This window comes from [Phormidium] sp. LEGE 05292 (assembly GCF_015207735.1).
In the GTDB taxonomy this organism is placed as follows: Bacteria; Cyanobacteriota; Cyanobacteriia; order Cyanobacteriales; family Aerosakkonemataceae; genus Floridanema.
This window is the reverse complement of record NZ_JADEWG010000023.1, coordinates 1-57,195: the sequence shown is the minus strand read 5'-3', so window position 1 is coordinate 57,195 and position 57,195 is coordinate 1. Positions and strand designations below refer to the sequence as shown.

Here is a 57,195-nt window from a genome sequence, read left to right as displayed (position 1 = left end):
AATTCCCGCACAGCTTTAGAAGCATCGTAATACATTTTTTGGGTGGACATTCGCACGCCATCTAGGGGAACAAAAGGGGGTTTACCTAATGGTGCTAACACACATTCATCAATCCAAGCCACTGTCAAAGGTATGAAAGAAGGAATGGTGGTTTGTGGTGCAGGTATTCCGGTAATTGTTGAGAGTTGATCTAATAATTCTTTGAGGGTGAGGTTTTGGTTTCCCAGAATATAGCGATCGCCTGTTCGACCTTTTTCTAATGCTAACAAATGTCCTTGGGCAACATCATGCACATCAATAAAGTTTAACCCAGTATCTATATAAAATGGCATTTGGCGGCGCAGGAATTTTAAAATTATATCGCCTGTGGGAGTGGGTTTTATATCCCAAGGGCCGATCGGACTACTAGGGTTAACAATTACCACATCTTGTCCTAATTTTACTGCGTTTTGTGCTTCTTGTTCTGCCCAAAACTTTGATTTTTTGTATTCACCAATTAGCTTGTCTACCGGACTTTGGTAGGTTTCATCAGCTATGCCGCCTTCTTTTACTCCAATTGCGGCGACGGAACTAGTATAAACGGTGCGATCGACTTTTGCTTTTCTGGCGGCGGCTAAAATGTTCTTGGTTCCTAACACATTTTGTTGATAAAGAGGTTCTTTATCTGATTGCCAAAGGGAGTAAAGGGCGGCAACATGAAATAATACCTCACAACCAAGCATTTTATCAGCTAAGTTTGGATCGTTGAGGTCGCCTTTGACAATTTCGATATCTAAATTTTGCAGGTTGTCTAATTTGCTAGTCGAACGAACTAAAGCTTTTACTTTGTACCCTTCTTGTAAAAGTAATCTTACCAAATTGGCACCGATGAAACCTGTTCCGCCTGTGACAAAAGCTGTTTTAGTCATTGATTATTTTAATTTAAACCGTGAGCGAAAATCATCTAATAAAGTGTAGACTACCGGAACAACTATGAGGCTGAGTATAGTTGATGATACTAAACCGCCTGCGATCGCAATTGCCATTGGTGAACGTAACTCGGAACCTGCACCTAAATTTAATGCTAATGGCAACATACCTAAAATTGTCGATGCTGTCGTCATCATTATAGGTCGAAGACGTACTGGCCCTGCGGTTAAAATTGCTTCATTTCTCTCCATCTTGGCGTTTCGTAATTGGTTGATGTAATCTACTAGCAAGATAGCGTTTTTGTTGCTAATTCCTAAGAGAAACACAAACCCAATTAAAGATATCATTCCGAAGTCGCTATTAGTTAAAAATAGTGCCAGTAAAGCACCCACCAATGCTAATGGTAAAGATAAGCCAACTACAAAAGGATCGCTCCAATTCTTAAACAGCAACAACAATATTACTAAAATACAAAGTGCTGACAAAATTAAGGTTGTCCCAAAACTGGTAAATATTTCATTGCTACGTGCAGAATCTCCACCTAAACTCAAAGTAACACCAGGGGGAATTATTGGGTTAGCAATAGCTAGGATTCGATCGGTAGCTTCGCCAATTGTAATTCCTTGACCTAAGTTGGCGCTAATATTAACTACTCGTTGTTGAGCGTTGCGTTCTATTTGGAAAATAGCACCTTGTTCGTCAGTAGCACCAATTAAAGATACATCTTCTAATCCGGGGATTTTGGTAATTTCGGCTTTAATTTCCCGCGCTGCTTTACTGCTAGCTGCTAAATCTTCGCCAATTAAACCAATTTGTAGGGGTTTTTGTCCGCCAGTATCGATAAATTGAATATCTTCGATGCTTGTTGAAACGCCTGGTAATTGTGGTAATTGTTGACGAATTTTATCTTGAAATTCGGCGGTAGTAATTCGGCGTTCTGGGTTTAATTTAACGTAAAGATTGCCGTGATTTGGTTGCTGGGGACGAGTACCAACAGTAGTGTATACTGTTGTCACTTCGGGCGCTTTTAATACTGCTGCTTCCAGTTGTTTAGCTACATCTAAAGATTCTTGTAAAGGATCGTTTTGTTCTCCGGGAACTTGTAGCCAAGAGGGAAGTAAGGAAGAAACTGATAAAGGTGCGGTGTAACTAATATTGAATTCGCCGCGATCGAGTTTTGGGATAAAACCTTTAGGAATAAATGGAATTAACGCCACACCTACAATTAAACTTAAAGTGGCTATTCCGATCACAATGCGCCGATGACCTAAAGACCATTTCAATATTTGACGATAACCTTGAGCAAAGTTTAACCAAATTCTTTGTTCCCGACGAGTACCTTTATTACCTGGGCATTTAATCCAATAGATTGCTAACACAGGTGATAATGTTCTGGCGACTAGCCAGGAAGCAATCATAGCAGCGGAGACGGTAATACCGAAAGGCTGGAAAAATTGACCGATTACACCTCTCATGAGAGCGATCGGCAAAAACACTGCGACAGCTGTTAAAGTGGTTGCGGTTACAGTTAAACCTATTTCTCTGGTAGCGTTTAAAGCAGCGTTGCGGGGAGATTCGCCGTTTTCAACGTGGCGAGTAATGTTTTCCACATCGACGATCGCATCATCGATAATACTACCAATAACTAAGGCTAAAGCTAACAGGGTAATGGTTTCCAAATTAAAGCCAAAAAAAGCCATCACGATGAAAGTTCCCAGCAAAGAAATTGGGATCGCTAAGGCGGAAATAAAAGTCGCTCGCCAATTCCACAAAAAGGGGTAAATTACGATTACAGATAAAACGATCGCTTCAATTAAAGCATCGATAGTGGCTTGAGTGGCAGCTTTGATGTAATCTGCTTGCGTGGCGGCTAAGATAATTTTGACATCGGGTAATTGCGATCGCAACTCTTCAACTTGCTTTTCTACATCTGTCGTTACTTCTAAGGCGTTAGCATCACCTGTTTTCACTACTTGAAAAGCTAGCGCATCGTTTCCATTAAACCTAACTGCGGAAGTACTTTTATCTGCGTTCCCTGTCGTTCCACCTAATAGGTTAACTTTCCCCACTCCTGGTAATTTAGAAATACTTGGAACAATCTGCTTTTGGGCTATTTCTGTCAACTGCGTGAGATTTTTCGTCGAACTATCAATGGCGTAGCTAACAACAGCAGATTCATTTAAATTTATCGGAATTACATTCAGCTTTGTCCCAGCCGGAAGAGTTAATTTCTGGAGTGCAGTTTTTACTTGCTGTTCCGCTGCTGCCAAGTTTGTCCCGACATTAAAAGATAAATTAACTAATGATTGTTGGGGATAGGAAGAAGAGTTAGTGCTTTTTCGCCTGGGAATATTTTCCACAGACTGTTCAATAGGTATGGTAAGTTTGGCTTCCACTTCCGTCGCTTGGGGAAGAGATGAGGAAGCACTCACGACTACCACCGGAAAAGTGATGTTCGGGAAAAGCGCGTATTTTAGGGAACTAAAAGCCAACAGTCCTGCTACCACAACGGCGATCCAAAAACCGATGGTAAAGCGAGGGTGAGCGATCGCTACCCTGGAAATGTTAAACTTTTCTCTCTTGGAGACTTTGGGAGTTGGCTTTTGCATAAAAAAAACTTAGCCCAAACTAAAACAGCTTACTCGCAATCTGTTTCTTCCCATGCTAACTGCGTGACAGTTGATATTCTGTAATAATCTGCCATGTAATGTAACAAGTCTGTCTAAAGACGTAAGCTAGTGTCAGAAGGCAGAGGGCATAAGGGAAAAAGGGTTTGGTAGGGGCGGGTTTAGCCATGTTCCTTGTCTCGTAACCAACAAATTATCTGCAAAACCCGCCCCTACTGTCATCTGTGTTTAACTGTATAGTTATGCTTGCCATGCGGCAGTAGTAGAGATGATAACGGAGTGAGGAATGAAAATCGGTTCTGAGGCGCATAAACAGCTATTTTGCCAATCTTTCATGGATAGCCATTTAAAGTATGAACCAGAAAAGTTACCCTGGCCCAAACTGGATGAGGAGGACTTGCAACGTTTGCGGGGTATTCCTTTCTGGGAGGAAGCGTTATCTACGGAACGGAATGCTGGGACAATGGTGAAAGCTTTTGCAGATACGATCGAAGATGAGACAATTCGAGAAGCGATCGCTTTACAAGGAATAGAAGAAGCCCGCCATGCCAGATTAATTGAATACATGGTAAACCATTATCAAATTGAAACTCCTGAGCGTCCAGCAAAACCTGTACCCGAAAAAATTGAACAGGAATTTATCAAATTTGGTTATGGGGAATGCTTCGATTCCTACTTTGCTTTTGGCTTGTTTGGTATTGCGAGAAATTCCGGCTTTTTCCCTCAGCAATTCTTCGAGATTTTCGATCCAGTGATTCACGAAGAAGCCCGTCACATTGTCTTTTTTGTCAATTGGATTGCTTACAAACAATTCCAAGAAGGTAAGGGTGCAAAAATTTTACGAGGTGCGACTTCTTTGTGGCAATATAGCAATGCTTTAAAGCGGCGTTTAGGCAGTTTTAAAGGTACTAAAAAAGGCAGCGGCAAAGGTTTTACCGCCAGTGGTGCTAAGTCTGTAACAGGTAGTTTAACTTTAGAAAAGTTTCTCGCTACTTGCATTCAAGAATATGACAAACGTATGAGCGTTTTTGAACCAGAATTATTGCGTCCTGAGTTTCTTTTATCTGCTACAAAAACCGCTTACGGTACTCTGAAACTTTTACCATCTTGACGATCTGACAGGCAAGATGCCTGTCCTACACCTCATTTGTAGGGTGCGAAGCGTGATAACGTAACGCACCATCCACTGACTAATCATAAATCACAAATGACTAATGACCAATTAATTATTTTAGTTCCCAAAGGTGCAGAATACAATGCTGTTTGTCGAGGTGTAAAAGCTGCGACTTCTGCGCCTTTGGTTTTCTCAATTCCTGTGGGGGTGAAAGCTTTAACTCAATATTTGGAAAATGATTTTTCCTTATCCCCATCTAAAGTTTTAATCATGGGTTTGTGTGGTAGCCTTTCACCTAAATATGGGGTGGGAAATGTGGTTTTGTATGAAAGTTGTAGGTATGGGGGAGAGGTGTGGGAGTGCGATCGTATTTTCACCTCTCAACTTTACCAACAATTGAAAACCAAAGTTGCTTTAGTTAAAAGTTTAACCAGTGATTCTGTGGTTTACTCAGCTTCAGAAAAACGCCTTTTAGCCGAAACTTCTTCAGCAGAAGTCGTTGATATGGAAGGTTTCGCCGCTTTAAATGTTTTAAGTCAAAGAGGGATTTCAGTAGCAATATTAAGAGTAGTGAGTGATGATTCCCAACACAACATTCCTAACCTTAACTCAGCAATTAATGAAGAGGGAAATTTACAACCTCTGCCTTTAGCTTGGGAAATGATTACTCAACCAATAGCAGCATTTAACTTAATTAAAGGTTCGCTGCAAGGATTAAAAATATTACAAGAAGTAGCAAGTAAATTAAAATAGTAGCTAGATAGCCTCCTTCTCTTGATTATGGTACAAACAATTCCTGCCAAAGAAATAACCTTACGTTACCTCATCGATAATTTTGGCATTCAATTAGTCACCGACGATCAATTTTTTCGGGAATGGCAAGATAATTTACCAGAAATTAGCGATTTAGAACGACAACTTTTAGACAAGGTAAAGGCGGGATATTTCAATCTTCTTACCTACCCACCCTTGCTAGAAGATGGGATTAGAATGGCAATTTTAGACCCGATTCTTTTCATCGGAGATTTCTATCTAGCCCCTTTCAATGTTGCTTCGGAAAAATCTGTAGAACTAGCCGTAGAAAATGAAGGAGTTATCATCACCGGAAGAATTGATACTTTAGTCTTAAAAAATCAATTTTGGGTGATGGTGATTGAGTCAAAAAGAGCTTCTTTTTCCATTGAAGCCGGACTCGCCCAAATTCTGAGTTATATGCTAACTAATCCTTATCCAGATAAACCTTGTTTTGGCTTAATTACCAATGGGGGAAGTTTCATTTTTATTAAGTTAGTGAAAGGAGAAACTCCCCGATATGCCACCTCCAATATATTTGAAATTCGCAATCAAGGAAATCAATTATATGACGTTTTGAAAATATTTAAACATCTGAGTCAATTAATTAACTGTTAATAGTGGGGTAAACTCTACCTTTCCAAGCGCCACCTTTTCCGCGCCAATGTCGCCAAGCAGAATCTATGGTCATTAAGTTGTAAAGTAAGGCAATTATTGGTAAACAAAAGGCGAAAATTGGTGAGCAATTATATAATTTGATGGTGGGGAAATAAGCTATTGCCATCAGCAACCAAGTTATTAAGCCTGTGAGTGCGATCGCTAAATCACCCGTCAACAACCCACCAATTACAGCTAGTGGTGGAACCAAATAAACTAAAGTCATCCCAATGACAGTTCCTAATAATAAAAACGGCGAATAATTCAATTGAGTATATGCCGTTCTTGCTACCATATCCCAAATACTTTCTAAAGATGGATAAGGGCGTAAACTGCGTGTTGATTGAGTTAAACCTAACCAAATTTTACCAGGATTTTTCACGGCTGCGGCTAAAGCACAATCATCAATTAATGCTTGTTTAACTCTTTCAATTCCACCAATTTTGGTTAAAGTTTCCCGTTTAATTAAAATACAGCCTCCCGCAGCAGCGGCAATAGATTTATTAGGATTGTTTACCAACGGAAAAGGGTAAAGTTTTTGAAAGAAAAACACAAAAGCCGGAATTAACAACTTTTCCCAAAAACTCTCGCAACGCAGCAAAACCATTAAAGAAACTAAATCTAAATTCTCCTGTTTTGCTTTGGCAATCAATTCGTCAAGATTCGTAGTATGATGTTGAATATCCGCATCAGTTAAAAGCAAATAATCAGCTAATGGATTGAGAGTTTCGGCGTAACGAATACCTTGTTCCATTGCCCAAAGTTTGCCACTCCAACCAGCAGGTAAAGCTGCACCCGAAATAATATGTAATTGTTCGGTTTTATTTAATTCTTTAGCAAGTTCTTGGGCAATGATAGCAGTATTATCGGTGCTATTATCATCAACTAAGACAATGGTGAAAGAACCGGGATAAGATTGTTGAAAAAGCGATCGCAAACTGAACAGAATCATCTGGGCTTCATTGCGTGCGGGGATGACAGCACAAATTGCGGGGTAATCTTGTAATAAAGTGGATGGTGAAAGATTTGGTAGCAGTTGATTGCAACGCCAAAACTGACCTCTAAAAACAAGAAGTATTATCCAAATTATTAAAGACAGAAAAGATAGGAGTAATGGAAAATTAGCGATCGCCATAAGGTAAAATGATTAACATCAAAAAGCAGGATACAACATTTTGTATTGTAATCATTAAGAACTTTCATTTTATCGCTGTTATCCAGAAAAACTTGTCATACTTAAGATAAATTAAGTCAAGAGATGCTTTAATCGGAGTGATTCCCTTAGAAGCACTCGGTTTAGAACCTGACTTAGGCAACCAAACTTTAAAAGTTTTACCCTCAGAATCAGCAGATACTTACTTGACAATTTTATAGTTAGAAAATTTAGATCGAGCATTATTAAATAAAAATAACAAAAACGCTCCTCAATTTCTAGGAGCGTTTAATATAATTCAAGTAGGAGAAATGTGTATTTAACGATATGCTTTGCGATTGAAGTAATTCCAAATCCAAATGGCAATAATAGCACCTAAAACTGCAACAAAAACTCCAGGAATACTCAGAGTTGTAGCCGTAAGTTGCAGACTTCCTGTTTGCAATAAAGTGGCTAAAGTGCCGCCAACGAAAGCACCAACAATACCAAGAATTAGCGTACCTAAAATGCCACCGCCTTGATATCCGGGATAAATAGCTTTAGCGATCGCACCAGCCAACAAACCTAAAACAACCCAAGCTAAAATATTCATAATCAACGCTCCTTTTTAACTTTTTCTTTCATGTTTTTAGAATAACAAATGCTCATCTGTTAGCCATCAACCCAAGGAAATAAGCAAGTAGAGAGAATTTGCAAATTTGTGGCAATAAAATATAAAAAATCCCGCTCTAATCGTGAATACTGTTGCCATTCGCGGGCTAGTTCTGTTATAAAACGCAACAAATAAAGGATAATCCTTTATGCTGCATCAAGGCAGATGCGATCTAGGGTGAACGGAGAATTATGCAAACGCAAGACAAAACAACAGTGTCCCGCAAGAGTTTAGAAGCCGCTATTAAAGCTTCTCAGGATTACTTACTTTCCATTCAATATCCCGACGGATACTGGTGGGCGGAATTACAATCTAACGTGACGATTACCTCAGAAGCAGTACTACTGCATAAAATTTGGGGAACAGACAGCAGTAGACCACTACACAAAGCCGAAGCTTACTTGCGAAAAGAACAGCGCGAGCACGGAGGCTGGGAATTATTTTACGGCGACGGCGGCGAACTAAGCACCACAATTGAAGCTTACATGGCGCTGAAATTACTCGGAGTCTCGGAAACTGACTCCGCCATGAGCAAAGCACGAGAATTCATTTTAGCCAAAGGTGGTATTAGTAAAGCCAGAATTTTTACCAAACTTCACTTAGCATTAATTGGTTGCTACGACTGGCGAGGTATTCCTTCCATACCACCTTGGGTAATGTTTTTACCTGAGTTTTTCCCCGTCAATATTTACGAAATGTCCAGTTGGGCGAGGGGTAGCACAGTACCTTTATTGATTGTGTTCGATCGCAAACCAGTTTTCATCACCAATCCCGCCATTACATTAGACGAACTTTACGCCGAAGGAGTGGGTAATGCCAAATTTGAATTACCCAAAAACAACGATTGGAGTGATATATTTCTTCACCTCGATAACGCCTTCAAACTAGCCGAAAAATTCAACCTAGTTCCTTTCCGGGAAGAAGGAATTAAAGCCGCCGAAAAATGGGTATTAGAACGCCAGGAAGAAACCGGAGATTGGGGCGGAATTATTCCCGCAATGTTAAATTCCCTTCTAGCATTACGGGCTTTGGATTACGATGTAGCCGACCCTTATGTAGAACGAGGATTGCAAGCATTAGATAACTTTTCCATTGAAACCGAAAACACCTATCGAGTCCAAGCTTGCATTTCTCCAGTTTGGGATACAGGATTAGTAATGCGAAGTTTAGTAGATTCAGGAATTGCACCCAATCACCCCGCATTAGTTCGCGCCGGAGAATGGTTAATCCAAAAACAAATCCTTGAGTATGGTGATTGGGCTGTTAAAAATAAACAGGGAAAACCTGGTGCTTGGGCGTTTGAATTTGTCAATAATTTCTATCCAGACGTAGATGATTCAGCCGTGATAGTCATGGCATTAAATCAGGTCAAACTACCCAACGAAAAATTGAAACAAGCTGCCATCAATCGCGCCGTAGATTGGATTGCTTCCATGCAATGTCAAGATGGAGGATGGGCAGCTTTTGACCTAAATAATAATGCCGATTGGTTAAATGCGATTCCCTACGGTGACTTAAAAGCCATGATTGACCCCAACACAGCTGATGTCACCGCTAGAGTGTTAGAAATGTTAGGAAATTGCCAAATTTCCCTCGACGATTACAACATGAATCGCGCCTTAGAATATCTCAAAAAAGAACAAGAAGCCGAGGGTTGTTGGTTTGGTCGTTGGGGAGTAAATTACATTTATGGCACCAGCGGCGTATTAGCAGCATTATCTTTAGTTGCGCCAAAAACCCATCGCAGTAATATCGAAAAAGGTGCAGCTTGGTTAGTCAATTGTCAAAATGCCGATGGTGGATGGGGCGAAACTTGCTTTAGCTACAATGACCCCAGCTTAAAAGGAAAAGGGGATAGTACCGCATCTCAAACAGCTTGGGCTTTAATCGGATTAATCGCAGCAGGCGAGGCGACGGGAAATTTTGCAAAAGAGGCAATTGATAGGGGAGTAAACTATCTTTTGGCAACTCAAAAATCAGATGGCACTTGGGACGAGGATTATTTCACTGGTACTGGCTTTCCTTGCCACTTCTATATTAAGTACCACCTCTATCAACAACACTTTCCACTCACAGCCTTGGGTCGATATCATGCGTTAAGCCTTTAAAACATCAGCAGCAGAGGGGCTTAAGGAGTTGACGATTTTCGGTGAATAAATCGTTTCCTTGGCTTCTCTGCTGTCTTTGGGCTTAAACATACTTAATTGTGATTACTATGCTGTTTCTAACCAATCAAAAATTTGATCTAACTGTGGCAATGTGACAAGTCCATACTGCCAAAGAATCATGTGTAAGAAACCAGGAGTTCCTTCATTGTGCCGTAAAGCAAGTTCAATAGAGGAAGAAGGAATCGCCAATTCGTCTGTTAAGAATTTAATCAGTTTTGTTTGCATGATAGCTCACCTCGCCTTGGGTGGCTAGTTTACTCCCACAACCCAAGATATAAATAATATGCTTTAGAGAAAGTCGAGTTAGAGTGATTGAACTCCAATTTGGTCGTGATATTGATCACATTACCTAGATGATTGAATTATACCCACTAATCAAATAAATCTAACGGTAGATGTCCGTAAGTTCCACTGATGTCTTCTCGCGCCGAAGACTGGCATGATACAAGCACTCCGCGATAATTTCCGGTGTAAGAATCTAAGTAAAAACTCTGTTTATTGGTGTTAAATTTTATGTACACTGAACCAGGAATTTCCTGACTTTTCTGAGTATCTAAAGAAACATCGTAACCCAGACCATTTAAGTATTTTTGTAAAGCTAAAAATCCTTGTTCTGTCGTCTCAGCGCAGATGCCAAAGTTCAAGTAATCCGCCAAATCAGCAATTAGTTGCAAAGCTTGACGCAGCAATGCTTTTTCTGAATCTGATTCTACAGGCTTGATATCTATACAACTATATTCTTTAAGGATTTTTTGGGATTGTTCTACTGTTAAGTTCGTTGGGTTTTGCTGATTCATAGATTTAATAAGAAGGCAGAAGGCAGAAGGCAGAGGGCAGAAGGATTTTTAAGAAAATAGAATGCAGATGAACGCAGATGGTTTAGGGTAGCCAAAAGTTTGGTAGGAGAGTTTTAGTTAAATCTCTCGTCCACTGGTTAACTGTTCTTGCTGCTTGAATGTGCGGTTCATCGGGTTCAACTGGGAGAATTTCAGCTTTACTTCCTAATTTAAACTGTTCAATTACTAAATTTGCAGCTTCCAAACCAGTGACATAAGCTTTTTCCTGTGACCATGAACCGTGACGGTTAACAATCCAATCACCACTCATAAATACATTAGCGAAACTCGTCTTTGCTGGCAACATATATTGATAGCTACCTGGGAAGAAGTGGGTAACTGCTTTGGGTAAACGAATCACGCTGCTATCAATTACTTTTGCTTCTCGAAATCCTGGAACACAAGTGGCTAAATATCGCTGCACAATGGGGACAATTTCTTCGTTACTTAAGGGTAAAAACTGATTGGCGTGGTAAAAGTCGGCTTCGATAACCGTTCCTGGTTCGTCGCGGTATTCATCATGTAAAGCGTTTAAATCGAAAAATGTCCAACCTGTAGTATTGTCAAATCCAAAGCAGGCGTTTGAAGGTAAGGGAATATCAATTTTTCTGTCAAACCAAAGGCGGGTTGCTAAAACATCAACTGCTGATAAGTTGTTAAGATTGCAGAATTCTGGACGGGTTTGTAATGTCGGACTTCCGCTGAGAATTTTCTGCATTCCGCTAATTCCAACGGCAAAAATTACCGCATCTGCATCAAATACTTCTTCACCACAAACAACTGCTGTGGCACGATTGTTGCTATCAACTATTAAATCACTGACTCGGCGTTGAGTTAAGACTTTTCCGCCAACTTTTTCGATTTGTTCTACCCAAGGACGAAAGATTTTTTCTCCGACTGTTCCTCGACACCAAACTACATCAAAGTTGGGTTGATGCGCCAAGATGAAATAGTACAACATTCCTAAAGCTGCGGCGGCGGAACATTGTTCGCCTGGGGCGAATAATCCGACTAATAACATTGGTTCAAAGGAGTCTTTGTACAGTCTGGCAGAAACTCCAAATTGTTTGAAAAGTTCTCTGGCGGTTACTGTGTCGTAGCGTCGCCAAGCTGCATCGGAATTGTCAAAGTCTACTAAGGTATAAAGTAAAGGTAAGGCGGAAAGTCTATCAATTAATGGTAGGCGTTTAAATTGAGTGTAAATAAATGTTCCTAAAGGTGTGGGAAGTAATGGTTCTTGTTGAAAAATGGGGGATTCTACTTCTAATCCGGCGGGGGAATATTGGGAAGAACGAGTCCAATCTGTAAAGGGATTTATTTCTAGTTCGTTGATTAGAGAAAAGATGTTTTTATAAGGATACCAAAAGCCATGTATTCCGGCTTCTACAGAACGTCCCCCTGGAGTTTTCCAACCTGCAACTAAACCGCCAGGATATGCGCCTGCTTCTAATAATGTGACATCATATCCTTGTTTTGCTAAGTGATATGTTGCGCCTAATCCTGCCCAACCTGCACCAATAACAACTACTTTTTTATTATGGGTTTCTGTTGCCATTATTTGACCTTACTTTTTTGCGATCGCAAATCTCCATTCCATCTAAGCGGGAAAATACCACTGTACTATTATTAACCTTTCAATGTATCAAATGCGGCTCTAATAGTTTCAATTCGGTTCCGATTCACGCCTAAATCCGATTCTCCTAACCTGGAGGCAGAACGCACATGAATTACTTTTACTGCTTCATCCAGATAAAATTCTACATCATCCACAAATCCCATTAACTTGGTTTTAAATTCGGCGTAGATGTAGTTAGGAGATTGGGAAATAATCTTAGTTCTTTCTTGTGATTCAATTACCTTTTTTAAATCCGCCATTGCTTCCGCAGCAGAGGTATTATAGGTTAATGGCTCAATTTTGTGCAGCGTATCTGTGCTTTGGCTACTAACACAATTAGGTGAACTGGGACAAGCTGCTAATTTACCATCGTTGACACCAAGATTAGTAGGTCTTTTCCCTGCAAACATTGTCATTCCTCCGGGAGAAACTATATTCATTCCTAACAAAAGAATAGTCGCAATTAACAGAGATAACAAGCTGATAATTAAACGCTTTAGAGGCGATCGATTTTCTACTTGGCTTTCAATCATAAAATACAATAATCTGGATGCAACTATTAAATTATCCCACATTCCCCATCAAAAAACCATATACAAATCCCAATGAATTCCATAAAACATTAAGTTAGTATTAGTTTGTTGTGACGACTTCAGTCGTTCTCTTTCCTAACTAATCGCACTAAAGTGCTCACAACAGACCTGTTCGTTGTGACGACTTCAGTCGTTTTTTTCCTAACTAATCGCACTAAAGTGCTCACAACAGACCTGTTCGTTGTGACGACTTCAGTCGTTCTCTTTCCTAACTAATCGCACTAAAGTGCTCACAACAGACCTGTTCGTTGTGACGACTTCAGTCGTTCTCTTTCCTAACTAATCGCACTAAAGTGCTCACAACAGACCTGTTCGTTGTGACGACTTCAGTCGTTCTCTTTCCTAACTAATCGCACTGAAGTGCTCACAACAGACCTGTTCGTTGTGACGACTTCAGTCGTTCTCTTTCCTAACTAATCGCACTAAAGTGCTCACAACAGACCTGTTCGTTGTGACGACTTCAGTCGTTCTCTTTCCTAACTAATCGCACTAAAGTGCTCACAACAGACCTGTTCGTTGTGACGACTTCAGTCGTTCTCTTTCCTAACTAATCGCACTGAAGTGCTCACAACGAACCTGTATTACAACTTATTTACGGCTACTTCCCCACGACGATAAATTTCCTTGGCAAAATCAGTCCACATTCCTTGTCCCCAATACCGAAAACAACTAGTTTGCAACAACAAATTATACATTAAAGCTTCCCGATAATCAGCTTCTTGAGTTACCCTTGCTGGCAACGAATCAACTTTTTGATGAAACAAAGCACTCAACTGATTCATCGGAGACAAAACATTTTCGTACCCTTTCACCCAGCTAATATGATTTGTCCAAGATGCACCATCCACATGAAAGTTATGATTGGTTTCTTTCAATTCCTGAATTGCCTTAGCTACTGCATCTGGAGTACAATTTTCTGGCGAAACTTTCTGCCAAATCAAATGTTGACTAATGGGTTGACAAGTGGGATAACTATCAGAATGACAACCTGCTTCTTCGATTAATTCTAAATATTCTGTGCCATTCATCGCCACAATTCCCGATGTTCCTCCGCCATTATCCTTGATTTCATAACAAGCGCGGAAGAAAGCACTAGGAAATTCATTCATCATCACTCCGCCATTTTCTCCATCCCCAATTTGACTAACTATTGGTGGAATTTCCACACCACCTAACTTTTGTCGAGATAAAGTTTTTGCTTCGTAATAAGGCTGCATTTGTCCGACTAATTTAGTATCGGAACCTTGAGTTTTAATTAAAGCGGTAATGCTAATTTCTTCCCCTTGGGAATTTCGGGCAACTAAACGATGGGGTAAATGGCGATTTTGTAAAGGTTTACCATCAAGAGTTTCGACGGAATGTTCTTGTACTAATAACCAACGATAGCCGCATTCTTTTAAAGCTTTGACAAATTGAAACAAAGTATCAGGATGATTTGGTAAGTGCATTTCTGGCGGGGAAAAACCCTTGACTCTGGCTAAAGCTTCCCAACCAAATATTGCGGCAAAATGATGTTGCCAAGCTTGAATATGTAATTTAATATCTGGAATGGGAGTGGAAGGAACAACTGAATGACTCCACATTGTACCTAACCATTCTACATAAGGTTGATAATTAGGATCGATCGCAATTCGTTTCAGATTTTCTAATATATCTCCTCCCCATATTTGTCGCAATCCCCATAAAAGATTGCCAGAATAATCTAACATGACGCGAGGATTGCAGCCATTACTAACTAATTCGGGAATGAAATCTGCCATGCGTTTGTAACAATTAGCGAAGGGTGCAGCGTTGTGATTATCTCCTTCGTTGGGATGTTCAAACATATACTGTAAATTGCTAATTAATTCGCCATTTTGTCCAGCAGGAATTGTGGGTTGGTGTAGGTGTAGGGCTATGGCAAATACAGCTTGTACTTGGGATAATTTAATATTGGTTTTGGCTAGGAAGATTGGTTGATTTTGTTGCGTCACGGAAAAGAGTTCGCTTTCCCAACCGGAAATGTTAGGAATTCCGTTAATGTTTTCTGGGAAGTTTTGCATGAGTTGTGTTAGTAGGACAGATGGTTAAATTTAATGGCTTATGCTGGTAATTTTACATTATAGTTATGATGTGAGAGCAATAGTAAATTAATTTGGTTAAAATTTTAGCGATCGCCAATTCCCACAGGAGAAGTCCAAATGGTAACAATATCAGAAAATAGGCAAGCTCAACCCATTAAAAATCTACCTGATGGCCCCAAAGTTTCCCGATTTATTCAAACAATCCGTGCCATTTTCCAACCATTTAAATACCTAGAAAAATATGCCCAAGAATACGGAGATTTTTATACATCAAAATTTGCCGGATTTCCCACTCAAGTAGTTATTAGTAATCCCCAAGCAATTCAAGAAATCTTTACAGCCGACTCCAAAACTTTTAATTCTGCTCAAGGGAACGAAATTATCCGCCCTTTACTAGGCGATTATTCTCTCACCTTGCATGATGGCAATTATCATCAACAGCAAAGAAAACTTTTGCTTCCCTCATTTCATGGCGAAAGAATGAAAGCCTATGGTAACACTATTTGCGAACTTACCGAACAAGTAATTAATCAATGGGAAATCGGGCAAATTTTCTCGGCGCGTGAGGCAATGCAACAAATCTCCTTAAGGGTAATTTTACGCAGCATCTTTGGTTTAGATGAAGGAGAACGTTATTACCAACTCCGCGAACTAATGGGGACACTTATAGATACAATTGGCTCACCTTTAAAGTCTACTTTTATCCTATTACCATTACTGCAAAAAGACTTAGGTGCATGGAGTCCTTGGGGTAAATTTATCCGCCAAAAACAGCAAATTAACGAATTACTTAATGCTGAAATTAGAGAAAGAAAAACTGCTAACGACTTCTCAGGCGAAGACATTCTCACATTAATGTTATCCGCCAGAGATGAAGCCGGACAACCAATGACAGAAGCCGAATTAAGAGATGAATTAATGACGCTTTTGTTTGCCGGACATGAAACCACAGCTACAGCCTTAGCTTGGGCATTATACTGGATTCATCATCTTCCAGAAGTCAAAGAAAAATTACTCAATGAGTTAAATTCCCTTGGCGAAAATCTCGACTTAATGGCAATTACCAAACTACCTTACCTCAACGCTGTTTGTTGTGAAACCCTGCGAATTTATCCAGTAGTTTTATTTACTTTTCCTCGAATTGTCCAAGCACCAATCAAGATTATGGACTATGAATTTCAGCCAGGAACTATACTCGCACCCTGTATTTATTTAGTACATCATCGAGAAGACTTATATCCGCAATCCAAACAATTTAAACCAGAACGTTTTCTAGAACGGCAATTTTCCCCTTATGAATTTTTCCCCTTTGGTGGCGGAAATCGGCGCTGTATCGGAATGGCATTTGCCATGTTTGAAATGAAATTAGTTTTAGCAACAATATTGCGGCGCACTCAACTAAAACTTGCCGAAAATCGTCCCGTAGTACCTGCACGTCGCGGCATCACAATGGCACCTGTGGGAGGTGTAAAAATGGTAGTAACTAAGTAATCCTCGTCTGTTGTAAGGACTTCAGTCCTTTTGGTCATTGGTCATTAGTTGGAAATTAAATGCTTAATGAACAATGACCAATGATAATTTAAGCCTATATTTAAATAGACTTAAGTACAAATTAAGTGAAGTTTAACAATACCACTTGGGCGGGGGTAGCTGGATGATTAACTGGATTCTAGAGGACGGTGTATTTGGCTGTTCTATGACTCCACTTGCAAATGAGATCGAGAAGCAAGGACACAATGTTAAGATCGTTGACTACACCAGAGGCATCACAGACTATCAACACTTCTTTCCCAAAACAGAGTGCATCATCTTCTATGGATCGCTCCATATTGCTCAACAGATTCTAAGCCGCAATTTGTCTTGGATACCAGGAATTATCGGGACTATTGAAAATTACTGTTGCACAGCCTATTATCCTCATCTTAAACCTTGGCTGTTGAATGCCGACGGTTATATTCTGCCCCTGTCGGAGTTGTCTTCCTCCGCCTTTGACAACCCTAAATTACTCCTTAGCCTTGAGGAGAGCAAACGTTTGTTTATCCGTCCCAACAGTCCGCTTAAACCTTTTGCAGGTGGGCTTTATTCTCTTGAAGAATTGACTGACTTAGATAGTTTTATGAAGCGCCACTATCTCGAAGATCCAAACATATTGGTAATTGTTGCACCAGAAAAACCGATCGAAGCAGAGTGGCGAGTAATTATTGCCCAAGGACAAATCTTATGTGCTTCTCAATATCGGCAGTTTGGGAAACCTTACTATCAATCTGGAATGCCTGAAGTTGTCCAAAGAGTAGCCGAAGCAGTGGCACAACAACAATGGCAGCCTGACCCAATTTGGGTTTTAGATCTCTGTTGCTCTAATAATTTGGCTTACGTTCTAGAAATTAATTTTCTATCGTGTTCAGCCTTGTATCAATGTGATTTGAGTTCAGTTGTCAGAGAAGCATCAAATATTGCCTGGAAGAAGTGGGTTGAATGCCGTAGGGGAGGTATAACCTCCCAGAACTCGTTCCCTGGTTGAACCTGGAAACGAAAAACAGAGGCTCTGCCTCTAGGCGTAAGATTTCAGTATACGCACCCGACAAAAGAGAATTAAACAAACAATTCCGGCACTCTACTTTTTAACTCAGCATTTAACCTGGGTAAATCTTCTCGCATTTTTAAATACCAATCTCGGCGTTGACGGTAATGTTGGGAAAGTAGGCGATTGTTTTTCACCCATTCATAAGCATTTTGGGCAAGTTTTTGCCGCCATTTTGTTTCAGAAATTAACTTTTTCAATTTATCTTCAAACTCGGTTACTGAATGATAAATTAATCCGGTTTCCCCTTCAATAATTGAGCGTTCGTAAACTGTTGGACTGGCTAAAACTGTTACTCCATGTCCAGCACATTCAATAAATTTGAGGTCGGATTTCATGCTGTTAAATCTGGTGGGATTCAAGGGTAAAATGGCAAGGTCACAGGTATGGAGAAGTTCCTGATATCTTTCGTAAGGACAGAAAGATTCAAATTGTTTGTGAGGTATTGATAAAGCATTGAAGAACTTTTGATCGTAGATTACTTGTACGCGAATACGATCGCCAAATTGGGCCAACACCCGATTAATCACAGGCATAATTTCTGCCCAATCTTCTTCTCGATTCAAAGCACCAAAAAACAAGGTAACTGGCGTATCTAATTCATAGTTTCTGGCTGGCGGAAGATAAGCTAATTGATTCTGAAAAACCGCTACATTCGGATTTATTCCCCGCAAAAACTCTGCCAAAGGTTCGGTAGAAGTTTGTACACAATGGCAAGCACTATAACTGAAAAATTGATTTTCTTCATGAGCGGGCCAACGTAACGGATCGTCGTCAATTTCTGCGACAATTAAATAACCTCGGCGCAGTAATTCTTGCAGTTGCGGAATCTCATTTGGCTTTCGTAAAAATGCCCTTTGCCAAATAAATACTTTCTCTTCTTCCGGTGTACCAACGCTCAAATTAGCTGTTTTCACTGTAGCTAAGGTTCGTACTCCGGGAATTGTAGCACTTAGTTGGTCTGGTTCTAAAATTCGGACGCGATCGCACGCCAACGGAGCCATTAAAATAGTTTGTATTAGCAACGGTTTAGATGCAATCGGAGTTTTAGTTGCTCGTACTACATATTGTAAAGCTGCGGTTCTCTGAGCAAAATCACTTGCCAACAAACCTAAACTATTAATAACTGGAGCCATTATTTGTTGGAATTTATGAAAAGTCTCTCCTTGTTGTCCTCTAGGTTGCACATCATAAATATGTAATCCTACAGATGCAAATAATTGCTTAATTGTATCTAAAGCAAAAAAGCGTAAGTGAGTTTTATCTAACAATCCTTCCTCTTCGTATTCCCAATTTCCCCGCAATAATCGCAGAATTAAACTCCAATGTTGCACATTAGGAATACAAGCTAAAACTTGACCATCTGCTTTCAACCATTTTAGACGATCGCCAAGCACCGCCCAAGGATTAACCAGATGTTCTAACACATCTCCATACACCAAACAATCTGCTATACCTTCGCCAATTTCATCCGCTATATTTAAGTTTTCTACACTTCCTATTACTACACGATCTAATCTTGTCGCCGCAATTTTCGCCGCAGTTTCATTTAATTCAATGCCAATATATTTACAATGAGGATTAATTCTTTTATACTGTTCTCCTAAAGCTCCTGCCCCACAACCAACTTCTATAACTACTTTGGCATCAGCTGGCAAAAGTCGGAGTAAATCAGGGTTAGCTCGATTGTAATAATCAGGTATAGAAGCAGAACTAACAATTGCTGGCTCAATAGCTAAACTCGATGGCTGAGAAACTTTAACTTGCTCCTGTGTTCCTCTGCTTCCTTGCTCCTGTGTTCCCCTGTTTCCTTGCTCCTCGGCAGGAACTCCTAAAAGTTTCTGACTCCAAGCATTACCGTAATGTTCAATTTCCAAAAAGTTGGCATTTTGAGGAGTAGGTTTATAAATGCGAAAAGTTCGCATGATTCCTAGCGTAGCTGCACTTTCTAAAGGGCTAAAAAAACTACTATTACGATCGAGAAAATGCGGTTGCTGTACCCAAGTACTCATTTGGGCAACATTGAGGAAATAACAGCCAGAATGCGGGTTCGTAGCACGCTGAAAAATCACTGTTTGTCCTAGAATTTGCCCCAGCAGTTCCGGTTGTTCTTCGACATTTTGAAATTCCGCAGTTATCAATGGTGACAAATTACCATCTATGTAAATTTTTTTGCTGTTTCCTGGGGGAGAAAGTTCGTAACGATTTGGTTGAAGTAAAGCTTGATCCCCAGCTTGTTTGTTAAACCAATTAAGTTTGACAAATAACCAAGGGTCGTGCAGAATTAAGTCGTCTTCTAAAAAACAAAAATAATCGTAACTGCCAAGACAATCACGGAGTAATGCTTGACACTCAAAACCGAGTAACATCGATTCGGCATTGGTGCGATAGTGTTTATATAAGTCCGAAGGTAGGGAAAGTTGGTCAAGGAGGTGTTGATTTTTAGTAGTACAAATAACAATATCTATATTGTGTGTTACGGACTGATTTGCTGGTTTCGCTGAACTTTGAGCAATATCAATGCTAGCCTGGGATTTACCAAATAATTTGTGTAAAGAACTGATACAGGCGGTAAGTGCTTGTATCCGAGGTTGGGGATTTTTACCCTGTGAACCATACTGACTATGTTCGCTGGGTTGGAAAAAGTGAGCAATTGTAAACAGAATCCGCATGAAGTTTGTTAAGGTCGCCTATAACCTGGGTAATTGCTCATAAATTGTAAAGAATTTTCAGCGAATTTTGGCAATTGATGCTCGAAAATATGAAGATGTTGTTTAGAAAATTTAGCAAATAGTAATTAGCAGATGAGTCTATACGACTTTACGGGAATTCTAGAATGGGAGGGCATTGAAGGCTGGTTTAGCCTAGCTCAAGCTTTGGCTTTGCAAAAAATTGTTAAACAGTTACCTACCGGGTCGAAGGTAGTCGAGTTAGGATCGTATAAAGGTCGCAGTAGCGTAGCGATCGCCTCTGTATTACCAGCGGATAGTATATTATACTGCGTCGATCATTTTCAGGGATCGGAAGAACATAAACAATCTAATTTTGATGTAAGTAATTTACTGGCAGCATTTACCAAGAATATAGAGCAATTTGGAGTAAAAGATAAAATTTATACCTTATCAATGACTACAACAGAAGCAGCTGCTAAGTTTGATCCAGAATCCCTAGACTTAGTTTTCGTGGATGCTGCCCATGACTATGATTCTGTAAAAGCTGATTTGCTAAACTGGTATCCCAAAATCAAACCGGGCGGATTTCTGCTCTGTGATGATTATGAAGTAGGATGGCCGGGAGTAATGCGGGCTGTTAAAACTGTGGGTTTAGAGGGTACTTTAATAACAGAATCATTGTGGATGCACCAAAAGCCAAAGAAAAAATCATAACTCAGAAGTGATGACAGTAGTATTTCAAGCGGGCGAGCAAAAAATTCAACCTACAGAAATGCTGGAAATGATGACTCGTTACCAGCTAATGCCCCAATTTTTACGGGGGTTGATTATCGACCAAGCGATCGCAGACATCCCATATACTGAGGAAGAAATGCTCTCAGCCGTTGCCCAAATTGAAGCTCAGTATCAACTTAATAGCCCAGAAGCTAAAGCGGCTTGGCTGCAAAACCAAGGAATAACAGCTGAACATTTAAAAGAATTATCAGTGCGTCCTCTGCAAGTGGAAAAATACAAGCAAGCTAACTGGGCAAACAAGGTAGAAAATTATTTTCTCACGCGCAAACCCTTTCTCGACCAAGTAGTTTACTCCCTGATTCGGACAAAAGATTTGGGTTTAGCCAACGAAATTTATTTCCGCATTCAAGAAGGCGAACAATCCTTTGCGGAATTAGCAGAAAAATACTCCCAAGGGCCTGAAGCTAAAACCGGAGGCTTGCTGGGACCTGTTTCTATTAAGCAACCCCATCCCCTCATCGGTCAATTACTAGCCGTCAGCCAACCCGGTCAACTTTGGCCCCCTAGAGCTTTGGCAGAATGGTTTGTAATTATTAGATTAGAAAAGAATATCCCTGCCCAACTCGACGATGCGATGCGTCGTCGTTTACTAGACGAAATGTTTGAAACCTGGATTGCAGAACAAATCAGACAAATGGGGCAAATACAAGTAGTAGATAATCAGCAGGAAACAGGAGAAACCGGAAAAACAGGAGAAAATCAAGAAATTTCAGCTAATCAAACCCCTGTTGCCCTAACTAGTGAGGCGTGACAGGCTACTAGGACAAGGAGATGGGGGGATGGGGGGATGGGGGGACAAGAAAAATCTGTAAGGGCGGGTTTTGTTGTTAATTCTTCTGCTATGAGCAAAAAATTGTCTACTAAACCCGCCCCTACAACTCAAAACTTTCCTAGTCCCCAGTCCCCAATCCCCAGTTCCCAGTCCCTATTCTCTGTGCAATATGCTCATGCGCGTTGTTGTTCGCTGCTGCGTTTGGCTCAAGCTGATGGGAAATGGGGAGCGATCGCACCTGATGCTATTCCCTGGTTAAATGAAATGGGACAATTGCGATTAACCCATCCCGCAGAACGCAGCTTAATTTCTCAACTATTTTCTGCCTTAGATGCGATGTACTGTCCCGCATCATCAAAAAATCCCAATTGGGAAAAACTAGCCCAAGGAATCAGCCTCTCCTGGGAAAAGTTTTATCGCCAATGCCGCCTCTGGGGGGAGGTAAAGACAGAAACTCCAGAACTAGCCCAAGCAAGACTCGGTTTACTTATGGCTACCCAAACAATGCTGCAACTACTTTTAGAAGAATATTTGGGTATTTCAGCACCTCTGGAATTGTAGCCAGGGACTGGGGACTGGGAAGAAGAGGTAGGGAGGTAGGGAGGTAGGGGGAGTTTTAGATGTGATTAAATTATTTCCCCCCATCTCCCCATCTCCCCTTGCCCCTCTGCCTTCCCCCAAGAGTTTTATGCCTTTCTATGCCTAAAGTATGAAAATTTTCTTAAAAGGGGTGACAAATTAAAAAACCTCCTGTATATTTACAGATGTGTGAGGAGCGAACCAGCAAGAGAACCGAGACGAAACACGGCCAGTCGTCGGTTCTCTTTCTGATTTAAGGGGTTTTTTTAGAGGATGAATTTCTCGATCGCAGCGGCTACCCCATCTTCTTCTACACTAGGGGCTACCCAATGTGCGATAGCTTGGACTCCCACAGGGCCACCACCCATCGCTACGCCAATACCTGCATATTCGAGCATTTCTACATCATTAAAGTTATCGCCTATAGTCATGACGTTGCTGGCGGACAATCCTAAGATTTCTTCAGCTAAATAACGCACAGCTGCTCCTTTGTTTACCCAAGGATTAGTAGCTTCAAAAAAGGTAGCTACAGATGTGGTGAGGTACAGTTCTGCTGGGGTGTATTGTTGCCTGAGTGTGCCTAAAAGATGTTCGATCGCGTCGGTATCGTCACTCAATGCTAATATTTTTGTCGGTTCATTTTCGGTATCTAAAACTTTTCGTAAGTCACCGACTGCTATTGGTTGAATGTTGGAACGTCCGGCATAAATTTGGGTTTCAGGGGTGATTTCTCGCACGTAAAGTTGATCGTTGATATAAAAATGAACGGAAAGGAGCGATCGCAGTTCTGGTTTTTCAAAGTAATCTAATAACCGCAATGCCATATCTTTAGATACTGGCAAATGTTGTAAAACTTTTTCTGTTGCCGGATCTTTGATTAGTGCTCCTTGGTAAGCCATGAGTGGCAGATCGGAATTTATATCTTGATGAAAACGTAAAGCGGAACAGTACATTCTGCCTGTTGCGATCGCTACTTTTATGCCTTTAGCTTGGACTGCTTTTATGGCTTGTTTGACAGCTTGGCTAATTTGGTTAGATTCTCCTGCGATCGTCCCATCAATGTCGAGAACTAATAGTTTAATTTCAGTGTTTTCTGCTGTTAATCGCTGGTTAATTTCTCTATTCATGATTTAGTTGTCGGTTGAACTTTATTGTAGGGTGCGTTATTAACGCACCATCCGCTAAATTTAACGCAAATTGGATTAGATAGATAGTATAGTTTTTTTCTATTAGTTGATTGGGGGATTAGGTACGATCGCTCTTTTTTTGCCAAAAGCGATCGCCCCAAAAAACACTAATCGATAGTTGCTACAATATCCTTTGATCGATGTATTGTGGAATTAAAGTTTTGAGATCGTAATTAGGGAACCAGTGACTAATTTGAGACTCTAGATATTGTTGGGAATCAAAATGATAAATAAATAATTGATTTTGACAGTAAACCCAAAGTTCTACAGGTGCGATTGCTTGATAATCTTCTGGTTTAGTGGTGCTAGTTAGGTCTGTAGCGGGTTGCCATTGTGAAATTGTGGCATTATCTAATAATGAAGTTAGGCTATTCATAATTCAGCAGCAGTATATGATAGTAGTATAGCCAATTAAATCTATTATAGATTTAGGCTAAGTAATAGAAAAGTTAATCATTGATTTATGAGTCAAGCAGAAAACTATAACGCGATCTATATCCGCAACATGGAAATAGATGATATTGCTCCCGTGTATCATTTGGGTGAAGACATTTTCACCAGTGATTTGTATCCCTATTTATATCGCACTTGGGATGAATGGGAGGTCATCGGACTGTACAATACCGATCCAGAATATTGTTTAGTTGCGGAAATAGACGAACAATTAGCAGGCTTTGTTTTAGGTACAATTATTAACAAAGCAACTTGGACTTACGGTTACATTATTTGGCTGGGAGTTAATCCTAATTTTCAACGTCGAGGTGTTGGTGACAAATTAGTTGATAAACTGGTGGAACGGATGATTGAAGATGGGGTGCGTTTTATGTTAGTGGATACCGATCCAGCTAATACGCCAGCAGTGAAATTTTTTACTCGCAAAGGTTTCGGTAATACCCGTCAGCACATTTTCTTGTCGATGAACTTGAGTAAACATGAGTATTATGGCAGACTAATTGCTTATGAACGGGAAAAAGCAGAGAGGGCTGCATATAAGCGATCGCGCCGTCGTCCATCTACCAAAACCTCGGAAGTTGTGAGTGAAGCGGCTACTAAAGTAATGGCAAGTGATGCCCCATTGCCACTTGAAGACAATCCCGATATTTCGCCTATTTCTTAATAGTGGAAACAGTAATTTAAGGAAATAAAAATGCCTCAGCAGCAACCTCAATGGCAAATTCAGCCAACAGTTCAACCGCCAGAATGGTTAATTAATGCAGTTAAACAACAAGTTCCAGAATTATCTGGTAATTATGCTGCTCAATTGTTATGGCAAAGGGGAATCCGTAATCCTGAACAATTAGCAGAATATTTAAATACTGACCTTTACAAACCTGCGAGTCCCTTTGATTTTGGTCAGGAAATGTCTTGGGCAATGGAAAGATTGCACAAAGCAAGAGATGAGCAAGAAATTGTTGCAATTTGGGGAGATTTTGATGCTGATGGTATCACTTCCACTACTGTTTTATGGGAAGGTTTAGGGCAGTTTTTTCCGCAAAATACCCAACTAATCTATTATGTGCCGAATCGCTTTACTGAGTCTCATGGTTTGAATTGTCAGGGAATTGAACAACTGGCTAAACAGGGAATTAAATTAATAATTACTTGTGATACTGGTAGTACTAATTTAATCGAAATTGAATTTGCCCAACAGTTAGGAATTGATGTAATTGTCACCGATCATCATACACTATTGCCAGAAAGACCGCCAGTAGTTGCAATTATTAACCCCCGCAATTTATTCCCAGATCATCAATTATTTAATCTTTCGGGTGTTGCTGTTGCTTATAAAGTAGTAGAAGCACTTTATCAAACTCTGCCAAATGTTCCTCAAGAACCATTAGAAGATTTATTAGATTTAGTGGCGATCGGATTAATTGCTGATTTAGTACAATTGAGAGGTGATTGTCGATATTTAGCCAAATTAGGCATTGAAAAACTGCAAACAGATTTACAAAAACCACCTAAATTAAGGCGACATCCAGGGATAGGTAGGTTACTGGAACTTTGCAAGAAAAGTGGCGATCGACCAACTGATATTTCCTTTGGTATTGGCCCAAGAATTAACGCCGTTAGCCGCATTCAAGGAGACGCTACTTTTTGTGTAGAATTGCTCACTAGTCGAGACTTAAAACAGGTCGAAAAATTAGCTTCTGAAACCGAATTAGCTAACTCTCGCCGCAAAGCATTACAGAAAGATGTAGAAAAACAAGTATGGCAAAAATTAGCGCAATTAGACCTATCAACCACTAGTATAATCGTCTTAACAGAAGTAGGTTGGCCTGTGGGAGTTTTAGGTTTAGTTGCAGGACAAGTCGCCCAAGAAACAGGCCGCCCAACTATTTTATTAAGTGTAGAAACAGCAGAAGAAGCATCAGAAAATATTAATTTTGCCAGAGGATCGGCGCGTTCTGTTAATCAAATTGACCTTTATCAATTAGTTAAAGATCAAGCACATTTATTGCATCGATTTGGTGGACATCCTTTTGCAGCAGGTTTGAGTCTTCCAATTGAAAATATTCCCCTATTTACGGAAGCAATTAATCATCAATTACGACAACAAATTGGAGCCGACCCGAATAAGTTAAATCGAGTAATCACAGCAGATTTAGTAGTAAACGTAGCAGATTTAAGTCAAGATTTGTTTCGGGAAATGAAAGTTTTAGAACCTTGTGGTATGGGCAACCCTGTGCCTCAATTAATGATTAAAAATTGCTGGTTTGACAATTTGGAAAATTACAATATAAAAGATGCAATTGGTAATAAAGTTACATACATTAAAACTAATTATATAATTAAAGATAAATCAACTAAAGTTGGGTTTCCTGGGATTTGGTGGGGACATTATAAAGATGAAATTCCTCAAGGGCGTTGTGATGCGATCGTCGAACTAGATTTTAACACCTACCAAAAACGTTATGAAGTGCGATTAATTGCTGTGCGTTCCTGTGCAGAGAATGTTGATTTATTTAATAACATTAATCAATATCAATTAGAGGGAATTTTAGATTGGCGAGATGCAAAAGTTTCTCCCTCGGCAAATTCTAATTATCAACCATTCATTGTGAAAGAATGTCCTAGTAATTGGGATGATTTACAATTATGGTTTCGCCAAGCTTTGCAAAGTAACAGAAAGTTAGCGATTGCTTATCCACCTCCTAAACAAATATCACCTAGTCAAATTTGGGAAGAGTTAGTAGGAATTGCGAAATATCTTAGCCGTACTGGAAAAAGTGCCACACCAGATCAATTACAACAAAAATTAGGAATTAGTGATACTTGCTTATATGTGGGATTAGAAACATTAGCTAATTTGGGTTTTCAAGTAACAAATTGGAATGGAAAATTTCAAATTACTAATAACCAGAAATTGCCTTCATCAAATTTGGATAGTAAAGCTACTGAAGCGATCGCTCAGTTTTTAGCAGCTGTCCAAGAAGAACAATTTCGCCGCCAGTATTTTTACGAAGTTCCTCTAGCAACTATTCAATCAGTAGTTTATCGAACTAATACTACTGAAATAAATAATAATGGTAGCTATCAATTTATTACTAGTTCGGAGTAATGAGAAAAAGGAATTCATTTGAGTTTGCAAATTTATTCGAGCATTCCGCATTTTCAAAGACAAAAATTGCTGTTGAAAAAGTGTTTTCTGTTTCCATCTAGGAGTATTGCACCAACTTTCATAAGCAGGAACAGCTTCTTCAATGATGAAATTACGCCATTGTTTAACTACGTTTTCTGGTTTAGTTTCTTCGGCACGTATTCGCCCATTTTCCACCATCGCATTACGGAAATTTTGCTCATCTCGTAGTCGCTTAAGCGCCACCAAAACTTCATTGAGCGAACTTACTTCAATATAATCTAAATCGCTTTTCCGTTCAGCCTGATATGCTGTTTCACGACCTAAAATTGCTGGCACTCCAGCGTGCCATACGTTATAAAGTTTAGTAGCTGGTTTATTGGCATAATCTTGATTATCAAAACTCCGCACAGCCAATACTACATCTACATTGCTAAAATCATGCCAGCGATCGCGATTAACTATCTGAAAATTTAATCCTAATTCATGCAGTTGCTTATTCCAAGTTGCTGTTTTTAACTCTGGTGCTAAGTTTCTTTCATGACCAAAATAGGCCACATTTTCAAATTTATCACCCCTGGAAGCATTGCGAGGAATTAATCCAGGCTGCCTCCAATGAGGCATATACGCACTCTGCCATATTTTTTCTGAATTTTTAAATATACCTTCCTGACGATTTAACACAATATGAATCTGGGCGTTAGGATGAGGAGCTTTATCCGCTAACATACAAACTAAAAGAATTTTTGCTCCTGGTCTAAAATTATCCACCAAAGATGAACGATGCGCTAAAACAATCCCTTCCGTAGGTATAGCTCCCACTAGTTCGCAGGGAAAATTATCCGCTTTTAGTCGAAGATATGTTTGCAAAATCCAACAATAAACACCATCTTGATACATTCCAGGTAAGTAAATATCTGGATCTTTAGGGATAGTGTCAGCCAAATTTTCCCAGTTAGGTAGGTAAAAATAAATAGGCGGTAAGTTGTTTGCCATATTGATTGGATTACGCAACTACTTTCATCATAACTTACTGTCTATTTTTAGAAAATTTCCCAAATTTACTGCATTAATCTACGCGAAATCACTTTATTTTTTTAACAATTTCCATTTTACGAATTTACCTATAGTTCTAGGTACACCATACAATTTTTCTAAAAACAGATTCCATAGATATCCATATTGCGGGTATCTTTTAACTAACAAAGCATCAGAAATTACATGAAATCTTGGGGGTTTCAATTCTGGAGGTTTATCAATATAACGAATTTGTTCTGGTTTAGGCATCCAATGTCCAATAATGGCATCTTTTTGGAAGTATTTAGCCTGGACAAAAACCCCTAATAACCGATCGAAACCTGACGAAGGTATCCAGGTAATTGCACCCAATACTTTTGTAGTTTGGGAAAGGTCTACAAGTGCTTGTTGCACTAATTTATTTTGCCAAACTACATTATTGAAATTTTCAAAATGATAGCCTAAATTATCTTTTCTACCTGTAAAAGGCAACAATGCAAATTGTAAATCTAGCTTCTTGTCTAAAGGAATAACCGGAACTTCCAACAAACCTTTGTAATTACCTTGCTGATAAGGAAAAGGATTTTCTGGGGTTTTCTTACAAATCTCTAATTGTCGAACATCAGGAATTTCTTCCCAATCTTGTTTAATTCGTTCTTGGTCTTTAAAATCAATGTTTTCTTTTTTTAATCTTAAAATGCAGCTGTCGGGAAATCTCTCAAAATACTGACTCGTCAAATGCACTACATCAGGATGTACAAAATCGTCATCATCCAAAGCTAAAACATATTCACCAGTAGCATTAAGTAACCCAACAAATCTTTGCATCATTTCCCCTTTGTAGGGACTGGTTAAAATTTTAACTCTTGGGTCATCTAAGGGACGAATCGGAACGCTAGGGTAATAAACTAAGACAAATTCAACATTTCCTTTAATTTTTAATAACTGTTCTAACCAATAATCAGAATATTTTCCAGTTGTCGGAGTTACAATTGTCAGAATTGGCTTTTCTTTCATATCATTTATTCCTAATTAATAACCTAGATTAGCTTGTCTTTCGCATTTAAAGCCTTTCATCTTCCAAATATTTAAATCCACTTGAGAAAGAGGGATTAAATTAGTACACTTTGGTTCATGAAATTGGCTCACAATCGCCCAAATTAACCCGCGAGTTACATCTATTGTAGTTACAAAAAATGATTCGCGATTAGCGGGCACGCCATGAGTTTCTGTTGCTATTTCTAATTCTACCCAAATTCCGTGAGAACCTAACATAATTTGCGCTAACCAAATTGCTCTCGGTAAATGGGTGGCTGAAGTAACTAGTTTAACTTTGTTTACTTGCCATTGTTTGAGAATTGGTAAATTATAATAGAAGTTCCCAAAAGTGGAATTGGCACAGTTTTCTAGCCAAACATTATCAATGGGAGCAGCGGCTCTTTGAAATATTAGTAAAATACAAGGAGCTAAGGAACCGTGAGAGATTAAAATTGGGATTTCGGGTGATTGTTTCGCTAATTGGGCAACGTGAATTTCCCTAGTTATACTTCCGCCTAATACTAAAATAGCGCCGACTGGTTTTTGGGAGGCTGCATATAAAATGGCGCTGTTATATAGTAATAAAATTCCTAAGACTAAGCATAATACAAATAAACCGATGAGTAGCGATCGCTTACCGAAACAACGCAACCAAAACCTAAATTTATTTTTTTGCTTTCTTTCCGGTTTCATTGCTACTATTTTGACTAATATCCGTCAATTTTTGGTGAGGTTAGGGTTAAGTTGAGTTACTAAATGCACCAGTTCCGGCAAAATCAATTTTTCCATTGCGAGTTTTACGGCATTACTAGAACCAGGAAGAGAAAAGATTAATTTGCTTTGGTAAATCCCCGCTACTGCTCTAGATGCGATCGCTCTCGAGCCAATTTCCTGATAACTCAAAAAGCGAAACAACTCACCAAAACCAGGCAAAGTTTTTTCGAGTAACTTTTCGATCGCGTCATAAGTTGTATCCCTTGGCGCAATCCCTGTACCACCATTGAAAATCAAAGCTTGCAAATTCGATCGTTTACTCAAAATCTGCATTTGCTGTTGAATTTGCACTGGTTCATCTTTGACAATAGCGTAAGCTCCTACTATATGACCAGCATCTAGTAATAAATTTTTTATTAAATTTCCGCTGCGATCGGTTTCTTCTGTACGAGTATCACTAACTGTAATTACTGCACAATTAACTATGAGTTTAGATTTGTCGGGATGTGGCAAGTTGCTCATAAATTTCATTGAAGTAAAAGAAGGATGAAGTAGTAAAATTAACCTCATCCTCCAGTTTATTTATTTCATTCTTCTGATTTGTTCAAACCTAAACCATGTTCTTCGGCATACCGATTCATAAACCGAATAAATCGCTCCCACTGTTCAGCAGATTTAATAATGTAAAGTGCTTCTAATGCTTCAGGTTGACCGTTGATAAACTTAGCTTTTACTTCCCTGGTTACTAATTCCCCTTCTTCATCAACTAAATACATTCCAGTAATTTCGTCTGTACTGTTACTGCTGAGTGCTTTCGGTTTTTGGAAATAGAATGTAGCTGTGCCATTACTTCCATCCCGCGATCGGGTAATCCGTACATCGGGAATAACTTCTTCATTGATGCCTTTAGAAAACTGAATTTGAGCCATGATACCTTAATAGACAATTTTACGATCAGCGATTTTAGTATTTTCTCATTATTTAGAACCCAAAGTTCTAGATCTTTTGAGGACAGGGATATATGTATAAACTAACACACTCTGTTTCGGGATTTTTTGGTGAGATTACTATCATAACTTCACATAATTAACATAGTTCTCTTTCTAATATAAAAACTTGATAAAGACAATCTTTTTTCTATGCTTTGTCTGTTATCAATTCGTATACTTCTTAAGTGGTAAGCATAACTACGCATAACCTTTGCTTGTTGGAGCATTTTTCGGCGAGTTTATATAGGTAGCGTTTGAAGTGTCAATTTGCTTTTGTCCTGTTACCAAGTTGCATTTTGCACCTTGGTGCAGGTACTTTATTCCATTAAATCATCCGTTGCAAGTTCACCAGGATAAAAGTTATCCTGAAAATTTATCCCAAGAAGTAAAAAATATTTAGCTTAACAGATTTATTCATCATTCACTTGCTTAACCACCTCTAATGATAAATTTAACGCTCTTGCAATTTGTTCGTCACTTAAGCCAAATTGCCGTAATTTATCAATTGTTTCCTTATTAGCTTGATTCTTGCTTTCCTGGCGACATTTAGCTTGCTCTGATTGACTGTTATCAAGAGTTGCATTTGCTTTATCTGAACAAATATTGATATAGCCAATCATGTTATTTTGCTTATCATTAACTGTGGTGTTTTTATTAAAAATAATCTTTAGTTTTCGTTGTCGTTCTAACACTGATTTCAAGTTTCTTTTAGTAACTAATTTTTTCGTGTTTGGATTACCAATGCTCTTACTTTTCAGTGGAATTTCTGGATTCTTTGTTGCAATATTTTTTGCAAGTATTGGCTTGGGTTCTGTAGGAAATATCATAGGTATAATAGTGAAAATTTTGGTATTCGTAACATATATTACACAAAAAAAATGATGAAAGTTAAGTATCAAATTCTCATTCAATGGTCTGATGAAGACAACTGCTTTTTAGTGGGATTTCCTGATTTTCCCGGACAGCGTTGGCGGACTCATGGTGATACTTATGAGGAAGCTTTTGCCAATGGCACTGAAGCCTTGGAGTCATTAATTTTGGCTTACGAAGCCACTGGCGAACCACTTCCAGAACCAACAGTTTACAACGCTGCTTAATCAGATTATTAAGTTTTTTTTATTACCTTTTAATTAGTTTGATTAAGTACTAATAACCCGCGTTTGAGCTTGTAAACGCTACGAGTTTCACCGTGTAAACTGCTCGATAAGTGTCTCCATCGAAGTCTTCCACAACTTCAAGAACTCCAGCACCTTTAAATCCTTTGAGTGGTTTAGCTGAAGGATGCTTTTCACCGCATTGAGCTATGGAACTCCCTCACATCTTCCAGGGAACTTCCAACCCACTCAACGGGTTTCAAAGATGAAATCATATCTTAAATATCCTTGTTCTGGCATATTATTGCCAATATGAAGCTTAACAGTAAACCCTACCCCAAAAATAACTTATAAGCCGGATTTTGACTTTCATCCCAATAGCGATAACCCAAGGTATCAAGGAATGCTTGCCACTCTTTCATCTCATCAGGTGGTACTTGAATTCCGACAACAATTCTGCCGTAATCTGAGCCATTGTTGCGGTAATGAAATACGCTGATATTCCAATTCGGACTCATGGAATTAACAAATTTCATTAATGCGCCGGGACGTTCAGGAAATTCAAAACGGTACAATAATTCATTGTGTGCAAGTGGAGAACGTCCGCCAACCATGTGACGTAAATGTAATTTGGTAAATTCATCGTCTGTTAAATCAATTGTTTTCAATCCATGCGATTCAAAAGTTTCGACCATTTTGGCAGCATCGGCGCGATTTTCTACTTGCACTCCGACAAAAATATGGGCAATTTTTTCATCAGCAATGCGATAGTTAAATTCGGTTAAACCGCGTCTTCCCATACATTCGCAAAATTTGCGGAGACTACCTGGTGTTTCGGGAATTGTGACGGCAAAAATCGCTTCTCGATGTTCGCCTAATTCTGCTCTTTCTGCGACAAAACGTAGACGATCGAAATTCATGTTAGCACCACAAGCGACGGCAACTAAAGTTTGTCCTGCAATTTGCTCTCTTTCGACGTAAGCTTTAGCACCTGCGATCGCTAATGCGCCAGCTGGTTCTAAGATCGATCGCGTATCCTCAAAAACATCTTTAATTGCCGCACAAGTATCATCAGTATTCACCAAAATAATATCATCCAAATATTCCTGACACAGGCGAAAAGTTTCCTCTCCCACTTCTCGCACTGCTACACCATCAGCAAATAAACCAACCTGCGGTAACTTTACCCTTTTGCCTGCTTTTAAAGACTGATACATAGCATCAGCATCCACAGGTTCTACACCGATAATTTTAATATCTGGACGAATGCGTTTTACATAAGCACCAATACCGGAAATTAAACCACCGCCACCAATTGCCACAAAAATAGCATGGATTGGTTTCTGATATTGTCGCAGAATTTCCATGCCGATCGTACCTTGTCCAGCAATCACATGAGGGTCATCAAAAGGATGAATAAAAGTTAACCCTTTTTCTACTTCCAATTGCCGCGCATAACCACAAGCTTCATCAAAAGTATCGCCATACAAAACAACTTCTCCGCCTCTAGCTTTCACCGCATCAACTTTTACTTGCGGAGTAGTTACAGGCATCACAATAATTGCTTTTGTTCCCAATTTACTAGCACCAAGGGCAACTCCTTGGGCATGATTTCCCGCAGATGCCGCTATTACGCCTTGCGCTAAAATATCAGGCGGTAGTTGTGCCATTTTGTTATAAGCACCCCGCAATTTAAAAGAGAAGACAGATTGCATATCTTCCCGTTTTAACAGGATTTTATTATTTAGCCTTTTAGAAAGATTAGATGCGTATTCTAAAGGAGTTTCTTGAGCTACATCGTAAACACGGGCGGTGAGGATAAGTTGCAGGTAGTCACAAAACATAGCGAGGGGTTGGCAAATGGCGGATAAAATTTTATTTTAAGCTACTTGTGTCCCCTTTGCGATCGTATTTTCATGCCAAAAGAGCTCGTCACTAATCCAGAATTAATATAAACATATCTAAACAGCAAAAAACGATGAACAGAACTTTCTATAATATTTTAGGATTCCTCTCCGTAATTGCAGCTATTTCTCTCCTGTTGCAAATTCGAGAGATATTAGCCACCAGACCACCTGAAAATCTATCATTGTTCTATGGGGGTACAGCTTTGCTGGTGGGAGTGTGCATCGTTATTGCCATCTTCTGTTTTTTCCCCAAAAGTCACCCATATACACTGCGGATAATTGGTGCGATCGGTCTAATTTCTACAATATATTATTTATATGATGCTTTCCGTACCCAAAACTTTTTTCAATTAGGAACAGCACTTTTATTTTGGCTTCCTGGATCTATTTACCTAATTGCCAAAGGTAAAATAACCGATTCGTAATAACTCTTGCTAAAGCCAATTTTCATCTGCGTTTATCTGCGTGAATCTGCGGTTAAAATATTTTTTATCTTCAGCTTGCATAATCATTTAATTTCCAACTTTAACCAAAATTGTAGGGTGCGTTAGGCGTAGCCGTAACACACCATCAACTCATATTTTGTTTAAATTGTAGAGTGCATTAAATGTAGATGTAACATACACTCAACTAACAATTTTGGTGCGTTACACTGCGTTAACGCACCCTACAATTATGGGGTTGCCATGAGCGCAACAGGTCGCGGAGGAATTTCATTATAGTGAGAGTCTATCCAGCAAACAGGTAAAGGTTCGCCGGAAGGAAAAATCAATTCTGATTTCGGGAATATTTCCGGGTCTTGCATTTCTTCCCCAGAGTGAGATTGACCAAGAATCTCGGTTTTACAAGGGTTATAAAGATCTGCAAGTACCAACACTTCTATCAAATCCCCGGTTTGCTTCTGTTTGAGAAACATAACGCCTCCAGGTTAAATACGCCTCTATTTATTTGATAGCACATTTTACATAGCAAATACATTAAATTTTGTCAAGCAAGGAAATAAGGAAAAAAACCAAATTAACCTAGCTTTTACTAAGGGTTTACACTGAGTTAATCAGGTAAGGCAAATCCTGTGCGAGGATCGCGGATATACAAACCGAGAACTAAAGAATTCATCACTGTATCCCATACTGGAATTAGCGTTTCTGCTTGATCGGCCCAAAAATCAAAGGTAATTAAACATTGCACGCCAGAACCTAAACCAATGCAAATTCGAGAAAATGCTTCGCGGTTTTCGTTGGGGTCAATAAATTTAATTTCTGTCCACACGACACGGGCGGTTTGGCGTTTGAATTGGATGATTTCTCCTTGTGCGATCGGATTCCGTTCATCATCGCGAACAATCTGCTTTAATAGGGGAACTAAGGGGAATTCTGACCAATCGCCTTGGGGAAGTAAGTTATAAGAAGCTTCTAAGCGACAATCATCATTTGGTGGTTTTTTGTCTAAAAACCGAAATGACTTGGTATCTGGTTCAAAATGCCAATCTTGGGGCACATCGAAGCGTACTGCCCCTCTTCCAGCAACAAAGATGCGAGTTCCTGGGGTTGATTTCCAGTTGTGGTCTTCTTTTAACTCTAGAGTTTCTTTGATCCATTGGAGATTGTGCTTTTTACCTTTCTTAGCCATAAATATTCCATTGTTGACTTCCCTATATTGTGCCGTAGGTTGAGGGATTTGTTTAAAATATGATGGTTGCATATTAATGGTACTGTTTATGAGTAGCTACCAACGCAACTGCTAACGGATACTTGGATAAATGTGACTAGGGAAGAATATTTGCAGGTAATTAGCGATCGCAAAAAAAACAAAACTATGAACCAGCATCCATTTAATAATTCCGAATATGATGACTCTAACGGCTTGGTTGATATAAATAAGCATCAACAGCCGATTAATCAAGAAGTAGAACTAACGACTACCCAGAGTAAAGAGGTAAAAGCAGCAAAACAGAGTTTGAAACGTTTCACCTTAATTCTGATTGTTGTTGGTGTTAGTTTGGGAGTAATTTTAGCTGTAGGTACTATTAGTTTTCTCAATCGCTTTAATCTGTTTGATGTTCCGACTCAGGTAGATCAACCTTCTAAATAACTAATTTTTGGTAACAGATTCAGTTTAAGCGATCGAGCGATCGCAATTTACAACGTTCCAGTTAATTGGGGGGGATAGTGCGATCGATCTCCTTTGGCTAAAGAATTTTGAAAATAGCTTCTCTGCTAACAGTTTCGGTTTCTTCTCCTTCTTGTATTGCTCTTTCCATAGCAATATCTTCGATAATTTCTGATAGCAGTTTAGAAAACTCTTCTCGATTCTCTTGAAATAGTTCAATAATTGAAGCTTTCAGTAGTTCCTTGAATTGGTCTGAATTAAGGGTGATTTCAGTAATTTTCACTCCTTATTTATTGAGCTTTCTTTGTTCAGTCAGTAGTTTAGGTTATTTCAGAGAAGTAACTCAAATCAATTTTTACAAGTCTATAAGTTTTTATGTCAGCAACTCCTACTAAATGAGAAATCATTAATTCACCAAGGAGATCTCCATTGATTAAACTAATAGTCTTTTCATGATCTTGGGCAAAATCACGAGCAGGTTTAGTAAAATCAGAAGTTGTAATGAAAACTCCTTTTTTCATTTTATTTAGTGCGCCAGCAAAAGCTCTAACTTCTTTCACATCAACTTTTCGTTCTAGAGCATACTTTTTAGCCTGAACTTTAATTAACTCAAGACCTAATTCATCTTGCTTTATTACGGCATCAATTCCTTCATCATAAGGCCCATCAGTATACTCACCACTGTTTGTTTGATCGTATCCATAACCCATTCTAAGCAATAAATCAATTACTAGCCTTACAAAGAAAGCATCATCTGCTTTTAGTATAATATCTAATAACTGTTGCTTTACCAAAGAAATGTGCAGCTTGTAAGCAATATCTACCTTTTCTTCTGGCAATAGCTCCTCTTGTTTTAGCTCAACCTCCTTTTTAGTGATTTTTTTAGAGCCAGAAATACCATCATTTATTAAATATTTATTTTCGTCAACTACCCGAAAATGCTTAACGGGGTTTGCAGAAGGAAAATTAAGCCCTAAACAGTGCCTCCTTATTTGAGAATTAACAACTCCTTCTGGATTCTGTGCTTTAACATCGTATAAATTTTTTTCTATTATTTTTTTATATATTTGCTTATAATTTAAAGGTTCCTTACTTTCTTGCAATACAATTTTAATAGCCTCTATAATTGTCATAAACCAAGCTCTATTTTATTACTTTATGTCAGGCGATCGCAACCTGTAATAAAAAGAGCGATCGCTTATTCATTCAACTATATAGTAGTCCTATATAAGTAGTGATGCAAGTCGGTATAACCTACTTTGTACTAAGAAGAGAAAGGCAGAAATTACTACTTGGTTATCACTCACTAAAATTACATAAAGTTTAAATCCTTTTTTCGCATCAATATCAAACTTCAACCCCACTTCCTGTTCGCTGCTAATAGTAACCTCTTCATGGGAAATATCGTCAATCATAATACTCTCAATCTTAGCCAACTGACAGTATGAGGATGCCTCGCTAACTAGAAAAAGATTTTCTGCAACAGACAAAGTGATTTCCTTGACTCTCGCAACTCCTGCTTTAGGCTTGTTATACCACTCTGTAATTTGACCAATTTCTTTAGCTTTAACTATTGAATTTTCCCACGAAATCACTTGAAAAGTTACTAACTCTGCTAAAGCTTGGCACAAAGCCTCTATAAAGTAGCTTAAGTCTAGCAGTTCTTTAGTACTTAGAATATTATCTACAATAGCTCCGTGTGCTGCATCATTTCGATAAGTTATAAAATCTTTTAGTTCACCTTCAGCAGTATTCTGACTGCCACGAATCTCTTCGACAAATTGCTTAATCCCTCTATGTTTCTGTACCCAAACCCAGGCATTAGGAATACCAGCATCAGCAAACAATTTCTCTAGTACGTCTTTACGTAAATTCTGCTCATGAAATAGAAAAGCATCAGGTATTAGATTATATTCTTGTTTACCTGTCTCACCGCTCAATAAACCTTGAATAACCTCTTTAATAGAAAGGCTTTGAAATCTTTCTTTTTTTAGATCGACTAATAATCGTCCAACACCTATTTGGTGTGTCACTCTAATCCTTTCTTCCAAATGTAAATAAATAGGAACAATGCTGGGTAGAAGTTTAAGCCAATCCGTGATTAAATCTTCAACAAATCGCTCATAAATCGCATACAATCGCGTTACTACAGCACAGTGATCGTAGACTAGCCACTCTCGTTCGCTAGGAAGATTTTCTATTAATTGAGTAAGTTCGGTATTTTCCTCTGATTTCTCTTGTGTTGCGCTTTTCTCTGCAAATAAAATTCCTCTAAGCTTATCGTTAGTTTGAATAATTTTTTGTACTGTGGAGATATTCACATTCACTGTTTGGAGAAGCTCATCAAACATTGCAAGCTACTCCCCAATAACTTGCGAGAGCATTTCGTCAAATATCCTAATTCGATCTTGGATATCAGCCTTAGTTCTACCCTCACCTGTTAAAAGACGCGATTCCTCTTTCTCAAAGAGTTTCTTTGTCTCTTCAATTACTCTCGATTTTCGAGCGATCAATATTTCTGCTTCATGCAAATGTTTGCTAAACCCAACCATAACAGCATCATAGTAAGCTTTATAAGACTTTTTCTGCCAAGTTCCAGACTCCGGTACAAAGGGTTTGAACAAATTTTCTTCATAAATTCGGTGAGCTAGATTGATTGTTTGTAAAAAAAGCTCTTTCAAAAATTTGATGTCTTTTTCAGAAAATTTCAAGCTTTTCCTCATATACAAATCAAGAAATCCTTCCATACCATTACGGAAATGGTTTACATTCCGCAAAGCAAAAAAACGGAGAACTAACTCGGCATCTTCCATTTTTTTATAAAGAGTATTCGTTGATAATTCTGGATTCTTATCATCGGTAGGAATTCCCCATGCCTGAGCAAATATGGGATTACGTGCTAATTCTATTAATAAAGAATCAAATTTTCCATAATACAAGCAGTGTCGTACTTCTTGCTGACTCAAATCGACTCCACCAGTATTAAGACGCTCGAAAGTCTTCTGTTTTAAAAATAACGCCTCGTCTGGATCGAAGTTTGATTCTCTAATAATTACGATAGATGAGATAGAACGACGATCAAGACCAGCTTTAATTTTTTCAGGCAGATTTTCGTATTTAAGTCGATTTAGTTCTGGCCAAAGTTCAAGTCCAGTCAACGCAAATTGATTTGTGTAAAAATCCCGAATAGCGGTGATTCTCTGTTGACCATCCATTACCTCATAAGAATTATAATCAATCTCATAAAGAATAATAGGTGGAACGGGAATGTTAATCAGAAATGACTCGATCAATCGTGACTGCATCTTAGTATCCCAACGCCACCTTCTCTGATAATCTGGTCGCAAATTCATGTACTTAGGATTTTTTAATAATGCTTCGACAAAACTCGGAAGTTTTTCACGGTTGATTTCGGTAAGTATTCTCTTCTCTCCTGATTCATACTTATTGTTAATGTCAAACTCAGACATTTTAGTACGACTTTTTGAAGGAGATTTTTCCCACATTTTTTCTTCAACTGGTGCAAGTGACATTTTTTCACATCCTTAAACGCATATTTATGTTAGAGTTTTTTAGGCAGAAAATCCAAAAATTTTTTGTTATGCTTGATTTTATGTTGAAACAGTAAAATTGATGGATTACTTGCCAACAAGATTTTTATACTCTAGCAACTGTTTCAACCTTAATATCTACATTTAACGTTTTACGGAGAACATCAAATATAGTAGTTAGATTGTCCATTGTAGGATTACCTTTTGCAGATAACATCCGGTGAAGACTTTTGCTCGGTATAGAAGTTTTAACCGCCATTTCTTCAAAACCTACAGTTGCATTTACAAGCTCTCTTAGTATAAGTCTTGCTGTTTCTGGTTCACCATTGAGAAAAAGGTAAATCGCTTCATCAAGCAAGGCTGTTGCAAATTCTGAATCTCGCTGAATTCTTGCGTTAACGGTTTCTTTGAAGTTTCTAGTTAATGACATAATAATTACCTCTTTTTTTTCTTCTTTTTCTTAGTCTCTTTATTTTGCTCTTCGTTAGCTTCTTTCTTTCGCATTTTGTACTCTTGGTACAATTCCTTAGCTCGATCGATATCCGACTGCTGATCTTTTTTTGTCCCTCCACCAAACAAAATTATCAGTTCCTCACCTTCCTGAGTCAGGTAAATACGATATCCCGGCCCCCAATCGATCTTGTATTCACCTATTCCCTCAAACCATTTGACGTTTGATGTATTGCCTAATTCAAGACGAGACTTAGCAACTGTCACTTTCGCTGCAGCTTGGGCATCCAAACTATCAAACCATTCTTGATAAGGGCTTGAGCCATCTTCTCTAAGATATTCTTGAACTTCCATAATAAAATTATAGTAACTTATATGTTACTTTGGGTCAAGCGATCGCCCTTCCCCCATCCCAATCAAATACGGCATTTTGCCGTATAATAAAGAAAACTAGAACCCTTATTTCGCTATGCCAAAAGCTAGCCGATCGCAAGCATCAGCCAGATTAGAAGCGCGTGTCAGTCCAGAAATTAAAGCTATTTGGCAAAAAGCCGCTGATTTAGAAGGACTTACCTTGACAGATTTTGTCATCGCCAGCGTTCAAGCAGCAGCTTCTAAAGTGATTGAACAGCACCAAACTCTCAAGCTTAACTTGGAAAATAGCGAAGCTTTTGTAAATGCTTTGCTCAATCCTCCGTCGCCTAATGAAGCATTGAAAACAGCGGCTTTGCGTTACAAACAAGTGATGGAAAATGGCATTAACGATCAAACTACTTGATAGCCACAAACATAATCGCTCAAGTTTCTCTTGTGGAGAAGAAAGCCTTGATAATTACATCCGTAAACAAGCTTCTCAGGATCTTAAAAAGAGAGTGGCAATGGTATTTGTTTTAGTTGATTCTCCGAATATAGATGTTATTGCTTATTACACTCTTTCTTCATACACGATCGCATTAACAGAACTGAGCGAATCTTTTGCTAAAAATTTACCTCGTTATCCGTTGCTTCCTGCTACTTTGCTCGGTCGTTTGGCGGTCGATCGCACTCAACAAAGTAAACATTTAGGTGAGCTAATTCTCATAGATGCCCTCAAAAAAGCACTCTTAGCAACTGCACAAGTCGCATCTTTAGCAATAATAGCAGAAGCCTTAAATGAGAGAGTCGCAAATTTCTATCAAAAATATGGTTTTCAATCGTTCAAACAAGAACCAATGAAACTTTATTTACCGATGAAATCTGTTGAAGAACTTTGTCAGGTTTTGAATATTTAATTTGTTTTAAGCGATCGCATCTACTAAAATTCAAACATATAATGGAACTACTAACTGCTTTCCTCCATCCAAAAAGCTGCTCAATAGTTTAAAGTTAACTATTGAGCGATCGCACTCTCCCCGATTACTGAATTTTAAACACCTGAAAAATCCGGCGATAGCCAGTTCTAGCAGTCGCTTCTAATTCTTTCCTTTCCGATGCGGTAAAATCAGTTTTCATTTTATCACCATCATAAAACAAAGCTGCTAATTTCCCATCGTTGAAAATCGCCAGATCGCCATTATGAAAAAAGCGAATTGCTCTAACTTGTTTATTCTTAAACCAATATCCTAAACCATCTCCCTCTTGAGTCAGTGCTTCTGAAGCTTGCACTGGTTGACCGTTAATGGTACAAATTTGGTAAGTCATATTACCGATCGTTCTTTGGGTTTTTTTGCAGCCTTTAGTGCTTTGTTCGAGTTGCTGCACGGTTCCATTGTAAAATGCTTCATCAGTTGCAGGTTCAATTTGAGCGTTAATTTGATTAGCTTTGCTGAAGTGGGCCGATAAATTTGGTGCAGAAGCGATCGCTAAATTTTGCAGACAACCGCACAGGATAAGCGTAAAAGATAGGAATCGTAAAGAGTTCATCATTGTTGGCGTAACAGTAGTTTAGAGTTGAATGGAAGATAATTTTTTAGTCGCATATATTTTTAATAGCTCTATCTTTTGTGATTGGTGCGATCGTTCTTTTCTCATTCTTTCCATAACGGTTCTTTTTACTTGGGTATAATGTAAATTGTAAATCATTTCCACACAAGAACTCATAGAATAGGCTTTCTAGCTATCCGCTATTTTCTCCTCTTCTTAAAGACAGATGAACTCTGACGTTCTCTATGTCAATAATCAAGCAATTAACTTGAAGGAGAGAATCATGCCGTTAGAGGGTGTACTTTTAGATGTAGATGGAACTCTGGTTTTAAGCAATGATGCTCACGCACAAGCTTGGGTAGAGGCATTTGCTGACTATGGATATGAAATAAAATTTGCAGATGTGCGCCCTTTAATTGGTATGGGTAGCGATCAATTAATTCCCAAGTTGGTATCAGAACTCAATGGTAAGGAGGAAATTTGCAAAAAACTTTCCGATCGCCGCAAGGAATTGATTCTTAATAAATTTTCTTCTGAGTTAGTTGCTACTAACGGTTCACGAGAATTGGTGCAAAAAATGAAAGATCAGGGGTTACATTTAATTATTGCCAGTTCAGCTACTTCGCAAGAAATGGATATTTTGTTAAAAATTGCTCGTGTAGATGATTTAATTCCAGAACAGACAACTTCTAACGATGCGGAAAACTCAAAACCTGCACCGGATATTGTGGAAGTTGCTTTGCAAAAAGCTGATTTAGAGCCTGATAAAGCGGTAATGTTAGCTGATACACCCTACGATGTTGAATCTGCTGGAAAAGCGGGTGTAGGAGTTATTGCTTTTCGTTCTGGTGGTTTTAGTGATGAGGAATTATCTGGTGCGATCGCTATTTACGACGATCCCGCCGATCTGCTGCGACAGTACGATCGATCTCCCTTGGCTAAAGAATCTGGAAAATAGCTTCTCGACTAACAGTTCCGGTTTCTTCTCCTTCTTGGATTGCTCTTATCTAGCGTTAAAGCGCCTAATGCAGTTCAAAAAAAATCAAAAAACAAAACTTTTCACCAAATTTATGTAAAACTAATAGTTAGATGTTCTAACTATCCTGAGAGGTCAATCAATTCGTGACCAGACTTACTCAAAACGTAGGAAGTTCCACAGGAGAATCGCAACTTCCGCCCACTAACGCCTCTGCGATCTTAGAAACTCATGCCTTAACGCGACGCTTTGGTAAAGCGTTCGCGCAGCGTGCCGTTAGGCATATCGCAGTTAATGACTTAAACTTAACTGTGCAAGCAGGGGAAGTATTTGGTTTACTAGGGCCTAATGGGGCGGGTAAAAGTACAGCCATTAAAATGCTGACCACCTTGCTGCCTCCTAGCGCCGGAAGTGCAACTATTGCCGGATTGGATCTCACCCGCCAAGCTGCCACAGTGAGAAGGGCAATTGGCTATGTTCCCCAAGCACTTTCCGCCGATGGCAGTTTAACAGGGTACGAAAATCTGCTGATTTTTGCCAAGTTATACGATATTCCCCGAAAAAAACGAGAAAACTACATTCGGGAATTGCTGAACTTTATGGGTTTGCAAGATGCTGCTCATAGATTAGTTCAGCAATATTCTGGAGGGATGATTCGCAAGTTAGAAATTGCCCAAGCCATTCTACATCAACCATTAGTATTGTTTTTAGATGAACCAACCGTCGGACTTGATCCTTTAGCCCGGAGTAATGTTTGGGAATTAGTGGAAAGATTGCGATCGAACTTTGGCACAACTGTCTTTTTAACTACTCATTTTATGGAGGAAGCGGATAGTTTGTGCGATCGCATTGCAATTATGCACCAAGGTCAAGTAATTGTCACAGGTACACCCACAGAATTGAAAGCATCCCTTAACCAAGAAGATGCGACTTTAGATGATGTTTTTATTCACTACACCGGGGATTTATTAGCATCGGGAGCGAATTATCGTGAAACCTCAAGAATCAGGCGCACTGCTAAACGGTTGGGTTAAACCAAAACATAAGCGTGCCAATAATTGGCTGAGTGCAATCTCAGAATTAATTAGAAAAACGATCGTCCTTACAGAATTAGAAGTCCGCAAACTACTTCACGATCCTAGCGATTTATTTGTACGTGCGGCTCAACCTGTGCTTTGGTTAGTAATTTTCGGACAAGTTTTCGCCAAAATTCGAGCCATACCCAGTAATGGTTTACCTTATTTGGATTTTATGGCTGCGGGAATTTTGGCACAAAGCGTTTTATTTGTAGCCATTTTTAGTGGTGGAATGTCCATTATTTGGGAACGAGACTTGGGAACAGTCCATAAATTCCTCGCTAGTCCGACTCCCCGTGCAGCAATGGTGCTTGGTAAAGCCTTGTCAGCCGGAGTTAGAGGCTTTTGCCAAGTGATTGTAATTTACCTATTGTCGTTGCTGATTGGTGTACACCTCAATCTCAATCCCTTAGCTTTTTTGGGTGTTGTACTGGTTGTGTTTTTAGGGGCAGCTTGTTTTTGCACTTTTTCCTTAATTATTGGCTGTCTGGTAAAGTCACGCGAACGCTTTACGGGTATTGGACAATTGTTAACTATGCCCTTATTTTTTGCTAGCAATGCGATTTATCCCATTGTTCTGATGCCGATATGGTTGCGATCGATCGCGCACCTTAATCCTTTAACTTATATGGTGGATGCTTTGCGGGGAACAATGCTGGCGAATGGTCGTAGTATTTATGGATTTGGTACAGATTGTCTGATTTTGCTGGCAGTAGTAGTAGTTCTAACATTTATCTGCGGAAGACTTTACCCAAGCATAGCTACTTAGGTTTTGGGGATAGGGGACTGGGTACTGGGTACTAGGGATGAGGAAAGTACCCAGTCCCCAATCCCGTAGGATAGGCATCTTGCCTGTCATCCTCCATCCCTGGAAAAGCTGGTCGCTGATTAAGCAAAAGTAGAGATAAGGTAGTAACTCTTTTTAGAGTAAAATTGCTGCTCTATATTTTCTTAACATTAGCGATGAGCGTGAGGTTAAAAATTAAATGGGGAAAAAGCAACATAATCGAAAAATTACGTCAGAAAAGTGTGCCGCTAGAGTTATGGAAACAATCCCGCTAGCAATGCGATTTATCCGTGCAGATATTCGTTCTCGCAATTCTACAACTATGTCTGTACCGCAATTTCGGACGCTGGCATTTTTGGATCGTAATCCTGGTGCATCGCTTTCTGATTTAGCAGAACATTTGGGAGTCACCCGTGCGACTGCTTCAGCAAATACAGAACGGTTAGTACAACGGGATTTTGTGCATCGTTGTGACGATCCAAAGGAACGACGACGAGTAGTTCTGAATCTGACGGAAGCGGGAAAGGTTCATTTAGAGGAATGTCGATCGCAAACTCGATCGCGCATTTCCGACTTACTTAATAGTTTGACAGAAGAGCAAATTCTTCTAATTGAAGAAGGATTAACTCTGCTCAAAGATGTGTTAGAAGATAAATCCTTAGAGCCTCCTGAAGAATGAAGTAATGGTTTTCAAAAATGTGGTGGACAACAAAAAAACAAGTAACTGAAAATGTTTTAATTACAGATCGGCATGACCCTTTTGCTGCTCTCAGATTTCGCAATTATCGATTATTTACTATCGGTCGTTTATTGCTGTATTTGGGTTATCAAATGCAAAGTGTGGCTGTGGGTTGGGAACTGTACGATCGCACTGGTTCAGCGATGGTTTTGGGTGGGGTTGGGTTGATACAAGTTATTCCCATCATGGCTTTAACTTTAATTGCTGGAGATTTAGCCGATCGGTTCGATCGCAAATTTACCATGCTTTTAACAATTTGGCTCCTCTCCTTTTGCTCCTTCGGTTTAGCCATTCTTTCCATCACCAAAGGTTCAATTTTTCTCATTTATAGCTGCTTATTATTAATAGGTATTGCTAGAGCATTTAGTAAACCAGCAACCGATGCTTTTGTTTGGCAATTAATTCCCAAAAGTGCTTTTACAAATGCCGCCACTTGGAATAGTAGTACATTCCAATTTGCCTCAGTTGCAGGGCCATCTTTAGGAGGAATTATAATTGCCCTTAAAGGAGGAGCTACAAATGTCTATATACTGGCAGGAATTTTAGCTTTTTTGTGTTTAGTTGCAGTAGCCTTAATTCCTAAACAGAAAAAGACATTATCCAAAGAACCTTTGTCACTTAAAGCTTTGTCTGGAGGAGTAAAATTTATTTGGAAAAATCAACTAATTTTAGCAGCAATTACCTTAGATTTATTTGCTGTATTGTTTGGAGGAGCAGTCTTTTTATTACCAATCTATGCCAAAGATATTTTACACGCAGGCCCAGTAGAATTAGGTTGGTTACAAGCAGCCCCTGCGATCGGGGCTTTAATGATGACAGTAGTTTTGGCTTATTTACCTCCCTTTCATCACACGGGAAAAGTATTACTTTTGTCGGTTGTAGGTTTCGGCATAGCAACAATTATTTTCGGTCTTTCTCGTTCGTTGTGGCTATCATTATTAATGTTATTTTTGACTGGTGCTCTTGATAGCATCAGCGTGGTAATTCGGCATACTTTGGTACAGATTCGTACTCCTAATGAATTGCGCGGTAGAGTATCAGCTGTGAATAGTGTTTTTATCAGTATGTCTAACGAATTGGGCGGTTTTGAATCTGGTTTAGTTGCTGCCTTTTTTGGGCCAATATTTTCCGTAGTTAGTGGAGGTATTGGCACAGTACTTGTAGTCGTGGCAGTAGCTTTGATTTGGCAAAAAATGTGGTACTTGGACTCTATCCATGAAGATTAGAAGGGGAGCATCCCGATTTTGTAAGGGCGAAGCATTCTGGTAGTAAATCTCTGGTTTTAAGTAATAACTTATCTGCCGGAATGCTTCGCCCCTACGTATATATTTGCAAAATTGGGATGCTCCCGATTAGAGAGACTTCTTGTAAACCACTAAAGCGTTCACAACAAATCAGTCTGTTGTGAACAATCAAATTAAGGATAATTCTGAAGCTACTATAAAACAGAGGGAACCCAAGATAAAAAAAGGAGTACCTGGTAAAATGGGCAACAGCAAACCAATGATACCTACTAAGAAAAAAATTGTCCCCATAAGCTCTAAGAGAATGATTGACAATCTGTGGAATAGGGGCTTAATTTTATGATGTAACTGAGTCGAATCATCAAAAATTTGGAAATTAAATGTTTCTTGATTAACTATTGTTGGAACTACTACCTCTACTACTTTGGGTGCGGAAACAATTAGCGATCGAACCATCCGTGCGGCATTTGTGTTTTCCTGATAGTACATTGTCAGAGATTTTGCCATCTGGTTGATATTAACTTCAGTCACACCAGCAATGACTTTTAGCATCTGAGTTAAGCGATCGCCATAATCTCGATCGTAAGCTAATCGGGAAATCCGAATGCGAATTCTTCCCTGGATTTGATGCACTATTTCATAACCACTTTTTAAATACTCTCTAATTCCAAATGCACCGTTGGCTAGAGCTAGACTACTAAATTCTTCTGGGGTCGCAAATGCAGATGTCATCGTTGTTTATCCTACACTTTTAATGAACGGTTGGTACTTTTAATAATTAAACCTAGATTACCGCATCAATATGTTCTTTTGAACCAGCTTTTCCTAAATATTGACTATAGATTTTGAAAAATTAACCTGAAAGAGCCAAAGTTGCTATCGCAGAGAAGCTTCCTGATTTTCAGAAGAACTATAATGACTCGATCGCACTTGCGTATGTGTAGTGTCGATCGCCAACTCGGAATCTAACGCAAGTTGTTGTTACACTTTTCCCTTCAAATAAAGGATGCTGATTATTAATAAATTCTGCCACCAAAGCAGACCCATTATTTACAATCACGTTAACTATGGGATTTAATCCAAAAAATACACCGCCACAAGTGACTATTAAATTGGGAAAAAAAACGATCGCCGTATTTTGATAGACTCGCTCATAAGCTTTTTTGGCAATTTCGATCGCATTCACCAACCCCCACCAATCCCGATCTAAAAGCACTACATCAGCTGGGGTTTTCACTATTTCTTCTATTGTCCAATTTGGTTGTGTCATTAATACAGAAATATCAGCATTGGCAGAGATTGACTTAGAATATTCGCCGATCGTTGCTACGCGCTTCCCTGAAGATTGTAGGGTTTTAATATGATTTACTGAGATGATGTGGCTGATAGGAATACCCAACCATTTCGCTCTCATAGCTATTGTTTCAGGGTAAATATCAGGATTATGGAGTAAATAAACACTGATTCCTTGGTTTTGTAAGACTGCGATCGCTTCTCTGGTAGAAGTGCAAATTGTATTGTCTCGTAGCCCCGTATCTAACACAATAGTATCTACCTGTGCTAGCTTTTCCAGAACTCCACCACTGCGAATGTAAGCTCCCTGCTGAACTGCAAGCACCAAAGCTGATAGTAAAGTTGTCGAAATAGAAATGGGAATCCCACTACCGAAGTCTAATTGAAATGGTGCGATCGCTGCACTCAAATTCCCCGTAGCCGCAAAAATCGCTCCTCCCATCAAAATCGTTGGTACTATTGCCTCTCGCAAAAAATGAGCTTGAGCAGCCCCCAGTTGGGTATCATGTACCGGAGCCGTTTGGATCTGGTGAGCAATTAATCTTGGCAAATTATCGCTTACTTCCGCTGCTAAAATTACCTGATTTTCCCAGTTTTGGGCATTTGTTTTGCGCCAACTGCGCCGAGATTCTACTAAACAGGTTTTCAAAGCGGGAGCAACAAAATTACCCTGTACCGTATGTAATCCCATCCAGAGAGAATCTAGCAAGTCAATATTAGGTTGGCGATCCTTGAGTAAACTATCTGTGGCACGATTAAACCAAGGCATTGCTGCTGCTGCGATCGCACCTCCCACCAACACCACAGGCAGTTCTAAAGGAACCGCCAATAATGCCAAACTGAGACTAAGTACAGGCAAAGTTAAATCTCGCCATTGATTAACCAGTGGGATCAAATCTTCTGAATCAATACCTGAATCTGAGACATTAGTTGTAGTTAAATTAGCTGCTGATTGGATGCAAGTATTAAGATAATTTTGGGCAGCTTCAATAGCGATCGCATCTTCCTTGTAAGTGACAATGAGCGATCGCGCAGCTTGATTGATGCGAACTGCGATCGTCATTTCCCAAGATTCAACCAGTTGCTTAAGCCTATCTGTGAATTTGCGATCGCTACCAATTTTATCAACGCGAAGACGACAACGCCCTGGAATACTATGAATAAACAACGGCAGGTTTTTGTCCATTACCATTTGTTTGATTGTTTACTGATTCAGTGATTTCCACAACATGATGATGACTGTGCAAGCGTTCCGCTTCTTCTTCGATTTCCGCAGCACTTAAACGATGTCCTAACGGAGTTACATCACCGGGACCTAGTAATGGTCGCAAACCGTTCAACTCGGCTAAAATTGCGGTTCCGTTGTTAATAACAACTGCCAAAATTGGATCTAAGGCGAAGAAAATACCGGATAGGAGTGCGCCAATATTGGGAACAGCAACGATCGCAGTATTTTGCCAAATAATCTCCATCGTATGTCGAGCGACTTCGATCGCCATAATCAATCCCCGCAGATCGTTTTCCATCAGCACTACATCAGCGGTTTCTCTGGCGATATCTGTTGCTCCAGCAAATGAAATCGACACATCGGCATAAGCAAGCGCAGCTGAATCGTTAATCCCATCACCGCAGAAGGCTACAGTCTTGCCGCGATCGTGAATTTCTTTGACTACTTCGACTTTCCGTTCCGGGAAAGCTTCGGCATAAACATTGTTGGGATTGATGCCGAGATTACCTGCGATCGCTTTTGCTACCCGACTCACATCACCCGTAAGCATATAAGGACTAACACCGAGACTCTTCAACTCGCGAATCACATCTTTGCTTTCTTCACGAGGAGGGTCACTATACATGACTACTCCCAAAAGTTTACCATCACCAGCCACATAAACTAAGGATTGTCCACTGGTGAGAGCGTTGGGATAACGGCGCTCAAATTCGGTCAAATCAACATTCTCTGTTTTCATGAATCGCGGACTACCGACGCGAATTTCGATGCCATCAATCTTGGCTGCTACACCTAAACCGACTTTGTATTCCCATTCTTCGCAGGTTTTGAGCGTTAATCCCCGATGGTTGGCACAGTGAACGATCGCTTCTGCGATCGGGTGAGTTAAGCGTTGTTCTGCTGTCGCCGCTAATACCAAAAGTTCATCGGAGGTAAAACCATCGTCCATTACCGCAACGTCATTAACTCCCGCGTGTCCGACAGTCAAAGTCCCGGTTTTATCAAATACTACTGTATCAATGCGAGCTAAAATTTCGATCGCGCGACCGCTGCGAATCAACACGCCATTCCGGGCTGCATAAGTCAAAGCTGATAAAATCGAGGTCGGTACGGAAACGCGAATTCCTGTACCTAAGTCTAAGGTTAAAAGTGCGATCGCTCGATTCAAATCACCACTCAATAAACCTACACTCGTACCGATCAACAGGGTAGGAATCACAGCCTGATTAGCTACCATTGCCGCATAGTTTTCAATCCGGGTATCATGCACAGGAGCAGCTTGCATCAAATTAACAATCACTCCCGCACGAGTATTGTTTCCAGTGCGTTCGGTTAAAATTCGTAGTTGTCCATCTGACACTAAGGTAGAAGCAAAGACTTCATCGCCTTCTCGCTTGGTGACGGGAACAGATTCTCCGGTTAGTTTACTTTGATCTACCGATCCAGTTCCTTGAATAACAATCCCATCTACGGGAATCTGATCGCCAGGGAATACGATGACATAATCGCCTTCTACAATGTCTTTAACCTCGATTTCTATTTCTTGTCCATCGCGGACGACGATCGCAGTTTTCCCCAAACAATCTAACAAGTTTAACGATGCTCGTTCGGTGCCTCTGGCAGTCAAGTCACGAATCGTTTCTCCGCCTTCGACTAAACCTACCATAAACGCAGGTGCGAAGTAATGCCCTTGTGCGGTGTGTAGTGCGATCGCTAATCCATCAAGAAAATCAATAGTTAGTTGCTTTTCTTCTCGAATCGCTTCGATCGCTCGATGAAATACAGGCATTGCACTAGCAATCACCACCGCACCAATCACAAAACTAGGAATCGGTGCGCCCAGCAATGCAGCTACACTGAGAACTAACCCTGCAACTGGCAATCCTAAGCGTTCAACAAAGTCGATTTCGTTACTGCTTTCTGATTTTTCTGCTTTTGGTTCTTCGCTGGTGTAGTTTGCTGGAACTTCTGTAGTTGCGGCAACTTGAATCGCTCTAAATAATCTTTCTTCAATTTTGATTAAGGGAATAGAAGTATCTTCTGCGTTGTAGTTAACTACTAAAGAACTAGCGATCGCATTAATCTGTAAATCCGTCACAAAGTTCAATTTTCGCAAAACATATTCCAGTTGATTTACATACTCGTCATCGTAAGAAAGCCGAGGAATACGGAGGCGAAACCTCCCCGCAGTCCAATGAACTACTTTATAATGAACTGTCTCTACTTGGCAGATTGGCTTGTCATTAATTACAGTTTTTTTAGCTCCATTAGAAACTATTGAATTAAAAGGATTTCCATTTAACTTCACATCACTTCGGGCAATAGTCATGTTTTCTCCTAAAACGCAAAGGTATTGGGGATTGGGGAGTCGAAGAAGTGGGGAGATGGGGGGATGGGGAAAATATTTCACTACCTCTTCAACTCTCCCTACCGTTCGACTGACGCTCACGGAAGCCTCCCCAGTCCCCTCTTTTAAACTAAATTTGAGACTAAATTCACGACCAAACCAATGATGCTAGAAACATATATAACAGTACAATAAAACCCAAAAGTGCTTTATTACTCGGTTCTTGCTGGGCTGACCGCCTCATGGTTGCTTCTGCTGTTGAAATCACCATCATTAGGATAATTAGCCCTAGATCGATCGCAACACCCACAACATAAGTTGTAATCAGTCGAATATCTTTGTAAACAAAGGGTAAGGGTAACAGCCAATAAGTTAGAAAAGTAATAATACTAGACAGAATCAATCGATTTTGAGGCTCAATCATCCTGTTCAATAGCACCAGATATGAATGTGAACGTTGTGGGTGTCTGGACATTTTTTTTATCGCCCAATGACTAATAGATAGCTGCTACCTATCCTCCTTATCAGTTCCTAAAATTTAGTTACCCTCAACCTCTATTGTCCGGGGTTGAGTTGTGGTATCAGCTGCTTGACGTTCTGATTTTTTTATTTCATAATCTGCCTTTGCTTCTGCTACAAAATCCTGAAAAGATTCACTGGCTTCTGCAAATGTTGTTTGAATACTTTCTACAACATCCATCCCCCAGACCATTGCATCTTTAGCAAAATCTCGCGCTGTTTCGCCAGCAGAACTGACTGTTTGTGTTACGGGATTTTCTGTAGATTCCGCAGCACTTTCTTCATCTTGCTTGTTTACCATCGAACTCACGGTTCCGATAATAGGTGCGAGCAAAATCGCTCCGATCCCTACGGCTATAGCAGTTATTGGTTCAATTCCAAAGAGTAGTGATTCGATCGCTTCCATGATTTATCTTCACCTTAATTTTTTACAACAATAGGCAGTTTACTGAACTCAAATACACTTATTTATCGATTACTTAATCGATTACTTAAACGTTTGCTACAAATGTTTAGGATAGATGGGTTTTGATTTCTAACTTATTCAGATAGTATTACTATCTTTTCGTCCCTCCCCTCCCTATATATTTGTATTAACCATTTATGTAAACGATATTACTTAACTAATTTCGATCTCTTGACGAGGAGCTTCAGAGCCACCATTTTCATCTGCCTTTTGTCTGGCTTTTTTCAGGTCATTCTTTGCTTCTGCCATTAAATCTTGCACAGATTCTTGGGCTTCTGCAACCGCAGATTGAGCATTATCAAAAGCTTGGAAAGCTAAAACCATTCCTTCTTTAGCAATGGAACGGGCGCTTTCTGATAACTTGCTACCTGTTGCTGAATCGATCGCCGCTACCACAGGCGCAGCTACCGCTACACCAATACCGATCGCCGCCGCTGTTAAAGGTTCTAACCCCAACAGGAGTGCTTCCCATTCCATTCTGAAAACCTCCCAAATCAGAAATATCAAATAAAGCTGAACGAACTTTATCAAACAAAAGTGACAAATACGTGCAAAATTGAATGAAATTAAATTTATCGACTCTCTGTTGTAGTGGAGAGACTGACTTTACTGATTATTTTGTGTACGAGCAGCCAATATATCTGGAAAAATTCAAAAAATTTTAGTTATTTTTCTATTGCAAAATTGCTAAAATTTTGATAGCGTGACTAATAGCAACGTCAAGAATAGTAAAAATAAGACAGTTCTTATACCTTGAGATTTTTTTAAAATTCTAACTTAGAAATAGTTGATTAAATTTAATAGATGATTTGCCTAGAAATTTATGCGTAACTAAGAATCAACTTTATGAATAAAAAGGCTATTGCAAATGTAGAATTTAAAGTAATTCACAAAATCCCTGGACGTATCCGCCTGGAGATTCCCATGCTGAAAAGCGATGATATTTACAGGTCGGTTTTAGAGAAATTGCTGGAGTCTACGAAGGGTGTGACAGGAGTTAGAATTAATCCGATCGCCAGTTCCATTGTCATCAAGTACGATCGCCAAACCATTTCCGAAACAGATTTAAATTGTCAAATCTCCACAGCAATCAAAGCTGCCAGCAATTATCCTGTCACGTTGCAACTAAATCAAGTTCCTATTTATGAAGTAATTCAATTAACTGAATACGAAACTAACCAGTTCAAAGAGATTCTAGACTGGTTGGATGATAAACCATTTTGGTTGACGGAATTGCTCGGTTATGTTTTAAGTGCAACCAAGGGATTAATAAGTTGGATAATTCCCGATCCGATATTTACCAAAATTGGTGCAGCTTGTGAGAGAGCGATGGCGAACTGGCAGCAAGATTGGCAGGAACTCAAACCGCAGGCATTGGTTGAAGATTATCATCAATTGCGTTATGGCGATTTGGAAAAGTGCGATCGACTAGCAGCGGAAGTTGCAAAACGTTCCTTGAAGCAAGTCACAGCAGAGGGAGGCATCACTGAAGTTGCGGAAATTTTCGGGGAAATACTGAATGATGGGTTAGCGATTGTATTAGCCCTGCGAACCATCCACCGGATAGGATTGTGCTACGGTTACGCCCCGGAAAATGTGCAAGAAAAAGCCTTTGCTTGGGGAGTATTCAATGTCGGCATTGCTCAAACGCAGCAAGAACGACAGGAAGCGAGGAAAAATATCGGAAACTTGCGTCTAGCACTAGATGAAAAGAAGCTGGAAAAAGAAACTTTGGAAAATTCGATCGAAGAAGATGCAGATGATTTGCTGATTGATTCGACGATCGAACAGGCACTTACCGCGCTAACAGAGGAAACTGCTGGGGGTATTGTTCCAGTTTTGAGCATTTTCCTCGGTTTGTGGGCAGATCGCAGCATGATTTCCGAAATCAGCACAGCAGCAAAGCGGGAATTTCAGTTGCGTTGGTTACTAGACAATCAAAAAATTGCCTGCGTGAACTCAGATCTTGCACCAATGGAGGTAGAACCTCCCACATCTCGTTCCCAGGTTCAACCTGGGAACGAAAAATAGAGGCTCTGCCTCCTGATGCAACTCAGTGAATACAAATGTTTTATGAGTTGAATTGGGTGTGCGATCGACTAATTGAATCTCTGCTAAATCCGAAACCGGAGAAAGAAAAAATTCTCTCTTCTTCAATTACCATTGCTCACAAAACAAACGGACGCATTCGGCTAAAAATTCCCCGCCCCTACAAACTACTCAAAACTCAAAACTTAATTTTATGTCTCACAAATCTCACCATTCAGAGTCTCACAAAGACGAATCTCACAATCCGTTAGATGAGCTATTTCATGACTTACAGCATACAGTTGATCAAACAGTAAAGCAGGTGAATGATTTAGCTAACCAAGCATCTAACACCGTCCAAGATATTAGTAAACAAGCTGTGGATAGTGTGAATGCGGTAGTTAGCGATCCGAATCAGCTGGTAAACCAAGCTGCGGAACAACTAAAGAAAGTGACGGATCAAGCAGTAGATCAAGTTAATCAAATATCTGAGAATCCTAGCAAATTGGTCGATTTGGGGGCGGGAATGACTGGAGGAATGGCAGGTGGGGCTGTAGGCGAGGTGATTGGAGGTGCGATCGGTGCGGTTGCTGGCCCAGTGGGTGTAGTTATTGGTGCTGAAGCAGGCGGATTGGTGGGGCAAGTGATTGCTACACAGCAGTCTAGTCATCTCTCCCACCAGCTATTACATTCTCAGGAGGAAGAAACCAACTCCACTGAAGAATTTACAGAAGCATTTCAAAAAAAAGGTGCAGAACAGGTAGGCGAAACGCTGGGAGAAACCGCTGGTGTCTTTGTAGATAAAACTGTGTTCTGCTCCGAAAAACTTACCCAAATCTAACTAAACTTGTTAATTTGACATGGTGTTTCCTTCCTGCTTCAACCAAGGGTGTCGGCACCAACTTGTCCACAAGCGTTAATAAGTTCAGGTCGAGCCGACCTTACTTTTTCTTCAGGGGCATTTTCCAAGTTGATTGAGGCATTTAAGTCCCTGTCCATCACATTGTCACATTTTTGGCAATCAAACACTCTATCTGATAGCTTCATTTCCTGAATGTGACCACAAATTGAGCAGGTCTTGGATGAAGGAAACCATCGGTCAACTAACTCCACCTTAGTTCCATAGTGGCTTTGCTTATAAACCAATTGACGACGCACTTCATAAAAGCAATTATCGCTAATCGCTGCCGCCAGTTTCCGATTCGCCATCATCCCCGAAACATTTAAATCCTCAATCCGAATGCAATAAGCGCGACGACTTAAATCAGTTGTCATTTTCTGAGTTGTATCGCGGCGAATATTGCTAATCCTGGCATGATGCCTTGCCAGTTTGACATAATAATCCCAAGCGTTTTTAGATGCCTTAACTCCTAGTTTCTTACTACCTAAAACTTTGTTACGATTGCGCCATTGCAGTAGCTTTAGCTTGGTTTTCGCTCTTTTATTAGCTTCTGGCATGGCGTAACAAGTTCCGTTACTAACAGTTGCCAAAGTTTTTACTCCCAAATCAACTCCAACTCGTTCAATTGGGTGATAAATCGGAGGAACTTTATCAGCATCCAAAGCGAAAGAAACAAACCATTTATCCGCAGTTCTACTAACAGTAAAAGTTTGCGAACTACAAATAAAGCCTATCTTTTCCTTAAGCCTGAATTCCTTTAGCCCAGGAAGCTGAATTCTTTTACCTGGTTTGATGACTACCCGATTAGTAAAAGGGATTGCTTTTTTACCTTTTTCTGGGTAAATACCTGACGTTTTGTAAACCGTAAACGAATCACCTTTCTTTTTGGTTTTCTTCTTAGGGAAACCGCTCAATCCTTGTCGCCATCTTTTAACAGCTTTTTTCAAGTCGATGAAAGCTGACTGATATACGGTGGATGGGTATTGCTTTGTCCAGGCATATTCAGGCGTTTTCATGATTACTTGGGTGAAGACTTGCTTAATGGAATCAATCCTTTTGGAGTCACTCTTATTAACACCTTCAAAACTCCAACTGGTGACTAGCATATCCAGCCCAAAGTTGTAGACAAATCTGCGAAAGCCAGCCATGCCACGCATTAAAGAGGTTTCTTTGTTATTTAGTTTTAACTCTCTTTTTATGGCGTACATTACTAACTCTCAAACCTGATATCCTTATAGCATAAGGGATAGCCAATAAATACCCATAAAAAGTGAAAGATTGTCAATTGGCCTCTCGAGAGATGCAGCATAATCGTTTCAGACAGTATGCCGCATCTCAAGACAAGACGATTAAGCTTGCATCGCATCTAAATTGTATATTTTTGGTGTTAGGCAAAAACCGTCAATCCCTCTCCCCATCCCCCCATCCCCCCATCTCCCCATCAGCCTAAATATTCAATTTAAATGCGTAGCAGT

General features: G+C 39.6%; 59 protein-coding genes (1 of these 59 only partly in view). 24 read left to right on the top strand and 35 right to left on the bottom strand.

The genetic code is table 11. The annotated features are described in order from the left end of the window. Both hpnA and IQ264_RS09420 read right to left on the bottom strand, forming a co-directional pair. Nucleotides 1-908: the 5' portion of a hopanoid-associated sugar epimerase gene (gene hpnA / locus IQ264_RS09425; RefSeq protein WP_193980493.1), read on the bottom strand. 100 nt of this gene lie to the left of the window's left edge; the window shows 908 of its 1,008 coding nt (coding positions 1-908); it begins with the start codon at nt 906-908; its stop codon lies off the left edge, out of view. A 3-nt stretch (nt 909-911) separates the two neighbouring features. Continuing rightward, nucleotides 912-3,518, bottom strand: coding sequence for an efflux RND transporter permease subunit (locus tag IQ264_RS09420; RefSeq protein WP_193980492.1), 2,607 nt, complete (start codon nt 3,516-3,518; stop codon nt 912-914). Between the two features lie 304 nt (nt 3,519-3,822). Here IQ264_RS09420 and IQ264_RS09415 point away from each other — a divergent pair, with 304 nt between their 5' ends. The 3 genes from IQ264_RS09415 (at nt 3,823) to IQ264_RS09405 (ending at nt 6,060) form a co-directional block, all read left to right on the top strand. Continuing rightward, nucleotides 3,823-4,647, top strand: a complete 825-nt coding sequence (locus IQ264_RS09415) for a ferritin-like domain-containing protein (protein ID WP_193980491.1) — start codon at nt 3,823-3,825, stop codon at nt 4,645-4,647. Nucleotides 4,648-4,743: 96 nt separating this feature from the next. Next, nucleotides 4,744-5,403, top strand: coding sequence for a phosphorylase (locus IQ264_RS09410; protein WP_193980490.1), 660 nt, complete (start codon nt 4,744-4,746; stop codon nt 5,401-5,403). A 27-nt stretch (nt 5,404-5,430) separates the two neighbouring features. Continuing rightward, on the top strand, nt 5,431-6,060 hold the full coding sequence (locus tag IQ264_RS09405; protein WP_193980489.1) for a restriction endonuclease subunit R: 630 nt from the start codon (nt 5,431-5,433) through the stop codon (nt 6,058-6,060). On the opposite strand, the gene IQ264_RS09400 is transcribed toward IQ264_RS09405, so the two are convergent. Beyond that, nucleotides 6,050-7,234 carry a glycosyltransferase gene (locus IQ264_RS09400; RefSeq protein ID WP_193980488.1) on the bottom strand — a complete coding sequence of 395 codons (1,185 nt, stop codon included), beginning with the start codon at nt 7,232-7,234 and terminating at the stop codon, nt 6,050-6,052. The two genes, IQ264_RS09405 and IQ264_RS09400, sit on opposite strands and share 11 nt — an antisense overlap. Before the next feature lie 337 nt (nt 7,235-7,571). Continuing rightward, nucleotides 7,572-7,844 (bottom strand): GlsB/YeaQ/YmgE family stress response membrane protein, encoded by a 273-nt coding sequence (locus IQ264_RS09395; protein ID WP_193980487.1) that lies wholly within the window; start codon nt 7,842-7,844, stop codon nt 7,572-7,574. A gap of 251 nt (nt 7,845-8,095) precedes the next feature. Between IQ264_RS09395 and shc the strand changes: the two genes are divergently transcribed. Next, entirely contained in the window at nt 8,096-10,012 is a 1,917-nt protein-coding gene (shc, locus tag IQ264_RS09390; protein WP_193980486.1) for a squalene--hopene cyclase, read from the top strand. Between the two features lie 105 nt (nt 10,013-10,117). On the opposite strand, the gene IQ264_RS09385 is transcribed toward shc, so the two are convergent. The 5 genes from IQ264_RS09385 to IQ264_RS09365 all read right to left on the bottom strand — a co-directional run bounded on the left by IQ264_RS09385 (nt 10,118) and on the right by IQ264_RS09365 (nt 15,158). After that, nucleotides 10,118-10,297, bottom strand: a complete 180-nt coding sequence (locus IQ264_RS09385) for a DUF2949 domain-containing protein (protein ID WP_193980485.1) — start codon at nt 10,295-10,297, stop codon at nt 10,118-10,120. Nucleotides 10,298-10,443: 146 nt separating this feature from the next. Then, on the bottom strand, nt 10,444-10,869 hold the full coding sequence (locus IQ264_RS09380; protein ID WP_193980484.1) for a DUF1824 family protein: 426 nt from the start codon (nt 10,867-10,869) through the stop codon (nt 10,444-10,446). An 82-nt stretch (nt 10,870-10,951) separates the two neighbouring features. Continuing rightward, nucleotides 10,952-12,463 (bottom strand): hydroxysqualene dehydroxylase, encoded by a 1,512-nt coding sequence (locus IQ264_RS09375; RefSeq protein WP_193980483.1) that lies wholly within the window; start codon nt 12,461-12,463, stop codon nt 10,952-10,954. A 71-nt stretch (nt 12,464-12,534) separates the two neighbouring features. Then, the gene (locus IQ264_RS09370; protein WP_228061404.1) at nt 12,535-13,056 is read right to left on the bottom strand and encodes a DUF1499 domain-containing protein; all 522 of its coding nucleotides are present in this window, start codon (nt 13,054-13,056) and stop codon (nt 12,535-12,537) included. 641 nt (nt 13,057-13,697) lie between these two features. Then, nucleotides 13,698-15,158 (bottom strand): glycosyl hydrolase family 57, encoded by a 1,461-nt coding sequence (locus tag IQ264_RS09365; protein WP_193980482.1) that lies wholly within the window; start codon nt 15,156-15,158, stop codon nt 13,698-13,700. Between the two features lie 138 nt (nt 15,159-15,296). On the opposite strand from IQ264_RS09365, the gene IQ264_RS09360 reads away from it, so the two are divergent. Both IQ264_RS09360 and IQ264_RS09355 read left to right on the top strand, forming a co-directional pair. Continuing rightward, entirely contained in the window at nt 15,297-16,670 is a 1,374-nt protein-coding gene (locus IQ264_RS09360; RefSeq protein WP_193980481.1) for a cytochrome P450, read from the top strand. Between the two features lie 163 nt (nt 16,671-16,833). Then, a complete protein-coding gene (locus IQ264_RS09355) occupies nt 16,834-17,700 on the top strand; it encodes an ATP-grasp domain-containing protein (protein ID WP_193980480.1) in 867 nt (288 codons plus the stop codon). 71 nt (nt 17,701-17,771) lie between these two features. On the opposite strand, the gene IQ264_RS33675 is transcribed toward IQ264_RS09355, so the two are convergent. Beyond that, complete coding sequence (locus IQ264_RS33675; RefSeq protein WP_322744646.1) at nt 17,772-20,432, bottom strand: methyltransferase domain-containing protein; 2,661 nt, start codon at nt 20,430-20,432, stop codon at nt 17,772-17,774. Between the two features lie 132 nt (nt 20,433-20,564). Between IQ264_RS33675 and IQ264_RS09345 the strand changes: the two genes are divergently transcribed. The 3 genes from IQ264_RS09345 to IQ264_RS09335 all read left to right on the top strand — a co-directional run bounded on the left by IQ264_RS09345 (nt 20,565) and on the right by IQ264_RS09335 (nt 22,560). Beyond that, a complete protein-coding gene (locus tag IQ264_RS09345; RefSeq protein ID WP_193980479.1) occupies nt 20,565-21,146 on the top strand; it encodes a class I SAM-dependent methyltransferase in 582 nt (193 codons plus the stop codon). A gap of 10 nt (nt 21,147-21,156) precedes the next feature. Then, on the top strand, nt 21,157-21,978 hold the full coding sequence (locus tag IQ264_RS09340; RefSeq protein WP_193980478.1) for a peptidylprolyl isomerase: 822 nt from the start codon (nt 21,157-21,159) through the stop codon (nt 21,976-21,978). Between the two features lie 90 nt (nt 21,979-22,068). Beyond that, entirely contained in the window at nt 22,069-22,560 is a 492-nt protein-coding gene (locus IQ264_RS09335; RefSeq protein ID WP_228061403.1) for a DALR anticodon-binding domain-containing protein, read from the top strand. Between the two features lie 284 nt (nt 22,561-22,844). Here IQ264_RS09335 and IQ264_RS09330 read toward each other — a convergent pair whose 3' ends face one another. Both IQ264_RS09330 and IQ264_RS09325 read right to left on the bottom strand, forming a co-directional pair. Further along, complete coding sequence (locus IQ264_RS09330; RefSeq protein WP_193980476.1) at nt 22,845-23,705, bottom strand: Cof-type HAD-IIB family hydrolase; 861 nt, start codon at nt 23,703-23,705, stop codon at nt 22,845-22,847. A 181-nt stretch (nt 23,706-23,886) separates the two neighbouring features. Beyond that, nucleotides 23,887-24,141 carry a hypothetical protein gene (locus IQ264_RS09325; protein ID WP_228061402.1) on the bottom strand — a complete coding sequence of 85 codons (255 nt, stop codon included), beginning with the start codon at nt 24,139-24,141 and terminating at the stop codon, nt 23,887-23,889. Between the two features lie 87 nt (nt 24,142-24,228). Here IQ264_RS09325 and IQ264_RS09320 point away from each other — a divergent pair, with 87 nt between their 5' ends. Continuing rightward, on the top strand, nt 24,229-24,882 hold the full coding sequence (locus tag IQ264_RS09320) for a GNAT family N-acetyltransferase (RefSeq protein WP_193980475.1): 654 nt from the start codon (nt 24,229-24,231) through the stop codon (nt 24,880-24,882). A 30-nt stretch (nt 24,883-24,912) separates the two neighbouring features. Further along, a complete protein-coding gene (gene recJ / locus IQ264_RS09315) occupies nt 24,913-27,327 on the top strand; it encodes a single-stranded-DNA-specific exonuclease RecJ (RefSeq protein ID WP_193980474.1) in 2,415 nt (804 codons plus the stop codon). On the opposite strand, the gene IQ264_RS09310 is transcribed toward recJ, so the two are convergent. The 6 genes from IQ264_RS09310 to IQ264_RS09285 all read right to left on the bottom strand — a co-directional run bounded on the left by IQ264_RS09310 (nt 27,253) and on the right by IQ264_RS09285 (nt 31,930). Next, nucleotides 27,253-28,341, bottom strand: a complete 1,089-nt coding sequence (locus IQ264_RS09310) for a hypothetical protein (protein ID WP_193980473.1) — start codon at nt 28,339-28,341, stop codon at nt 27,253-27,255. The genes recJ and IQ264_RS09310 overlap by 75 nt on opposite strands. 93 nt (nt 28,342-28,434) lie before the next feature. Beyond that, the gene (locus tag IQ264_RS09305; protein WP_193980472.1) at nt 28,435-29,379 is read right to left on the bottom strand and encodes a glycosyltransferase family A protein; all 945 of its coding nucleotides are present in this window, start codon (nt 29,377-29,379) and stop codon (nt 28,435-28,437) included. Between the two features lie 15 nt (nt 29,380-29,394). After that, entirely contained in the window at nt 29,395-30,093 is a 699-nt protein-coding gene (locus IQ264_RS09300) for a YdcF family protein (RefSeq protein WP_193980471.1), read from the bottom strand. Between the two features lie 24 nt (nt 30,094-30,117). Further along, nucleotides 30,118-30,636, bottom strand: a complete 519-nt coding sequence (locus tag IQ264_RS09295) for a MogA/MoaB family molybdenum cofactor biosynthesis protein (RefSeq protein WP_193980470.1) — start codon at nt 30,634-30,636, stop codon at nt 30,118-30,120. Nucleotides 30,637-30,701: 65 nt separating this feature from the next. Continuing rightward, nucleotides 30,702-31,043 carry a photosystem II reaction center protein Psb28 gene (psb28, locus tag IQ264_RS09290; protein ID WP_193980469.1) on the bottom strand — a complete coding sequence of 114 codons (342 nt, stop codon included), beginning with the start codon at nt 31,041-31,043 and terminating at the stop codon, nt 30,702-30,704. A gap of 470 nt (nt 31,044-31,513) precedes the next feature. Further along, complete coding sequence (locus IQ264_RS09285) at nt 31,514-31,930, bottom strand: hypothetical protein (protein ID WP_193980468.1); 417 nt, start codon at nt 31,928-31,930, stop codon at nt 31,514-31,516. Nucleotides 31,931-31,981: 51 nt separating this feature from the next. Between IQ264_RS09285 and IQ264_RS09280 the strand changes: the two genes are divergently transcribed. After that, nucleotides 31,982-32,200 (top strand): type II toxin-antitoxin system HicB family antitoxin, encoded by a 219-nt coding sequence (locus IQ264_RS09280; protein WP_193980467.1) that lies wholly within the window; start codon nt 31,982-31,984, stop codon nt 32,198-32,200. A gap of 329 nt (nt 32,201-32,529) precedes the next feature. Here IQ264_RS09280 and ilvA read toward each other — a convergent pair whose 3' ends face one another. Beyond that, nucleotides 32,530-34,041 carry a threonine ammonia-lyase, biosynthetic gene (gene ilvA / locus IQ264_RS09275; RefSeq protein WP_193980466.1) on the bottom strand — a complete coding sequence of 504 codons (1,512 nt, stop codon included), beginning with the start codon at nt 34,039-34,041 and terminating at the stop codon, nt 32,530-32,532. Nucleotides 34,042-34,175: 134 nt separating this feature from the next. Between ilvA and IQ264_RS09270 the strand changes: the two genes are divergently transcribed. Beyond that, on the top strand, nt 34,176-34,529 hold the full coding sequence (locus IQ264_RS09270; protein ID WP_193980465.1) for a hypothetical protein: 354 nt from the start codon (nt 34,176-34,178) through the stop codon (nt 34,527-34,529). A 248-nt stretch (nt 34,530-34,777) separates the two neighbouring features. Here IQ264_RS09270 and IQ264_RS09265 read toward each other — a convergent pair whose 3' ends face one another. Together IQ264_RS09265 and IQ264_RS09260 are read right to left on the bottom strand one after the other, a co-directional pair. Further along, on the bottom strand, nt 34,778-35,020 hold the full coding sequence (locus IQ264_RS09265; protein WP_193980464.1) for an acetyltransferase: 243 nt from the start codon (nt 35,018-35,020) through the stop codon (nt 34,778-34,780). Nucleotides 35,021-35,154: 134 nt separating this feature from the next. Then, nucleotides 35,155-35,805: a hypothetical protein gene (locus IQ264_RS09260; RefSeq protein WP_228061401.1), complete on the bottom strand. Its 651-nt coding sequence runs from the start codon at nt 35,803-35,805 to the stop codon at nt 35,155-35,157. A gap of 60 nt (nt 35,806-35,865) precedes the next feature. Between IQ264_RS09260 and IQ264_RS09255 the strand changes: the two genes are divergently transcribed. After that, nucleotides 35,866-36,195 (top strand): hypothetical protein, encoded by a 330-nt coding sequence (locus tag IQ264_RS09255; protein ID WP_193980463.1) that lies wholly within the window; start codon nt 35,866-35,868, stop codon nt 36,193-36,195. Between the two features lie 97 nt (nt 36,196-36,292). On the opposite strand, the gene IQ264_RS09250 is transcribed toward IQ264_RS09255, so the two are convergent. The 6 genes from IQ264_RS09250 to IQ264_RS09225 all read right to left on the bottom strand — a co-directional run bounded on the left by IQ264_RS09250 (nt 36,293) and on the right by IQ264_RS09225 (nt 40,568). Continuing rightward, nucleotides 36,293-36,496 (bottom strand): hypothetical protein, encoded by a 204-nt coding sequence (locus IQ264_RS09250; RefSeq protein ID WP_228061408.1) that lies wholly within the window; start codon nt 36,494-36,496, stop codon nt 36,293-36,295. 37 nt (nt 36,497-36,533) lie between these two features. Next, nucleotides 36,534-37,346: a restriction endonuclease gene (locus IQ264_RS09245; protein WP_193980462.1), complete on the bottom strand. Its 813-nt coding sequence runs from the start codon at nt 37,344-37,346 to the stop codon at nt 36,534-36,536. 90 nt (nt 37,347-37,436) lie between these two features. Then, on the bottom strand, nt 37,437-38,564 hold the full coding sequence (locus IQ264_RS09240; protein ID WP_193980461.1) for an MAE_28990/MAE_18760 family HEPN-like nuclease: 1,128 nt from the start codon (nt 38,562-38,564) through the stop codon (nt 37,437-37,439). 6 nt (nt 38,565-38,570) lie between these two features. After that, complete coding sequence (locus IQ264_RS09235; protein ID WP_193980460.1) at nt 38,571-39,746, bottom strand: DUF262 domain-containing protein; 1,176 nt, start codon at nt 39,744-39,746, stop codon at nt 38,571-38,573. Nucleotides 39,747-39,870: 124 nt separating this feature from the next. Next, nucleotides 39,871-40,194: a DNA-binding protein gene (locus tag IQ264_RS09230; protein WP_193980459.1), complete on the bottom strand. Its 324-nt coding sequence runs from the start codon at nt 40,192-40,194 to the stop codon at nt 39,871-39,873. 5 nt (nt 40,195-40,199) lie between these two features. Continuing rightward, nucleotides 40,200-40,568: a type II toxin-antitoxin system RelE/ParE family toxin gene (locus IQ264_RS09225; protein ID WP_193980458.1), complete on the bottom strand. Its 369-nt coding sequence runs from the start codon at nt 40,566-40,568 to the stop codon at nt 40,200-40,202. Nucleotides 40,569-40,683: 115 nt separating this feature from the next. Here IQ264_RS09225 and IQ264_RS09220 point away from each other — a divergent pair, with 115 nt between their 5' ends. Beyond that, nucleotides 40,684-40,992, top strand: coding sequence for a DUF1778 domain-containing protein (locus IQ264_RS09220; RefSeq protein WP_193980457.1), 309 nt, complete (start codon nt 40,684-40,686; stop codon nt 40,990-40,992). Continuing rightward, entirely contained in the window at nt 40,967-41,485 is a 519-nt protein-coding gene (locus IQ264_RS09215) for a GNAT family N-acetyltransferase (protein ID WP_193980456.1), read from the top strand. The genes IQ264_RS09220 and IQ264_RS09215 overlap by 26 nt, the downstream gene beginning before the upstream one ends. A 124-nt stretch (nt 41,486-41,609) precedes the next feature. Here the strand turns inward: IQ264_RS09215 and IQ264_RS09210 are convergent, their stop codons facing one another. Continuing rightward, nucleotides 41,610-42,119 (bottom strand): hypothetical protein, encoded by a 510-nt coding sequence (locus IQ264_RS09210; protein WP_193980455.1) that lies wholly within the window; start codon nt 42,117-42,119, stop codon nt 41,610-41,612. Nucleotides 42,120-42,342: 223 nt separating this feature from the next. Here IQ264_RS09210 and IQ264_RS09205 point away from each other — a divergent pair, with 223 nt between their 5' ends. The 5 genes from IQ264_RS09205 to IQ264_RS09185 all read left to right on the top strand — a co-directional run bounded on the left by IQ264_RS09205 (nt 42,343) and on the right by IQ264_RS09185 (nt 46,920). Next, on the top strand, nt 42,343-43,074 hold the full coding sequence (locus tag IQ264_RS09205; RefSeq protein ID WP_228061400.1) for an HAD family hydrolase: 732 nt from the start codon (nt 42,343-42,345) through the stop codon (nt 43,072-43,074). A gap of 164 nt (nt 43,075-43,238) precedes the next feature. Next, nucleotides 43,239-44,126 carry an ABC transporter ATP-binding protein gene (locus tag IQ264_RS09200; RefSeq protein ID WP_193980454.1) on the top strand — a complete coding sequence of 296 codons (888 nt, stop codon included), beginning with the start codon at nt 43,239-43,241 and terminating at the stop codon, nt 44,124-44,126. Then, the gene (locus IQ264_RS09195) at nt 44,083-44,937 is read left to right on the top strand and encodes an ABC transporter permease (protein WP_322744643.1); all 855 of its coding nucleotides are present in this window, start codon (nt 44,083-44,085) and stop codon (nt 44,935-44,937) included. The genes IQ264_RS09200 and IQ264_RS09195 overlap by 44 nt, the downstream gene beginning before the upstream one ends. Nucleotides 44,938-45,211: 274 nt before the next feature. Further along, complete coding sequence (locus IQ264_RS09190; RefSeq protein ID WP_228061399.1) at nt 45,212-45,634, top strand: MarR family winged helix-turn-helix transcriptional regulator; 423 nt, start codon at nt 45,212-45,214, stop codon at nt 45,632-45,634. Between the two features lie 17 nt (nt 45,635-45,651). Continuing rightward, on the top strand, nt 45,652-46,920 hold the full coding sequence (locus tag IQ264_RS09185; RefSeq protein ID WP_193980452.1) for an MFS transporter: 1,269 nt from the start codon (nt 45,652-45,654) through the stop codon (nt 46,918-46,920). 186 nt (nt 46,921-47,106) lie between these two features. On the opposite strand, the gene IQ264_RS09180 is transcribed toward IQ264_RS09185, so the two are convergent. The 6 genes from IQ264_RS09180 to IQ264_RS09155 all read right to left on the bottom strand — a co-directional run bounded on the left by IQ264_RS09180 (nt 47,107) and on the right by IQ264_RS09155 (nt 53,268). Further along, nucleotides 47,107-47,670 carry an HMA2 domain-containing protein gene (locus tag IQ264_RS09180; RefSeq protein WP_193980451.1) on the bottom strand — a complete coding sequence of 188 codons (564 nt, stop codon included), beginning with the start codon at nt 47,668-47,670 and terminating at the stop codon, nt 47,107-47,109. Nucleotides 47,671-47,848: 178 nt separating this feature from the next. After that, entirely contained in the window at nt 47,849-49,417 is a 1,569-nt protein-coding gene (locus IQ264_RS09175) for a hypothetical protein (protein ID WP_193980450.1), read from the bottom strand. Then, the gene (locus IQ264_RS09170) at nt 49,386-51,788 is read right to left on the bottom strand and encodes a heavy metal translocating P-type ATPase (RefSeq protein WP_193980449.1); all 2,403 of its coding nucleotides are present in this window, start codon (nt 51,786-51,788) and stop codon (nt 49,386-49,388) included. Before IQ264_RS09170 ends, IQ264_RS09175 begins: the two co-directional genes overlap by 32 nt. Nucleotides 51,789-51,954: 166 nt before the next feature. Continuing rightward, nucleotides 51,955-52,281 carry a hypothetical protein gene (locus IQ264_RS09165; protein ID WP_193980448.1) on the bottom strand — a complete coding sequence of 109 codons (327 nt, stop codon included), beginning with the start codon at nt 52,279-52,281 and terminating at the stop codon, nt 51,955-51,957. A 63-nt stretch (nt 52,282-52,344) separates the two neighbouring features. Continuing rightward, nucleotides 52,345-52,731, bottom strand: a complete 387-nt coding sequence (locus tag IQ264_RS09160) for a hypothetical protein (protein ID WP_193980447.1) — start codon at nt 52,729-52,731, stop codon at nt 52,345-52,347. Between the two features lie 213 nt (nt 52,732-52,944). Further along, nucleotides 52,945-53,268 (bottom strand): DUF5132 domain-containing protein, encoded by a 324-nt coding sequence (locus tag IQ264_RS09155; RefSeq protein ID WP_193980446.1) that lies wholly within the window; start codon nt 53,266-53,268, stop codon nt 52,945-52,947. A 369-nt stretch (nt 53,269-53,637) separates the two neighbouring features. Between IQ264_RS09155 and IQ264_RS09150 the strand changes: the two genes are divergently transcribed. From IQ264_RS09150 to IQ264_RS09140, 3 genes are read left to right on the top strand one after another with little or no spacing between them, the layout of a single operon-like run. Beyond that, entirely contained in the window at nt 53,638-54,822 is a 1,185-nt protein-coding gene (locus IQ264_RS09150; RefSeq protein WP_193980445.1) for an EcsC family protein, read from the top strand. A gap of 35 nt (nt 54,823-54,857) precedes the next feature. Further along, nucleotides 54,858-55,091, top strand: a complete 234-nt coding sequence (locus IQ264_RS09145) for a hypothetical protein (RefSeq protein ID WP_193980444.1) — start codon at nt 54,858-54,860, stop codon at nt 55,089-55,091. Then, nucleotides 55,034-55,660 carry a glycine zipper family protein gene (locus IQ264_RS09140; RefSeq protein ID WP_193980443.1) on the top strand — a complete coding sequence of 209 codons (627 nt, stop codon included), beginning with the start codon at nt 55,034-55,036 and terminating at the stop codon, nt 55,658-55,660. Before IQ264_RS09145 ends, IQ264_RS09140 begins: the two co-directional genes overlap by 58 nt. Before the next feature lie 38 nt (nt 55,661-55,698). On the opposite strand, the gene IQ264_RS09135 is transcribed toward IQ264_RS09140, so the two are convergent. Continuing rightward, complete coding sequence (locus tag IQ264_RS09135) at nt 55,699-56,928, bottom strand: RNA-guided endonuclease InsQ/TnpB family protein (protein WP_193980442.1); 1,230 nt, start codon at nt 56,926-56,928, stop codon at nt 55,699-55,701. Between the last annotated feature and the right edge of the window lie 267 nt (nt 56,929-57,195).

Coding starts and splice junctions, on each gene's coding strand:
- IQ264_RS09420 (WP_193980492.1), bottom strand. CDS start 3,518: ATGCAAAAGCCAACTCCCAAAGTCTCCAAGAGAGAAAAGTTTAACATT.
- IQ264_RS09415 (WP_193980491.1), top strand. CDS start 3,823: ATGAAAATCGGTTCTGAGGCGCATAAACAGCTATTTTGCCAATCTTTC.
- IQ264_RS09410 (WP_193980490.1), top strand. CDS start 4,744: ATGACTAATGACCAATTAATTATTTTAGTTCCCAAAGGTGCAGAATAC.
- IQ264_RS09405 (WP_193980489.1), top strand. CDS start 5,431: ATGGTACAAACAATTCCTGCCAAAGAAATAACCTTACGTTACCTCATC.
- IQ264_RS09400 (WP_193980488.1), bottom strand. CDS start 7,234: ATGGCGATCGCTAATTTTCCATTACTCCTATCTTTTCTGTCTTTAATA.
- IQ264_RS09395 (WP_193980487.1), bottom strand. CDS start 7,844: ATGAATATTTTAGCTTGGGTTGTTTTAGGTTTGTTGGCTGGTGCGATC.
- shc (WP_193980486.1), top strand. CDS start 8,096: ATGCAAACGCAAGACAAAACAACAGTGTCCCGCAAGAGTTTAGAAGCC.
- IQ264_RS09385 (WP_193980485.1), bottom strand. CDS start 10,297: ATGCAAACAAAACTGATTAAATTCTTAACAGACGAATTGGCGATTCCT.
- IQ264_RS09380 (WP_193980484.1), bottom strand. CDS start 10,869: ATGAATCAGCAAAACCCAACGAACTTAACAGTAGAACAATCCCAAAAA.
- IQ264_RS09375 (WP_193980483.1), bottom strand. CDS start 12,463: ATGGCAACAGAAACCCATAATAAAAAAGTAGTTGTTATTGGTGCAGGT.
- IQ264_RS09370 (WP_228061404.1), bottom strand. CDS start 13,056: ATGATTGAAAGCCAAGTAGAAAATCGATCGCCTCTAAAGCGTTTAATT.
- IQ264_RS09365 (WP_193980482.1), bottom strand. CDS start 15,158: ATGCAAAACTTCCCAGAAAACATTAACGGAATTCCTAACATTTCCGGT.
- IQ264_RS09360 (WP_193980481.1), top strand. CDS start 15,297: ATGGTAACAATATCAGAAAATAGGCAAGCTCAACCCATTAAAAATCTA.
- IQ264_RS09355 (WP_193980480.1), top strand. CDS start 16,834: ATGATTAACTGGATTCTAGAGGACGGTGTATTTGGCTGTTCTATGACT.
- IQ264_RS33675 (WP_322744646.1), bottom strand. CDS start 20,432: ATGCGGATTCTGTTTACAATTGCTCACTTTTTCCAACCCAGCGAACAT.
- IQ264_RS09345 (WP_193980479.1), top strand. CDS start 20,565: ATGAGTCTATACGACTTTACGGGAATTCTAGAATGGGAGGGCATTGAA.
- IQ264_RS09340 (WP_193980478.1), top strand. CDS start 21,157: ATGACAGTAGTATTTCAAGCGGGCGAGCAAAAAATTCAACCTACAGAA.
- IQ264_RS09335 (WP_228061403.1), top strand. CDS start 22,069: ATGAGCAAAAAATTGTCTACTAAACCCGCCCCTACAACTCAAAACTTT.
- IQ264_RS09330 (WP_193980476.1), bottom strand. CDS start 23,705: ATGAATAGAGAAATTAACCAGCGATTAACAGCAGAAAACACTGAAATT.
- IQ264_RS09325 (WP_228061402.1), bottom strand. CDS start 24,141: ATGAATAGCCTAACTTCATTATTAGATAATGCCACAATTTCACAATGG.
- IQ264_RS09320 (WP_193980475.1), top strand. CDS start 24,229: ATGAGTCAAGCAGAAAACTATAACGCGATCTATATCCGCAACATGGAA.
- recJ (WP_193980474.1), top strand. CDS start 24,913: ATGCCTCAGCAGCAACCTCAATGGCAAATTCAGCCAACAGTTCAACCG.
- IQ264_RS09310 (WP_193980473.1), bottom strand. CDS start 28,341: ATGGCAAACAACTTACCGCCTATTTATTTTTACCTACCTAACTGGGAA.
- IQ264_RS09305 (WP_193980472.1), bottom strand. CDS start 29,379: ATGAAAGAAAAGCCAATTCTGACAATTGTAACTCCGACAACTGGAAAA.
- IQ264_RS09300 (WP_193980471.1), bottom strand. CDS start 30,093: ATGAAACCGGAAAGAAAGCAAAAAAATAAATTTAGGTTTTGGTTGCGT.
- IQ264_RS09295 (WP_193980470.1), bottom strand. CDS start 30,636: ATGAGCAACTTGCCACATCCCGACAAATCTAAACTCATAGTTAATTGT.
- psb28 (WP_193980469.1), bottom strand. CDS start 31,043: ATGGCTCAAATTCAGTTTTCTAAAGGCATCAATGAAGAAGTTATTCCC.
- IQ264_RS09285 (WP_193980468.1), bottom strand. CDS start 31,930: ATGATATTTCCTACAGAACCCAAGCCAATACTTGCAAAAAATATTGCA.
- IQ264_RS09280 (WP_193980467.1), top strand. CDS start 31,982: ATGATGAAAGTTAAGTATCAAATTCTCATTCAATGGTCTGATGAAGAC.
- ilvA (WP_193980466.1), bottom strand. CDS start 34,041: ATGTTTTGTGACTACCTGCAACTTATCCTCACCGCCCGTGTTTACGAT.
- IQ264_RS09270 (WP_193980465.1), top strand. CDS start 34,176: ATGAACAGAACTTTCTATAATATTTTAGGATTCCTCTCCGTAATTGCA.
- IQ264_RS09265 (WP_193980464.1), bottom strand. CDS start 35,020: ATGTTTCTCAAACAGAAGCAAACCGGGGATTTGATAGAAGTGTTGGTA.
- IQ264_RS09260 (WP_228061401.1), bottom strand. CDS start 35,805: ATGCAACCATCATATTTTAAACAAATCCCTCAACCTACGGCACAATAT.
- IQ264_RS09245 (WP_193980462.1), bottom strand. CDS start 37,346: ATGACAATTATAGAGGCTATTAAAATTGTATTGCAAGAAAGTAAGGAA.
- IQ264_RS09240 (WP_193980461.1), bottom strand. CDS start 38,564: ATGTTTGATGAGCTTCTCCAAACAGTGAATGTGAATATCTCCACAGTA.
- IQ264_RS09235 (WP_193980460.1), bottom strand. CDS start 39,746: ATGTCACTTGCACCAGTTGAAGAAAAAATGTGGGAAAAATCTCCTTCA.
- IQ264_RS09230 (WP_193980459.1), bottom strand. CDS start 40,194: ATGTCATTAACTAGAAACTTCAAAGAAACCGTTAACGCAAGAATTCAG.
- IQ264_RS09225 (WP_193980458.1), bottom strand. CDS start 40,568: ATGGAAGTTCAAGAATATCTTAGAGAAGATGGCTCAAGCCCTTATCAA.
- IQ264_RS09220 (WP_193980457.1), top strand. CDS start 40,684: ATGCCAAAAGCTAGCCGATCGCAAGCATCAGCCAGATTAGAAGCGCGT.
- IQ264_RS09215 (WP_193980456.1), top strand. CDS start 40,967: ATGGCATTAACGATCAAACTACTTGATAGCCACAAACATAATCGCTCA.
- IQ264_RS09210 (WP_193980455.1), bottom strand. CDS start 42,119: ATGATGAACTCTTTACGATTCCTATCTTTTACGCTTATCCTGTGCGGT.
- IQ264_RS09205 (WP_228061400.1), top strand. CDS start 42,343: ATGAACTCTGACGTTCTCTATGTCAATAATCAAGCAATTAACTTGAAG.
- IQ264_RS09190 (WP_228061399.1), top strand. CDS start 45,212: ATGGAAACAATCCCGCTAGCAATGCGATTTATCCGTGCAGATATTCGT.
- IQ264_RS09185 (WP_193980452.1), top strand. CDS start 45,652: ATGTGGTGGACAACAAAAAAACAAGTAACTGAAAATGTTTTAATTACA.
- IQ264_RS09180 (WP_193980451.1), bottom strand. CDS start 47,670: ATGACATCTGCATTTGCGACCCCAGAAGAATTTAGTAGTCTAGCTCTA.
- IQ264_RS09175 (WP_193980450.1), bottom strand. CDS start 49,417: ATGGACAAAAACCTGCCGTTGTTTATTCATAGTATTCCAGGGCGTTGT.
- IQ264_RS09170 (WP_193980449.1), bottom strand. CDS start 51,788: ATGACTATTGCCCGAAGTGATGTGAAGTTAAATGGAAATCCTTTTAAT.
- IQ264_RS09165 (WP_193980448.1), bottom strand. CDS start 52,281: ATGTCCAGACACCCACAACGTTCACATTCATATCTGGTGCTATTGAAC.
- IQ264_RS09160 (WP_193980447.1), bottom strand. CDS start 52,731: ATGGAAGCGATCGAATCACTACTCTTTGGAATTGAACCAATAACTGCT.
- IQ264_RS09155 (WP_193980446.1), bottom strand. CDS start 53,268: ATGGAATGGGAAGCACTCCTGTTGGGGTTAGAACCTTTAACAGCGGCG.
- IQ264_RS09150 (WP_193980445.1), top strand. CDS start 53,638: ATGAATAAAAAGGCTATTGCAAATGTAGAATTTAAAGTAATTCACAAA.
- IQ264_RS09145 (WP_193980444.1), top strand. CDS start 54,858: ATGTTTTATGAGTTGAATTGGGTGTGCGATCGACTAATTGAATCTCTG.
- IQ264_RS09140 (WP_193980443.1), top strand. CDS start 55,034: ATGTCTCACAAATCTCACCATTCAGAGTCTCACAAAGACGAATCTCAC.
- IQ264_RS09135 (WP_193980442.1), bottom strand. CDS start 56,928: ATGTACGCCATAAAAAGAGAGTTAAAACTAAATAACAAAGAAACCTCT.